General features: G+C 59.2%; 57 protein-coding genes and 3 tRNA genes (1 of these 60 running past the window's edge). 39 read left to right on the plus strand and 21 right to left on the minus strand.

What is annotated here, in order from left to right; all coding sequences use genetic code 11:
• Window positions 1-217: 217 nt before the first annotated feature.
• The 10 genes from dnaA (at window position 218) to AC1ENN_RS00050 (ending at window position 11097) form a co-directional block, all read left to right on the plus strand.
• Window positions 218-1633: a chromosomal replication initiator protein DnaA gene (dnaA, locus tag AC1ENN_RS00005; RefSeq protein WP_449647867.1), complete on the plus strand. Its 1416-nt coding sequence runs from the start codon at window positions 218-220 to the stop codon at window positions 1631-1633.
• 326 nt (window positions 1634-1959) lie between these two features.
• Window positions 1960-3105 (plus strand): DNA polymerase III subunit beta, encoded by a 1146-nt coding sequence (gene dnaN / locus AC1ENN_RS00010; protein WP_449647868.1) that lies wholly within the window; start codon window positions 1960-1962, stop codon window positions 3103-3105.
• 3 nt (window positions 3106-3108) lie between these two features.
• Window positions 3109-4005: a phosphogluconate dehydrogenase (NAD(+)-dependent, decarboxylating) gene (gene gnd, locus AC1ENN_RS00015; RefSeq protein WP_449647869.1), complete on the plus strand. Its 897-nt coding sequence runs from the start codon at window positions 3109-3111 to the stop codon at window positions 4003-4005.
• A gap of 12 nt (window positions 4006-4017) precedes the next feature.
• Window positions 4018-5181, plus strand: a complete 1164-nt coding sequence (gene recF, locus AC1ENN_RS00020) for a DNA replication/repair protein RecF (protein WP_480406320.1) — start codon at window positions 4018-4020, stop codon at window positions 5179-5181.
• Complete coding sequence (locus AC1ENN_RS00025) at window positions 5174-5674, plus strand: DciA family protein (RefSeq protein ID WP_449647871.1); 501 nt, start codon at window positions 5174-5176, stop codon at window positions 5672-5674. Before recF ends, AC1ENN_RS00025 begins: the two co-directional genes overlap by 8 nt.
• Before the next feature lie 165 nt (window positions 5675-5839).
• On the plus strand, window positions 5840-7837 hold the full coding sequence (gene gyrB, locus AC1ENN_RS00030) for a DNA topoisomerase (ATP-hydrolyzing) subunit B (protein ID WP_449647872.1): 1998 nt from the start codon (window positions 5840-5842) through the stop codon (window positions 7835-7837).
• Between the two features lie 59 nt (window positions 7838-7896).
• Window positions 7897-10473, plus strand: coding sequence for a DNA gyrase subunit A (gene gyrA / locus AC1ENN_RS00035; RefSeq protein WP_449647873.1), 2577 nt, complete (start codon window positions 7897-7899; stop codon window positions 10471-10473).
• Window positions 10466-10873 carry a DUF3566 domain-containing protein gene (locus AC1ENN_RS00040; RefSeq protein ID WP_480406321.1) on the plus strand — a complete coding sequence of 136 codons (408 nt, stop codon included), beginning with the start codon at window positions 10466-10468 and terminating at the stop codon, window positions 10871-10873. The genes gyrA and AC1ENN_RS00040 overlap by 8 nt, the downstream gene beginning before the upstream one ends.
• A gap of 48 nt (window positions 10874-10921) precedes the next feature.
• Window positions 10922-10995 (plus strand) — tRNA-Ile (locus AC1ENN_RS00045).
• Between the two features lie 29 nt (window positions 10996-11024).
• Window positions 11025-11097: transfer RNA gene (locus AC1ENN_RS00050), tRNA-Ala, on the plus strand.
• A gap of 246 nt (window positions 11098-11343) precedes the next feature.
• Here the strand turns inward: AC1ENN_RS00050 and AC1ENN_RS00055 are convergent.
• Window positions 11344-11889 carry a hypothetical protein gene (locus tag AC1ENN_RS00055; protein WP_480406322.1) on the minus strand — a complete coding sequence of 182 codons (546 nt, stop codon included), beginning with the start codon at window positions 11887-11889 and terminating at the stop codon, window positions 11344-11346.
• 133 nt (window positions 11890-12022) lie between these two features.
• Here AC1ENN_RS00055 and AC1ENN_RS00060 point away from each other — a divergent pair, with 133 nt between their 5' ends.
• Window positions 12023-12562: a peptidylprolyl isomerase gene (locus AC1ENN_RS00060; protein WP_449647876.1), complete on the plus strand. Its 540-nt coding sequence runs from the start codon at window positions 12023-12025 to the stop codon at window positions 12560-12562.
• Window positions 12563-12687: 125 nt separating this feature from the next.
• A complete protein-coding gene (locus tag AC1ENN_RS00065; RefSeq protein ID WP_449647877.1) occupies window positions 12688-13401 on the plus strand; it encodes a rhomboid family intramembrane serine protease in 714 nt (237 codons plus the stop codon).
• 59 nt (window positions 13402-13460) lie between these two features.
• Here AC1ENN_RS00065 and AC1ENN_RS00070 read toward each other — a convergent pair whose 3' ends face one another.
• Window positions 13461-13691: a cell division protein CrgA gene (locus AC1ENN_RS00070; protein WP_449625563.1), complete on the minus strand. Its 231-nt coding sequence runs from the start codon at window positions 13689-13691 to the stop codon at window positions 13461-13463.
• Between the two features lie 81 nt (window positions 13692-13772).
• On the opposite strand from AC1ENN_RS00070, the gene AC1ENN_RS00075 reads away from it, so the two are divergent.
• The 3 genes from AC1ENN_RS00075 to AC1ENN_RS00085 are packed head-to-tail and all read left to right on the plus strand — an operon-like array spanning window position 13773 to window position 15336.
• Window positions 13773-14546 carry a class E sortase gene (locus AC1ENN_RS00075; protein ID WP_480406323.1) on the plus strand — a complete coding sequence of 258 codons (774 nt, stop codon included), beginning with the start codon at window positions 13773-13775 and terminating at the stop codon, window positions 14544-14546.
• Entirely contained in the window at window positions 14546-14704 is a 159-nt protein-coding gene (locus AC1ENN_RS00080) for a hypothetical protein (protein WP_449647879.1), read from the plus strand. Before AC1ENN_RS00075 ends, AC1ENN_RS00080 begins: the two co-directional genes overlap by 1 nt.
• On the plus strand, window positions 14701-15336 hold the full coding sequence (locus tag AC1ENN_RS00085) for an anthranilate synthase component II (protein ID WP_480406324.1): 636 nt from the start codon (window positions 14701-14703) through the stop codon (window positions 15334-15336). The genes AC1ENN_RS00080 and AC1ENN_RS00085 overlap by 4 nt, the downstream gene beginning before the upstream one ends.
• A gap of 40 nt (window positions 15337-15376) precedes the next feature.
• Here the strand turns inward: AC1ENN_RS00085 and pknB are convergent, their stop codons facing one another.
• From pknB to AC1ENN_RS00125, 8 genes are all read right to left on the minus strand, one after another.
• The gene (gene pknB / locus AC1ENN_RS00090) at window positions 15377-17101 is read right to left on the minus strand and encodes a Stk1 family PASTA domain-containing Ser/Thr kinase (protein ID WP_449647881.1); all 1725 of its coding nucleotides are present in this window, start codon (window positions 17099-17101) and stop codon (window positions 15377-15379) included.
• 69 nt (window positions 17102-17170) lie between these two features.
• The gene (locus tag AC1ENN_RS00095; RefSeq protein WP_480406325.1) at window positions 17171-18838 is read right to left on the minus strand and encodes a protein kinase domain-containing protein; all 1668 of its coding nucleotides are present in this window, start codon (window positions 18836-18838) and stop codon (window positions 17171-17173) included.
• A complete protein-coding gene (locus AC1ENN_RS00100) occupies window positions 18835-20289 on the minus strand; it encodes a peptidoglycan D,D-transpeptidase FtsI family protein (RefSeq protein WP_480406326.1) in 1455 nt (484 codons plus the stop codon). The genes AC1ENN_RS00095 and AC1ENN_RS00100 overlap by 4 nt, the downstream gene beginning before the upstream one ends.
• Window positions 20286-21731 carry an FtsW/RodA/SpoVE family cell cycle protein gene (locus AC1ENN_RS00105; RefSeq protein ID WP_449647884.1) on the minus strand — a complete coding sequence of 482 codons (1446 nt, stop codon included), beginning with the start codon at window positions 21729-21731 and terminating at the stop codon, window positions 20286-20288. The genes AC1ENN_RS00100 and AC1ENN_RS00105 overlap by 4 nt, the downstream gene beginning before the upstream one ends.
• Entirely contained in the window at window positions 21715-22959 is a 1245-nt protein-coding gene (locus AC1ENN_RS00110; protein WP_480406327.1) for a Stp1/IreP family PP2C-type Ser/Thr phosphatase, read from the minus strand. Before AC1ENN_RS00110 ends, AC1ENN_RS00105 begins: the two co-directional genes overlap by 17 nt.
• A gap of 4 nt (window positions 22960-22963) precedes the next feature.
• A complete protein-coding gene (locus AC1ENN_RS00115; RefSeq protein ID WP_449647886.1) occupies window positions 22964-23494 on the minus strand; it encodes an FHA domain-containing protein FhaB/FipA in 531 nt (176 codons plus the stop codon).
• Window positions 23491-24207: an FhaA domain-containing protein gene (locus AC1ENN_RS00120; RefSeq protein WP_449647887.1), complete on the minus strand. Its 717-nt coding sequence runs from the start codon at window positions 24205-24207 to the stop codon at window positions 23491-23493. Before AC1ENN_RS00120 ends, AC1ENN_RS00115 begins: the two co-directional genes overlap by 4 nt.
• A gap of 79 nt (window positions 24208-24286) precedes the next feature.
• Complete coding sequence (locus AC1ENN_RS00125; RefSeq protein WP_480406328.1) at window positions 24287-25003, minus strand: M23 family metallopeptidase; 717 nt, start codon at window positions 25001-25003, stop codon at window positions 24287-24289.
• Window positions 25004-25212: 209 nt separating this feature from the next.
• Between AC1ENN_RS00125 and AC1ENN_RS00130 the strand changes: the two genes are divergently transcribed.
• Window positions 25213-25296, plus strand: a tRNA-Leu gene (locus AC1ENN_RS00130).
• A 77-nt stretch (window positions 25297-25373) separates the two neighbouring features.
• Here AC1ENN_RS00130 and pdxY read toward each other — a convergent pair.
• Both pdxY and AC1ENN_RS00140 read right to left on the minus strand, forming a co-directional pair.
• Window positions 25374-26225 (minus strand): pyridoxal kinase PdxY, encoded by an 852-nt coding sequence (pdxY, locus tag AC1ENN_RS00135; protein WP_480406329.1) that lies wholly within the window; start codon window positions 26223-26225, stop codon window positions 25374-25376.
• 59 nt (window positions 26226-26284) lie between these two features.
• The gene (locus AC1ENN_RS00140; protein WP_480391513.1) at window positions 26285-26719 is read right to left on the minus strand and encodes a DUF2834 domain-containing protein; all 435 of its coding nucleotides are present in this window, start codon (window positions 26717-26719) and stop codon (window positions 26285-26287) included.
• A 96-nt stretch (window positions 26720-26815) separates the two neighbouring features.
• On the opposite strand from AC1ENN_RS00140, the gene AC1ENN_RS00145 reads away from it, so the two are divergent.
• From AC1ENN_RS00145 to AC1ENN_RS00170, 6 genes are all read left to right on the plus strand, one after another.
• Window positions 26816-27313, plus strand: coding sequence for a DoxX family protein (locus tag AC1ENN_RS00145; protein WP_480406330.1), 498 nt, complete (start codon window positions 26816-26818; stop codon window positions 27311-27313).
• A 77-nt stretch (window positions 27314-27390) separates the two neighbouring features.
• Window positions 27391-27714, plus strand: a complete 324-nt coding sequence (locus AC1ENN_RS00150) for a helix-turn-helix domain-containing protein (RefSeq protein WP_449647893.1) — start codon at window positions 27391-27393, stop codon at window positions 27712-27714.
• Window positions 27714-29084: a type II toxin-antitoxin system HipA family toxin gene (locus tag AC1ENN_RS00155; protein WP_480406331.1), complete on the plus strand. Its 1371-nt coding sequence runs from the start codon at window positions 27714-27716 to the stop codon at window positions 29082-29084. The genes AC1ENN_RS00150 and AC1ENN_RS00155 overlap by 1 nt, the downstream gene beginning before the upstream one ends.
• A gap of 29 nt (window positions 29085-29113) precedes the next feature.
• Entirely contained in the window at window positions 29114-30172 is a 1059-nt protein-coding gene (locus AC1ENN_RS00160) for a type III polyketide synthase (protein ID WP_480406332.1), read from the plus strand.
• Between the two features lie 73 nt (window positions 30173-30245).
• Window positions 30246-30776 carry an isoprenylcysteine carboxyl methyltransferase family protein gene (locus AC1ENN_RS00165; RefSeq protein WP_480406333.1) on the plus strand — a complete coding sequence of 177 codons (531 nt, stop codon included), beginning with the start codon at window positions 30246-30248 and terminating at the stop codon, window positions 30774-30776.
• Window positions 30773-31882, plus strand: a complete 1110-nt coding sequence (locus tag AC1ENN_RS00170; RefSeq protein WP_480406334.1) for an NAD(P)/FAD-dependent oxidoreductase — start codon at window positions 30773-30775, stop codon at window positions 31880-31882. Before AC1ENN_RS00165 ends, AC1ENN_RS00170 begins: the two co-directional genes overlap by 4 nt.
• Here the strand turns inward: AC1ENN_RS00170 and AC1ENN_RS00175 are convergent.
• The 3 genes from AC1ENN_RS00175 to AC1ENN_RS00185 are packed head-to-tail and all read right to left on the minus strand — an operon-like array spanning window position 31879 to window position 34696.
• Window positions 31879-32541, minus strand: coding sequence for an HAD hydrolase-like protein (locus AC1ENN_RS00175; RefSeq protein WP_480406335.1), 663 nt, complete (start codon window positions 32539-32541; stop codon window positions 31879-31881). The two genes, AC1ENN_RS00170 and AC1ENN_RS00175, sit on opposite strands and share 4 nt — an antisense overlap.
• A gap of 31 nt (window positions 32542-32572) precedes the next feature.
• Entirely contained in the window at window positions 32573-33268 is a 696-nt protein-coding gene (nucS, locus tag AC1ENN_RS00180; protein WP_480406336.1) for an endonuclease NucS, read from the minus strand.
• 9 nt (window positions 33269-33277) lie between these two features.
• On the minus strand, window positions 33278-34696 hold the full coding sequence (locus AC1ENN_RS00185; RefSeq protein WP_480406337.1) for an MFS transporter: 1419 nt from the start codon (window positions 34694-34696) through the stop codon (window positions 33278-33280).
• Window positions 34697-34771: 75 nt separating this feature from the next.
• On the opposite strand from AC1ENN_RS00185, the gene AC1ENN_RS00190 reads away from it, so the two are divergent.
• Both AC1ENN_RS00190 and AC1ENN_RS00195 read left to right on the plus strand, forming a co-directional pair.
• On the plus strand, window positions 34772-36739 hold the full coding sequence (locus AC1ENN_RS00190; protein ID WP_480406338.1) for a M13 family metallopeptidase: 1968 nt from the start codon (window positions 34772-34774) through the stop codon (window positions 36737-36739).
• A complete protein-coding gene (locus AC1ENN_RS00195) occupies window positions 36733-37647 on the plus strand; it encodes a serine hydrolase (RefSeq protein ID WP_449648213.1) in 915 nt (304 codons plus the stop codon). Before AC1ENN_RS00190 ends, AC1ENN_RS00195 begins: the two co-directional genes overlap by 7 nt.
• Here AC1ENN_RS00195 and AC1ENN_RS00200 read toward each other — a convergent pair.
• Window positions 37644-38288: a GNAT family N-acetyltransferase gene (locus tag AC1ENN_RS00200; RefSeq protein WP_480406339.1), complete on the minus strand. Its 645-nt coding sequence runs from the start codon at window positions 38286-38288 to the stop codon at window positions 37644-37646. The two genes, AC1ENN_RS00195 and AC1ENN_RS00200, sit on opposite strands and share 4 nt — an antisense overlap.
• A 36-nt stretch (window positions 38289-38324) precedes the next feature.
• On the minus strand, window positions 38325-39557 hold the full coding sequence (locus tag AC1ENN_RS00205; RefSeq protein WP_449647903.1) for a glutamyl-tRNA reductase: 1233 nt from the start codon (window positions 39555-39557) through the stop codon (window positions 38325-38327).
• 23 nt (window positions 39558-39580) lie between these two features.
• Here AC1ENN_RS00205 and hemE point away from each other — a divergent pair, with 23 nt between their 5' ends.
• The 11 genes from hemE (at window position 39581) to AC1ENN_RS00260 (ending at window position 49162) form a co-directional block, all read left to right on the plus strand.
• Window positions 39581-40633, plus strand: a complete 1053-nt coding sequence (gene hemE / locus AC1ENN_RS00210) for a uroporphyrinogen decarboxylase (protein ID WP_449647904.1) — start codon at window positions 39581-39583, stop codon at window positions 40631-40633.
• 4 nt (window positions 40634-40637) lie between these two features.
• Window positions 40638-41915 (plus strand): protoporphyrinogen/coproporphyrinogen oxidase, encoded by a 1278-nt coding sequence (locus tag AC1ENN_RS00215; RefSeq protein ID WP_480406340.1) that lies wholly within the window; start codon window positions 40638-40640, stop codon window positions 41913-41915.
• Between the two features lie 57 nt (window positions 41916-41972).
• Window positions 41973-42653: a hydrogen peroxide-dependent heme synthase gene (gene hemQ, locus AC1ENN_RS00220; RefSeq protein ID WP_449647906.1), complete on the plus strand. Its 681-nt coding sequence runs from the start codon at window positions 41973-41975 to the stop codon at window positions 42651-42653.
• Entirely contained in the window at window positions 42650-43819 is a 1170-nt protein-coding gene (locus AC1ENN_RS00225) for a ferrochelatase (protein WP_480406341.1), read from the plus strand. Before hemQ ends, AC1ENN_RS00225 begins: the two co-directional genes overlap by 4 nt.
• Window positions 43816-44730: a hydroxymethylbilane synthase gene (hemC, locus tag AC1ENN_RS00230; protein WP_449647908.1), complete on the plus strand. Its 915-nt coding sequence runs from the start codon at window positions 43816-43818 to the stop codon at window positions 44728-44730. Before AC1ENN_RS00225 ends, hemC begins: the two co-directional genes overlap by 4 nt.
• A 35-nt stretch (window positions 44731-44765) precedes the next feature.
• On the plus strand, window positions 44766-45722 hold the full coding sequence (hemB, locus tag AC1ENN_RS00235; RefSeq protein WP_480406959.1) for a porphobilinogen synthase: 957 nt from the start codon (window positions 44766-44768) through the stop codon (window positions 45720-45722).
• 2 nt (window positions 45723-45724) lie between these two features.
• Window positions 45725-47128: a glutamate-1-semialdehyde 2,1-aminomutase gene (hemL, locus tag AC1ENN_RS00240; RefSeq protein WP_480406960.1), complete on the plus strand. Its 1404-nt coding sequence runs from the start codon at window positions 45725-45727 to the stop codon at window positions 47126-47128.
• Between the two features lie 194 nt (window positions 47129-47322).
• Complete coding sequence (locus AC1ENN_RS00245; RefSeq protein ID WP_480406342.1) at window positions 47323-47703, plus strand: YtxH domain-containing protein; 381 nt, start codon at window positions 47323-47325, stop codon at window positions 47701-47703.
• Between the two features lie 7 nt (window positions 47704-47710).
• Entirely contained in the window at window positions 47711-48139 is a 429-nt protein-coding gene (locus AC1ENN_RS00250; protein WP_480391525.1) for a phage holin family protein, read from the plus strand.
• A complete protein-coding gene (locus tag AC1ENN_RS00255) occupies window positions 48139-48366 on the plus strand; it encodes a DUF3618 domain-containing protein (protein WP_449647913.1) in 228 nt (75 codons plus the stop codon). The genes AC1ENN_RS00250 and AC1ENN_RS00255 overlap by 1 nt, the downstream gene beginning before the upstream one ends.
• A 43-nt stretch (window positions 48367-48409) precedes the next feature.
• A complete protein-coding gene (locus tag AC1ENN_RS00260) occupies window positions 48410-49162 on the plus strand; it encodes a uroporphyrinogen-III synthase (RefSeq protein WP_480391526.1) in 753 nt (250 codons plus the stop codon).
• A 40-nt stretch (window positions 49163-49202) separates the two neighbouring features.
• On the opposite strand, the gene AC1ENN_RS00265 is transcribed toward AC1ENN_RS00260, so the two are convergent.
• Genes AC1ENN_RS00265 through trhO form a run of 4 tightly spaced genes read right to left on the minus strand, consistent with a single transcriptional unit; the run spans window position 49203 to window position 52650 of the window.
• The gene (locus tag AC1ENN_RS00265; protein ID WP_480391527.1) at window positions 49203-49610 is read right to left on the minus strand and encodes a DUF1304 domain-containing protein; all 408 of its coding nucleotides are present in this window, start codon (window positions 49608-49610) and stop codon (window positions 49203-49205) included.
• 39 nt (window positions 49611-49649) lie between these two features.
• Window positions 49650-50639, minus strand: a complete 990-nt coding sequence (locus AC1ENN_RS00270) for an MDR family oxidoreductase (RefSeq protein WP_480391528.1) — start codon at window positions 50637-50639, stop codon at window positions 49650-49652.
• A 44-nt stretch (window positions 50640-50683) separates the two neighbouring features.
• The gene (locus AC1ENN_RS00275) at window positions 50684-51709 is read right to left on the minus strand and encodes a 6-phosphofructokinase (protein ID WP_449647917.1); all 1026 of its coding nucleotides are present in this window, start codon (window positions 51707-51709) and stop codon (window positions 50684-50686) included.
• A gap of 53 nt (window positions 51710-51762) precedes the next feature.
• On the minus strand, window positions 51763-52650 hold the full coding sequence (trhO, locus tag AC1ENN_RS00280; protein WP_480391529.1) for an oxygen-dependent tRNA uridine(34) hydroxylase TrhO: 888 nt from the start codon (window positions 52648-52650) through the stop codon (window positions 51763-51765).
• Window positions 52651-52900: 250 nt separating this feature from the next.
• On the opposite strand from trhO, the gene AC1ENN_RS00285 reads away from it, so the two are divergent.
• From AC1ENN_RS00285 to AC1ENN_RS00300, 4 genes are all read left to right on the plus strand, one after another.
• A complete protein-coding gene (locus AC1ENN_RS00285; protein WP_449648214.1) occupies window positions 52901-54154 on the plus strand; it encodes an ABC transporter substrate-binding protein in 1254 nt (417 codons plus the stop codon).
• Window positions 54155-54306: 152 nt separating this feature from the next.
• Window positions 54307-55281 carry a carbohydrate ABC transporter permease gene (locus tag AC1ENN_RS00290; RefSeq protein WP_449647920.1) on the plus strand — a complete coding sequence of 325 codons (975 nt, stop codon included), beginning with the start codon at window positions 54307-54309 and terminating at the stop codon, window positions 55279-55281.
• A complete protein-coding gene (locus AC1ENN_RS00295; protein WP_341953371.1) occupies window positions 55278-56123 on the plus strand; it encodes a carbohydrate ABC transporter permease in 846 nt (281 codons plus the stop codon). The genes AC1ENN_RS00290 and AC1ENN_RS00295 overlap by 4 nt, the downstream gene beginning before the upstream one ends.
• A 38-nt stretch (window positions 56124-56161) precedes the next feature.
• On the plus strand, window positions 56162-56387 hold the 5' portion of the coding sequence (locus tag AC1ENN_RS00300; RefSeq protein ID WP_480406343.1) for a GH1 family beta-glucosidase. It continues 1190 nt past the right edge of the window; only the first 226 of its 1416 coding nucleotides appear in the window; its start codon is at window positions 56162-56164; the stop codon falls past the right edge of the window.

Raw genomic sequence — 56387 nt, forward strand, 5'->3', positions numbered from 1 at the left:
ATTAAAACTACGGCGTTAAACCCATGCGGTCAAACCACACTTTGTACAACGGCGCATTATCCACACAGAATACATCGTTATTGGTAACGACATGCTGTGGACAACTAAGGTGAGAGTCAGTGCACAACGGCGTATAAAGTCCAGTAAATCAGCGAGAATAGCTGTACTCAGCAGTGGATAAGCCTGTGAGTAAATAGCACCAAGGGATGGGGAAGAAATGTCGGAAACACCCGACCCGACTAACGAGCTGTGGCACGAGGTTCTCGGACATCTCGATGGAGATGAGCGAATTACGCCACAACTTCAGGGATTCGTCAGCCTGGTTGAGCCCAAGGGTGTCATGGCAGGAACTCTGTATCTCGAAGTTCCCAATGAACTCACCCGCGGGATGCTTGAACAACGACTGCGCCAGCCTCTTCTCGACGCTATCGGTTTGCTCAGTGACGAACACGCCATCAACAACTTCGCCACCGTGGTTAATCCAGATATCCAACAGGATGCTCTTTCTCAACAAATACCTCACACCGAGCAGCCCTATATCGAGCCAACACCACAAAAGCCGATCGAGCAGTCGGCCCCGAGACGAAGTGACTCTCGCCTAAACCCGAAATACAGTTTCGACAACTTCGTAATTGGTGGATCAAACCGATTCGCTCATGCTGCAGCGGTCGCTGTGGCCGAAGCGCCGGCTAAGGCGTATAACCCCCTCTTCATTTACGGAGGATCGGGGTTAGGTAAGACCCACCTTCTCCACGCAATCGGCCATTATGCCCAGAGCCTGTACCCGGGCATCCGCGTACGTTATGTGAGCTCAGAGGAATTCACCAACGACTTCATCAACTCGATTGCCAATAACCGGGCGTCGGTATTTCAGTCTCGCTACCGAGAGATTGACATTTTGTTGATCGACGACATCCAGTTTTTGCAAGGGAAAGACTCCACTCAAGAAGCGTTCTTTCACACTTTTAACACGTTGCACGATCACAACAAGCAAGTGGTCATCACGAGCGACCTGCCTCCTAAACACCTCACCGGATTCGAAGACCGGATGCGGTCACGCTTTGAATGGGGTCTGATCACTGATGTTCAAGCGCCAGACCTTGAGACTCGGATCGCCATTCTTCGCAAGAAAGCTCAGAGCGAGAAGATGCAGGTCGGAAACGACATCCTCGAATTCATGGCATCGAAGGTCTCGTCAAACATTCGCGAGCTCGAAGGAACTCTGATTAGAGTCACCGCATTCGCTAGCCTCAACCGCACCGAGGTTGATATGGCCCTCGTTCAGACCGTGTTGAAAGATCTCATCACCCTCGACGACGACAATGTGATTGCACCCGTCGACATAATCAATCACACCGCTGACTACTTCAAGCTCACAGTAGATGACCTGTATGGCTCCTCCCGCTCACAAGCAGTAGCAACAGCTCGCCAGATCGCGATGTACCTGTGTCGGGAGATGACTAACCTCTCGTTGCCGAAAATTGGGCAACTCTTCGGTAATCGCGACCACACAACCGTGATGTACGCGAATAAGAAGATTACTGAGCTCATGAAAGAACGCCGCTCGATCTACAACCAGGTCACTGAACTCACCAGTCGCATCAAACAGAACCATCGATTTGGAAAAAGTTAGCTAATTCCACTTGGGGATAACTTGGGGATAACTCTTTCAACTCGCCGGAAAGATTGTTGAACTACAGACTCGTTCTGTGGAATTGCGAATTCTTGTCATTCGAGTTTCCCCTGCCAACTGAACATTTATCCCCGTCTCCTCAACAAGTCACACGGATGTAGTTTCCAGTAGTTACAAGAAATCTGATGAGTTATTCACACAATCCACAGTGGTTAAGAGTGTGACCTTTAAAGAATGAAATTTGAATCCCAAATAACCTGTGGTTCGCAAGTGGATCGGCTGTGCCAGTATTAACGGCCAGAGCTTGATCCGGTTAGGGGTGGTTCATGAAGTTTCAGGTCAATCGTGATGTCTTCAGCGAGGCGGTTTCGTTTGCAGTCAAACTGCTGCCGCAGCGCACGACGCTGCCCATTTTGAGCGGTGTACTGATTGAAGCGACCGATGAGGGTCTGACTTTGTCATCCTTCGACTACGAAGTTTCTGCTCGAACCCAGATCACCGCTGATGTTGATGAACCAGGTCGAGTGCTGGTTTCTGGCAAGCTTCTCGCAGAAATTGCCAGCCGACTACCCAATGCACCAGTGCGTTTTAGCACCGAAGACAACAAAATTACCGTTGCCTGCGGCACAGGACATTTCACGCTCTCGAGCATGCCGGTCGAGGAGTACCCGACTCTTCCTCAAATATCTGACCGTGTGGGAACTCTCAAGGCAGATCTCTTTTCGGCAGCGATCGCTCAAGTTGCAGTTGCAGCGTCACGAGATGATGTCACCCCGGTGATTACCGGAGTGCAACTTGAAGTATCTGAAAACAACATCTCGCTCGTAGCCACCGACCGCTATCGCGTTGCGGTGCGGGACATCGAGTGGAACGCCGGGGAATCCGGAGTCGAATCTGCTACGGCTCTTGTTCCTGCGAAGACGCTGGTCGAGATCGGAAAGACTTTCGCGAACAGCGGTGAAATTTCCGTAGCCATCACGAGCACAGATGAGCGAGAGCTCATCGCTTTCCAGGCGGATAAGAAAACTGTGACGTCGTTGCTCATCAAAGGGAACTTCCCACCGGTGCGTCGCTTGTTCCCTGAAACTGTGGACAACTTTGCGGTCATGAATACCGCGGAACTCATCGAAGCAGTGCGCCGAGTATCACTGGTACTTGAGCGTGAAGCAGCTCTCCGATTCACTTTCACGACTGAAGGTGTCACTCTTGAGGCCATCGGATCTGAGCAGGCTCAAGCCTCCGAAACGATTGATGCATTCTTGACCGGCGATGACACCGTTGTTTCACTCAAGCCTCAATTCCTGATCGATGGTCTCAGTTCTGTTCACTCCGAATTTGTGCGCATTTCCTTCACGAAGACGGAAAACCCCAATAAGCCGGGCCCCGTTCTCATCACTAGCCAGTCGTCGAAAGACCAACCGGGGAGTGACAACTACAAGTATTTGCTGCAGCCAAACCTGTTGTTGAGGTAACACATGAGCAACACCACGCACATTGGAATTATTGGCCTGGGAAAAATGGGCGGCAATATGCGTGAGCGTATGCGAGCCAAAGGGCTCACCGTCACTGGATATGATCCCAACCCTGAAGTCAGCGACGTCGCGACACTTTCCGATCTGGTGGACGCGCTGCCAGCGCCGCGGATCATCTGGGTAATGGTTCCCTCTGGCCCGGTCACAGATTCTGTAATTACAGATGTGGAAAGTCTTCTCGATTCCGGAGACCTAGTGATCGATGGTGGAAACACTCGATTTACTGATGATGAAATTCATCGCGAGCAGCTTGCAACCCGCAACATCGCATTTGTGGATGTTGGGGTGTCAGGCGGAATTTGGGGCCTCGAAAACGGATACGGGCTCATGGCCGGTGGTGAAGCATCCGATATCGAACGAGCAATGCCAATATTTGATGCCCTTCGCCCTGAAGGCCCCCGTGATGAAGGATTTGTTCACGCCGGTCCTGTCGGAGCTGGACACTACGTCAAGATGGTTCACAACGGTATCGAATATGCCCTAATGCAGGCCTGGGCTGAAGGTTTCGAACTTCTCGATAGCCGCAAAGATCTCGTGAAAGACGTGCCAGGTTCGTTCAAGGCGTGGCAGCGCGGAACCGTCGTTCGCTCGTGGTTGCTTGAACTTCTCGTGAAAGCACTCGAAGAAGATCCTGATTTCGCCGACATAGCCGGATATGTCGAAGACTCTGGGGAGGGTCGCTGGACCGTGCACGAAGCGCTCAATCAGGCTGTTGCTGTGCCGACTATTAGCGCCGCAATTTTTGCTCGATTCGTTTCACGTCAAGAGGATTCACCGTCGATGAAGGCTGTTGCCGCTCTCCGTAATCAGTTCGGTGGGCATAGCGTCCGCAAGAGTTAAGCTTCGACGGCGATGCTTGTTACCCACGTTGAACTCAAAGACTTTCGTAATTACGAGTCTCTTGGCCTAGAACTCACCTCTGGCCCAACCCTCATTGTCGGCTCGAATGGTCAAGGAAAGACCAATTTGGTTGAGGCACTGGGATTTCTCAGCACTCTCGGTTCCCATCGGGTCTCAACCGACCACGCCATGGTTCGTCAAAATACGGATGCCGCGATCATTCGAGTTCGCCTTGAACACAATAAACGAAAATTCTTGGCTGAAGTGCAGATCAATCGCAGTGGTGCCAATCGCGCACAGATTAATCGCTCCGCCATTCGAACGCGAGAGCTTCCTCGATATTTTTCCAGCGTTCTCTTCGCGCCTGAAGATCTCGCTCTCGTGCGTGGGGAACCTTCCGGCCGTCGCAGGTTTATTGATGACCTACTTGTTTTGCGTTCGCCACGGTTCAGTGGAGTGATGTCGGACTATGAGCGAGTGGTGAAGCAGCGAAACATGCTGTTGAAATCTGCTCGCGCGTCAGGAATCCGTGACGCACAGCTGAGCACGCTTGATGTGTGGGATGAACGCCTTATCGAATTTGGATCAGAAATTATCAGCGCCAGAAGTGCGCTTGTTGCTGATCTCAGTCCTGAGGTTTCGCAGTCCTACGAACGAATTGTTGGTGCGGATCATGGTGCCTCGTTGGCGAATTCTCTCAGCATCATTTCGCGTCAAGATGATCAAGACAGTGCCGTGGCAACTAATGAGGTTGGAGAAATAATTTCGGTCGCTGACGCGACGACGGCATTCACCGCAGCCCTGGAGTCGGTGAGAAAAGCAGAGAGAGACCGTGCGATTACTCTCGTCGGCCCACATCGTGATGACCTGATCTTTGGGCTAAACGGGCTGCCGGCACGCGGTTACGCAAGTCACGGTGAGTCATGGTCTTTTGCCCTTGCTCTGAAACTTGCTTCAGCCGAACTATTGCGCCGCGAATCATCTGCCGGCGATCCGGTCCTGATTTTGGATGATGTCTTTGCTGAGCTTGATCAATCGCGTCGGGAACGACTTGCGGCCTCAATCTCAAATTTTGAGCAGGTACTCATCACGGCAGCAGTTTTTGGTGATGTTCCCGAGCAACTTGCCGCGAACGTTGTGCGGATCCGCGCTGGTGAGGTTGTCACAGATGAATGATCGCGATCCCGCCGTTGACGAACACGTTGCGGTCTATTTGAGATTTCGCGAGGTTTTCGGTGACCCATCGAAACGCTCGTACATGGCACGCAAGCGTGACAAGAAAGAGCCGGGAACAAGTGTTCCGTTTGCACCAGGACGTGATCCCCACGGACTTGGGGATGTTATGGATAGCCTGACGAACAGTATGGGGTGGAGTTCTCCGCTTGCCCGTTCGGAATTGTTGTTAGGTTGGCCACAAATCGTCGGTGAAGAAACAGCGGAGCATTCTGAACCGGTTGGTATTGAAGAGGGTGTACTGACTGTGCGCTGTGATTCGACTGCGTGGGCAACACAGCTGAGGTTGATGCGTTCACGGATCTCTACGACGATCGCGCAGCAGTATCCAGAAGCAGGTGTAGACACCGTGCGCTTTGAGGGCCCCAACGCCCCTTCTTGGAAAAGAGGCCCCAGATCAATTCCAGGCCGGGGCCCGCGCGATACTTACGGCTAACAAGGCAAAATAGGTCACGTCACTAAAGAAACTCCCGTAGAACGCAATTTGACCGTCGTAGGCTCTCGGAATTTGTTAGAATATCTGAAGCCGTCAGACGCACCTCCTTCTGGAGTACCAGCTCTGAATGGCGAGTGTGAACTAGCGGCAGGAGCCTAACTTCAGATGACATCGACGCCCGAAAACGACGTGCCCGAGAGCCAGATCATTGCCAACGGTCATGTTGCCGCTGATAGCTATGGTGCCGATCAAATCCAGATCCTTGAGGGTCTTGAAGCGGTTCGCAAACGCCCCGGAATGTATATCGGTTCCACTGGCCCGCGTGGATTACACCACCTCGTCTATGAAGTTGTCGACAACTCTGTCGATGAGGCTCTGGCCGGTTACTGCGACACGATCAACGTGTGGATCCGAAAAGACGGCTCCATTCGAGTGCGAGACAACGGTCGAGGAATTCCTGTTGATCTGAACCAGCAGGAACAGAAGTCCACGGTCGAAGTTGTCATGACAATGCTGCACGCCGGCGGAAAATTCGGTGGAGGCGGCTATGCAGTTTCCGGTGGACTCCACGGCGTGGGTATTTCTGTTGTGAACGCATTGTCGGCTGAGATTGACACTGAAGTTCGCCGTCAAGGACATGTCTGGCGAATGAGTTTCGCCAATGGTGTTCCCGTTGGACCGCTAACCCAGGGCGAGAGCACTGAAGAAACCGGAACGCAGCAAACGTTCTGGCCGAGCAAAGAGACTTTCGAGACCGTCGAGTTTGATTTCGAAACTCTACGTGCACGTTTTCAGCAGATGGCCTTCCTCAACAAGGGTCTGCGCATCACGATCACCGACGAGCGTCCCGACGATGAAGAAGTCGTCGAGAGCTACATGTACGAGCGCGGTCTGGTCGACTACGTCGAATACCTGAATAAAGCCAAGAAGAACGAGCTCATTCATCCGGATGTCATCGCCTTTGAATCGGAAGATACCGAGAAGCGCATCTCGCTAGAGGTGGCCATGCAGTGGACTGCCGGCTACACCGAAAGCGTTCACACCTACGCAAACACGATCAACACCCACGAAGGCGGAACCCACGAAGAAGGCTTCCGCGCCGCACTAACCACACTGGTTAACCGTTACGCCCGCGAAAAGAACATCATCAAGGAAAAGGATGAAAATCTCTCCGGTGACGATGTTCGTGAAGGTCTGACCGCAGTTATCTCCATCAAACTCGGCGAACCGCAGTTCGAAGGCCAGACCAAAACTAAGCTCGGCAACACCGAAGCGAAGGCGTTCGTTCAGCGCATCGCCGGCCAGCAGCTCGGGGACTGGTTTGATCGCAACCCCACGCAGGCCCGCGATGTTATTCGCAAGGCCATTCAGGCATCCCAAGCACGACTTGCCGCCCGCAAGGCGCGCGAACAGACTCGTCGTAAGGGACTGCTTGAATCGAGCGGAATGCCCGGAAAGCTGCGCGACTGCTCGAGCAAAGACCCGTCACTCTCTGAAATCTTCATGGTCGAGGGTGACTCGGCAGGTGGTTCAGCCGTTCAGGGTCGCAACCCAGAATTCCAGGCGATCCTCCCGCTGCGAGGCAAAATCCTCAACGTAGAAAAGGCTCGTCTCGATCGCGCGCTCGGCAATGCCGAGGTCCAAGCCATGATCACGGCATTCGGTGCCGGTGTTGGTGAAGACTTCGATCCCGAGAAGGCTCGCTACCACAAAATTGTTTTGATGGCCGATGCTGATGTTGATGGACAACACATCACCACGTTGCTGCTGACTCTCCTCTTCCGCTACATGCGCCCGCTCATCGATTTGGGTTACGTCTATCTCGCACAGCCGCCGTTGTACCGACTCAAGTGGAGCAACGCCCAGCACGAATACGTCTACAGCGATGCTGAGCGCGATGCTCTCACCGAGATGGGCCTTTCGGCAGGAAAGCGCATGCCCAAAGACAACGGCATCCAGCGGTACAAGGGTCTTGGTGAGATGGACTACAAGGAACTGTGGGAAACCACGATGGATCCCGCTACTCGCACATTGCTTCAGGTCACCTTGGATGACGCAGCAGCAGCTGACGAAATCTTCTCGACTCTCATGGGCGAAGACGTTGAGTCTCGCCGAAACTTCATCCAGCGCAACGCCAAAGACGTCCGCTTCCTCGACATCTAGCTCGAGCAGAGCACACGGCGCCCGCATTCGCGACTGACACAGACTGGAACTGAAACTTAATGGCTGACGAAGAAACTCCGAAGAAGACCTTCGAAGACGCACCCGTAGACACGCGTCACGACAAGATCAATCAGGTTGATCTCCAGTTGGAGATGCAACGCTCCTACCTCGACTACGCAATGAGCGTCATCGTGGGCCGTGCGCTTCCTGAAGTGCGCGATGGATTGAAGCCTGTGCACCGTCGCGTTATTTACGCGATGTATGACGGTGGCTACCGCCCAGATAAGGGCTTCTCCAAGTGCACCCGTGTTATCGGTGATGTCATGGGCCAGTTCCACCCGCACGGTGACTCGTCGGTCTACGACGCCCTCGTTCGTTTGGTGCAGCCGTGGAGTCTTCGCTACCCACTGGCCCTTGGCCAGGGAAACTTTGGATCACCCGGAAACGACGGCGCTGCTGCCCACCGTTATACCGAAACCAAGATGGCCCCGCTTGCTATGGAAATGGTGCGGGACATTGAAGAAGACACCGTCGACTTCCAAGACAACTATGACGGCCGCACTCAGGAGCCGACGGTTCTTCCGAGCCGTTTCCCGAACCTGCTCGTCAACGGTTCAGTGGGAATCGCGGTCGGTATGGCCACAAACATTCCGCCACACAACCTTCGTGAGGTCGGCGAAGGTGCTCTCTGGCACTTGGCTCACCCCGAGGCTTCACAAGAGGAACTCATTGAAGCGCTCATTCAGCGCATCAAGGGGCCAGACTTTCCGACCGGTGCGCAGATCTTGGGCATCAAAGGTATTCAGGATGCGTACCGCACTGGCCGTGGTTCGGTCACGATGCGTGCCGTTGTCAATGTTGAAGAGCTCCAGGGTCGCACTTGCCTCGTCGTCACCGAGCTTCCGTACCAGGTAAACCCTGACAATCTGGCACTGAAAATTGCCGACCTCGTCAAGGACGGCAAGCTCGCCGGCATTGCCGACATCCGGGATGAGACCTCAGGTCGCACCGGCCAGCGACTCGTCATCGTGCTGAAGCGCGATGCTGTAGCAAAGGTTGTTCTCAATAACCTCTACAAGCACACGCAGCTGCAGGAAAACTTTGGCGCGAACATGCTCGCGATCGTGGATGGCATTCCGCGCACGCTCTCGATCGATGGCTTTATTACCGCGTGGGCTACTCACCAAATCGAAGTCATTGTTCGCCGCACAGCCTTCCGCCTGCGAAAGGCCGAAGAGCGAGCTCACATTCTGCGTGGCTACCTCAAGGCTCTCGATGCCCTCGACGAGGTCATCGCGTTGATTCGTCGCTCGGCGACAGTAGAGGATGCCCGCGAGGGACTCATCAAGCTTCTTGAGATTGATGAAATTCAGGCCCGCGCGATTCTCGACATGCAACTGCGTCGACTCGCCGCGCTTGAGCGTCAAAAGATCACCGACGAGCATGATGCTCTTGAGCTCGAAATTGTCGAGTTCAAAGCGATCATTGCGAGCGAACAACGCCAGCGCGACATCGTTAGTGAAGAACTTACTGACCTGCTCGCGAAGTATGGTGACGATCGCCGCACCGAGATCATGATGGGCTTCGACGGCGACATGAGCATGGAAGATCTCATCCCCGAAGAGGAGATGGTGGTCACCGTTACTCGCGGTGGGTACGTCAAGCGCACCCGCAGCGACAACTACCGCAGCCAGCACCGCGGCGGCAAGGGAGTCAAGGGTGCCCAGCTTCGGGCGGATGACATCGTCGACCACCTGTTCGTCACCACGACGCACCACTGGTTGCTGTTCTTCACCAACACCGGTCGCGTCTATCGGGCAAAGGCATACGAACTGCAAGAGGGCGGTCGGGATGCCAAGGGCCAGCATGTTGCCAACTTCTTGGCACTGCAGCCTGGTGAAGAAATTGCACAGATCCTCGACATCCGCGACTACCAGACAGCCACCTATCTCGTATTGGCTACTCACAACGGTCTCGTCAAAAAGACCGCTCTTGCCGAGTACGACACCAACCGCAGTGGTGGAATCATCGCCGTGAACTTGCGTGAGGGAGATGAACTCGTCTCGGCCATGCTCGTTGAGAGCAGCGACGATGTTCTGCTGGTTTCTCGCAAGGGAATGTCGATTCGCTTCACAGCATCCGATGAGGCACTTCGACCAATGGGTCGATCGACGTCCGGTGTTATGGGTATGAGCTTCCGTGAGGATGACCGCTTGCTGAGTGCGAGTGTTGTTCCCGAGAGTGGCTACGTCTTTGTCGTTACTGAGGGCGGCTTTGCGAAGCGCACTTCAGCGGATCAATACCGCGTTCAGGGTCGTGGTGGCTTGGGTATCAAGGTCGCCAAACTCGACGGCGCACGAGGCGATTTGGCTGGCGCTTTGATGGTCGGAGACCACGACGAAGTTCTTGTGGTTCTTGCCAGTGGCAAGGTGGTACGCTCTTCTGTCGCTGAGGTTCCGGCCAAGGGCCGTGACACTATGGGCGTTGTCTTCGCTCGATTCGCAGCCGAAGACAAGATCATCGCGATCGCACGAAACAGCGAACGAAATCTAGAAAATAAAGAACTTGAAGCTCAAGACGGTAGCGTTCTGAGCGAAGATGCCCCTGCTGGGAAGGACGAGTCGGTAGATGAGTAGTGTCGCAGAGAAGTTGCAGCGCAAGTCGCAACGTCAAACATCGGTAAAACAAGTACGACTCAAGCTGGTTTACATCGACTTCTGGTCGGCTGTAAAGTTCTCGTTCTTGGTGGCAGTATCACTCGGAATTGTTCTTGTTGTCGCATCGATGTTGGTGTGGATCGTTCTGAACTCCACAGGAATTTTCGGAAAAGTAGACGAGATCTTCCGCGACATCCTCAGTGATGAGAGCTTTAGCGTCGCGACCAGTTTCTCGCTCGCCCAGGTTGCTGGATTCTCCTTCGTCGTCGCAATTCTGAACGTTTTGGTTGGTACAGCGTTGGGTGCGATTGCGAGTATGCTTTATAACTTCAGCGTGCGACTGACCGGTGGAATCCTCGTGGGTTTCACTAACAACTAGTCGATTACGTCAAACGGCCAGAATGCGATACTCTCGTATCTGCCCAACGGGGGTATAGCTCAGGCGGTTAGAGCGCTTCGCTGATAACGAAGAGGTCCGTGGTTCAAGTCCACGTACCCCCACTGGAATCTTCACAAGAGATTCCTTAATTGGGGCCTTAGCTCAATTGGTAGAGCGCCTGCTTTGCAAGCAGGAGGTCAGGGGTTCGATTCCCCTAGGCTCCACAGCACGACAACGAAGACCCCGGCCAGTCATCTGGCCGGGGTTTTTGCGTTTCTGCCAAGGCTCGCGCGGTGGGTGAACGGACAAGTCATGAACGCGGAGTTTCCTTCGCTCACGACGGCCTCGCCTAGGTTTTCGCCCGAAACGAGTTCAGGCCCGGTTCGAAATGAACCGGGCCTGAACTCGTTAAGAGGTTTGGGCTCAACCGTGGGTGAGCCAGCGGCAACCTTCAACGCGTGAAGTGGGGACTAGGCAGCCTCTGCTTCGTCGTCGATCCATAGGTCGTCATCGGCGCGCAAAGTTTGCCAAGCGGCGTAGGCGACGCCAACCGCTGCGACAACTCCGACGCCGATCAGGATGTAGCGACCGAAGCCTGCTGACTTGGGTTGAGGCTTGACGATGCCAGTCTTTTCACCAGCGGTTACTGCCAAGCCCGATACGCGAGCAAAAGCATCCCGAACCTGCTGGTTCTTGGCTACTTCAAGTGCGGCAAGCGCTGTGCCGAGCGCTGACGTCACAGCAGGCAGAACATCGCCCTTGATCTTGCTCTTGGTGCTTTCGGCCGCTGAGCGGGCACCAGCGATCGACGACGACACCACAGGCTTCACCCGTGAGTCGAGAGTGTCGTGAATTTTGGGGCTGACCTCTTCGCGAGCGTAGTTGGCGGCCTGATGGCTCGCCTCACGTACGACAGCGGAAGCATGCTCCAGCAATTCTCGCTGGTCACTCCACAGGTCTTCAGCTTGACCCTTTAAGCGCTTGAGTTCTTTCCGGCGTTTGCGAGTTAGTGCCACGGGAAACCTCCAAAGATGGTCGAACAGTTATTCCATACTGCCACGCCGGGTTCTGTGTGCGCACTGCTTTGGCTGTGAGCACCCTGAGTAACCCGGATCATAGGCACAGGTTGGCTATGTAAGAATTGACCTTATGTCTCAACACACCGCAGTTGCCACTATCAAGACAAATCTCGGAGAAATCCGTCTCAACCTTTTCGGCAACCACGCGCCGAAGACCGTTGCAAACTTCGTTGGTCTCGCCAAGGGCGACATCGAATGGACGCATCCTGCCACCGGTCAGAAGACCACAGCGCCTCTCTACGATGGCGTGATCTTCCACCGCATCATCAAGCAGTTCATGCTCCAGGGCGGCGACCCACTGGGAAAGGGCATCGGCGGCCCCGGCTACAACTTCGACGACGAGATCCACCCCGAGCTCAACTTCTCAGCCCCCTACATTCTTGCTATGGCAAACGCCGGCACGCGTGGGGGAAAGGGAACCAACGGTTCGCAGTTCTTCATCACTACCGTTGCTACCCCGTGGTTGCAGGGCAAGCACACCATCTTCGGCGCCGTAGCCGATGACGATTCACGCAAGGTCGTCGACGCGATTGAAGCAGTCGACACCGACGGTGGCGATAAGCCACTCACCGACGTTGTCATCGAGAGCGTCACGATCGACGAGGTCTAAACTTCGTGACCTCATCGCCGGATGCTAGCGGCAACTATTGCTATCGGCATCCAGATCGGCAGAGCTATACGCTGTGCCAGCGATGCGGGCGCACCGTATGCCCCAGCTGCCAAACACAGGCGGCTGTGGGCGTACATTGCCCCGAATGCATCGCAGAGGCCCGTGCCAACGGACCAAAACGCAAGCCCGTTCTCGTCAGAGCAGCTCGCGCATCTACGGGCAAGCCGGTAGTTACCTACACGCTGATAGCACTCACCGTAGCGATCTTCCTGCTTCAGCTCATCCCTGGCAGCGGCGTGACTCAAGCTCTGGTCTACTACCCACCGCTAACCGCCTCAGAACCGTGGCGAATGATCACGTCGGCATTCCTTCACTCGCCGAGCTCGATCTTCCATGTTGGATTCAACATGTTCACGCTATTCATCTTCGGTAGGGCGTTAGAGATCCCGCTTGGGCGCGCGCGATTCCTCGCTCTCTACCTGATCAGCGCCCTGGGAGGATCAGTGGCAGTGCTACTGATCGCACCGGCGTCAGTCGTGCTCGGAGCATCCGGAGCAATTTTCGGAATCGTTGCTGCGTTCTTCGTCATTCAGCGTCGAATGGGTGTGAACAACCGCGTATTGCTGATCGTGCTCGCGATCAACCTCGTCGCCGGCTTCATCCCCGGACTTAATATTTCGTGGGAAGCCCACGTCGGTGGTCTCGTGACTGGAGCGATTCTCGCCCTTGTCTTCTTGCGCCAGCGCAACAAGACATCATCGATTCCCGAGATCGCTCTCGTAGCACTCGTCGGCGCCGGATTAGTGGCCCTGACCCTCGTGCGGATCTTCGTTCTATAAGTGACTAAAAGTTATCCACAGGTTTATTAACACTGGGTATAACTACACGCGTGTAATTTCTAGCGCCACCGAGTGGTCATCAGGAATCCAACGAAAAGGATGCCGAAGCCAACCAGGATGTTCCAACTGCCGAGCGACGCAATCGGCAATTGCTGGTTGCTGACGTAGAACACAATGATCCACGCGAGGCCGATCAGCATAAAGCCAAACATGACGGGCTTGAACCAGACCGCGTTGGGGGCGTCCTCAGCGGGACGTGATGGAGAGTTTTCTGCAGAGTTACGGGCCATGAGGGAAATTCTAGCGCGAACGCCCTGGGTGCCGAACAACCGCGAGGAAAGCAGGCGGTCACAACACGTAGAATTGTGGGTATGGTTCTCGAAGACGGACGGCGAGTGCGCCGCGGCGCGAAGCCATCTCGGTCTGTCTCCGTGATCGGAATCCTTGGCGAACTCTTCATTACCGCCGGCGTGATCGTGCTACTTTTTCTCGTCTGGCAAACCTGGGTAAACAACATCGTTGTGAGTAACGCCCAACGTGACGATGCCCTCGAGCTCAGTCAAGAGTGGAACAAGGGTGAAGCGGTCAAGCTCGCTCCCGACGAAAGAGCCGACCCCGGTGTACCCGTCGTTGCGGAGGCACCAGCACAGGCTGTGGCCTTCGGAACTCTCATCGTTCCCCGATTCGGTGCCGACTACGCGCGACCCATCGCCGAGAGCGTCAACCTGAGGCAAGTGCTCAACACTCAAGGTGTCGGGCACTATGTAGGAACCCAGATGCCTGGCGAGATCGGCAATTTCGCGGTCGCCGCCCATCGCACTGGTTTCGGCGACCCCTTCTTTGACATCAACAAGCTTCAGCTCGGTGACAGCGTCTACGTTGAGACCGAAGCCGGCTGGTATCGCTATGTTTTCCGCTCGCTTGAGTACGTTCCGGCATCCGGCGTTGGCGTTCTCAACCCTGTTCCGCAGTTCGATGGCGCTATTGCCAGCGATCGCCTTATGACAATGACCAGCTGCAATCCCATTCACACCGCTGATGAACGCATCATCGCCTACGCCGTTTATGACACGTGGTATCCACGCTCGGAAGGCGCACCAAGCGAGATCGCAGCAATCGCCCAAAACCGTGAAGGAGCTGGCTAATGTATGCTTCCCTCTGGCGTGTTCTCCCGGGACCCGCCCTCGTCCGCGTTCTCATTCTGCTTGTGCTGATCGCCGTGATTGTAGCCGTGCTCTTTGCCTGGGTATTCCCGTGGGCACTACCGTTCGTGACTTCACTGGATGCGACGGTGCAACAGTGACCCGCATTCTTGTCATCGACAACTACGACAGTTTTGTTTACACGCTCAACGGTTATCTCCTTGAGCTGGGCGCCACTACCGAAGTGTTGCGCAACGATGCTTTTAGCGCGGATGACGCGGCGGCAGCGATAGCTGACTACGACGCCGTGCTGCTTTCGCCGGGTCCCGGCACTCCGGCTGATGCCGGGGTGAGCATCCCGATCGTTCACGCTGCTCTGGCTTCAGGTCAGCCGCTCTTTGGAGTGTGCTTGGGCCACCAGGCAATCGCTGAAGCACTGGGGGCGACCGTTACTCATGCTGATGAGTTGATGCACGGCAAGACTTCGCTGATCGAGCATGACGACAGCCTGATCTTCCGGGATATGCCGCAACCATTCACGGCCACCCGCTATCACTCGTTGGCGATTGTTGATGGCACGCTGCCTGATGAACTCCAGATCACCGCGCGCACTCCCGGCGGAGTGATCATGGGCGTGCAGCACGAATCGCAGCCGGTCTATGGTGTGCAGTTCCACCCTGAGTCAGTTCTCACCGAGGGTGGTTACCTGATGCTCGGAAACTGGCTATCGAGGGTTGGCATGGCCGATGCTCCCGCACTGGCGAAGACGTTGACGCCTCTCGTTCACAACTAGCAAACCTCTGGCAACGAGCGTGCCAGCGTGAATCGCTGAGCTAGCCAGCGCAGTACTGGAGCGTGATCTCTGATTTCTGCGGCTGGTCGCCGATGATCGACTGGTAGCTGACCGTGTTACCTGAACAGCTGAAGTCTGCGGTGAGCTTAACGCTCAACTGGAGGGCCGTGAGCGTCGTGTTCGCTTCGCCGATATCTTTCCCTGTGACCGAAGGAATCTGCACCAAACCGTTTGAGACAACAAGGTTCACAGTCTCACCCTCGCGGATGATCGATCCATCGGAAGTGCGTTCGGCATCCCCGCGCGGATCGGAACTAATGACGGTGCCCTTCTTGAGGTTGGGCGAGTAAGTCTGAGAGCTCGTGCCGTAGACGAGACCTGCAGCCTCAAGCAGCTTGATTGCTGCAGCCTCCTGCATGTTGCTGACGTCAGGAACAGTCACGGTAGTGCGACCCTGTGAAACAACAACTTCAACTTGCAGCCCGATGGGTACCGTTTGCCCAGGACCCGGATCGGTACGGATGATGACACCCTCGTCGATGGTTTCACTGGTCTGATTGACGCGCTTAGGCTCAAGCTCAAGCTCGGTGAGCAGGGCTTCGCCCTCCTCGTAGGTCATGCCGGCAACGTCAGGCATATCCACTGCGGTCGTGCCGCCGAGTTGCGCCGGGTCTAAGCTAAACGCCCACACAACAACCGCGATGATGACAACAGTCATGAGCGCGATACCGCCCCAGATCCACGCCACGGGGGGGCGGTTCTGAGTGCGCGGTGCGCGATCGTTCTGATCAACAGCGAGCTGGCGGAAAGTAGCATCGCTGCCAGCAGTGGCGTTCGGGTTTACCCCAAACAGCGTGGCATTGAAGTCTGTGGAAGCCAGCTGCTTGCGCTCAGGAACAGCACCGGCAGCCGCGGTCTCAACATCGGTGCGGAACTCGGCAGCGCTCTGATAGCGATCGAAACGATCCTTCGAGAGCGAACGAAGCACAACTGCGTCGAGGGCCGGAGAAACTGCGGCGGTTGAGGTGCTGGGCGGCGTCGCCTCGGAGTTGACGTGCTGGTACGCGACCGCGACCGGATTCTCTCCGGTAAATGGTGGCTGCCCGGTGAGAAGTTCGAACAGAACGACGCCGGTGGAGTAAAGGTCGGAGCGGGCATCCACACTCTCGCCACGTGCTTGCTCGGGAGAGAAATACTGAGCTGTGCCAACGATGGCACTGGACTCGGCAATCGTGGCGGCCGAGTCAGAGACGGCACGCGCGATGCCGAAGTCCATGACCTTCACCTGGCCGCCCGTGGTGACCATAATGTTGCCTGGCTTGATGTCGCGATGGACGACCCCAGCGCGGTGGGAGTATTCCAGAGCGGTAAGCACTTGCGCCACAATTCGCGTTGCTTCAGCGGGAGCAAGCGGACCCTCGGCAACGATGTCTTTCAACAATCGACCGTCGACGTATTCCATGATGATGAACGGAATGAGCGTCTCGTGTCCGGTCGAGTCGATGACCGACTCTTCGCCGGCATCAAAAATGCGCACGATCGTGGGGTGAGCCATTTTTGCTGCATCGTGAGCTTCGCGACGAAAGCGAGTGCGGAAGGCAGGATCGTTAGCTAGTGAAGGCTTGAGTAGCTTGATCGCTACTCGGCGCCCGAGGCGTGAATCCATACCGAGGTGAACATCGGCCATTCCACCATGGCCGAGAAGCTCGCCAATTTGGTATCGCCCAGCGAGCTGGCGTACGCCCTGTGCAACGCCTTCGCTCACTAGTTCACTCCTTTTTCACTCTGCAGAAAGTACCGCTCTAGTCTATGTGCTGCCTGTCGTGACGGCGGCTCACGGAATGGTTACGGTGACCGGCTCGGATGACGGCGACTCAAGATCTGTGCACAAAGCGGTGTACGAGATAGTGGCCGTGTCTCCCGAATTGGGGGGAAGGGTGATCGTGAATTGGGTCTCGTTCGGGCCGCGGCTCGCGTTGCCATCGTTGATGGTGGCGCCCTGCACGAGGAAACTGAACCCTGAACGCGGATGCCCGGCTGGGCATCCTTGATAGTCAGCCCATTTGACGGTCACTTCTGCTGACCCTGCGTAGGGACCGAGAGGGTCGAGGGTGTTCGCCGACGGTTGGGTCGGCGTCGGCGTGACCGCGACCTTGTCGTAGAAGTACACCGTGATGGTTTCGCCCTTGTTGACGTTTCCGGTTGGTGCGGCACGGTAGGAGAAGCCGACCTTCTCAGCAGACGGCGCCGCGCTTCCTGTCTCGGCAGCGAGCACGAGGCCCTTATCGGCGAGAATCGACTCGACGGCATCCTGTTTGCGGTCAAGAAGTTCGGCTTCGGTGAGCTCGACCTTCTCTGCCGTCGGTGTCGCCGACGGTGTCGGCGAACTCGAGGTTGGTGTTCCGGAAGTCTCGATCGGGGCTTGTTCCTCAGGGTTTGCCAGCAGGGCAATGATTGCGCCGATCAGCACAACGGCTAGTAAAGAGATGAGCGCGACGATGGGCCAGGTCCACGGGTTGCGTTTCTTGGGCTCGTCAACGACCGCGGTGGTGGTGACTCCGGTAGCTCCCGCCGTATTGAGTACGCGGGTTGCTTGCGTGGCGTTGCCGTAGTTCAGTCCAACGGTGGCCGCGTGAGAGTTGTCTCCCAGGATTCCGGGCACTGCTGCTGCCGCTGCTGCAATATCTCCGCGGCGCAATGACTGTGCTGCACGGGAAAGATGCGATGCAGATGCCGGACGATCGCCGGGCGATTTAGCCAAGCAGGCGTACACAAGGTTGCGCACGGGTTCGGAAACCGACATCGGCAACTCAGGCGGAGTCTCATTGATCTGAGCCATCGCGATGGCGACTTGGGATTCACCCGTAAAGGGGCGACGTCCTGCGAGGGCTTCGTAGGCGACGATGCCGAGGGAGTAAATGTCGGTGGTTGGCGAAGCGGGGTGGCCACTTGCCTGCTCGGGAGACAGATATTGCACTGTTCCCATGACTTGACCCGTTGCCGTAAGTGGCACTTGGTCAGCAATTCTGGCGATACCGAAGTCGGTGATCTTCACACGGCCTTCTGGCGTGATGAGAAGGTTTCCCGGCTTAATGTCGCGGTGAACGAGGCCAGCAGCGTGGGCGGCCTGAAGTGCGGCTGCCGTCTGGGCGACCATATCGAGCACGCGGTCAGGGTCGAGTACGCGCTCACGTTCGATGATGGCACTGAGCGCTTCACCGGGAACGAGTTCCATCACGAGGTAGGCGCTGCCTTCTTCCTCGCCATAGTCGAAGACGTTGGCGATGCCCTCATGGTTGACGAGGGCAGCGTGGCGCGCCTCAGCGCGGAAGCGTTCCAAGAACCCGGGGTCACCCAGGTATTCGTCTTTAAGAATCTTGATGGCTACGGTTCGGCCAATCACGAGGTCTGTTGCTTGCCACACCTCGCCCATGCCACCGATCGCTACGCGACTGGAAAGCTGGTATCTGCCCCCGAAAGTGAGCCCACTGGTCGGTCTCATCTGTTTAGCACCGCCTCTAGTACTTGACGCCCAATTGGTGCGGAAATACCGCTTGAGGTGCCGGACTGTCCCAGTCCACCACCATCCTGAACTACTACCGCCACTACAACCTCTGGATCATTTGCCGGCGCGAACCCTGTGAACCATAGCGTGTATGGCTCACCGACTCCGTTTTCTGCTGTACCGGTCTTACCTGCGACGTCGACCCCGTCTATTCTGGCACTGCTCGCGGCACCGCTGTTGACTCCATCAACCATCATTTGGGTGAGGGCCGCAGCGGTTTGCGGGCTGATTGCTTGACCAAAAAGGGTCGGCTCGAAGGACTGAATAGTTGTGAGATCAGATGCCATGATGCTCTCAACAAGATTGGGTTGCATCAGCGTTCCACTGTTGGCTATGGCCATCGAAACCATTGCCATCTGCAGCGGGGATGCACGAACACTTGACTGTCCGAATGCCGAAAGCATTGTCTGCGGACGGTCGAGGGCTCGCGGGTAAACACTTTCGGTCGAATCCAGAGGAACAGAAACGCTTTCGTTGAACCCGAACTTGTTTGCTTGGTCGCGAATGGCAGTGGCGCCGAGGGCATCACCCAGCTGAGCGAAGGGAATATTGCAGGAGAGTCGGATCGCGGTAGCGATCGTTGCTGTCGCGCCAGCGCCGCAAGTTCCGCTGTTTGCGTTGCTGATCTTGAATGTGCTCTCGGGCAGTTGCAGTTCTGCCGGATTCGGGAAGTCGCTATCGCCCGTATAGTCGCCACTCTCTAGGGCGGCCGCTGCGACAACAAGTTTGAAGGTGGAGCCGGGTGGATCCAACGGACCGGCGAGGGTGCGATTGAAGAAGGGGGCGTCCGGGTCGTTGAGGAGTCTCTCATAGGCGTCAATCACCGCTGAGGTGTTGTGGACGGCAAGCTCGTTAGGGTCGAAGGTCGGCTTCGACACCATCGCCAAGATCTCCCCCGTTTTGGGTTTGATCGCGATAACAGCGCCCTTGTAGTCGCCGAGAGCATCCCAAGCGGCCTGCTGAACAACAGGGTCGATGGTGAGTTCGACGGCAGCACCCGTCGGATTCTGACCCGTCAGAATTGCATTCACCTGATCAAAGAACTGATCGTTGGATGACCCACTCAAGTAGTCATTGAGCGAACTCTCAAGTCCGGTGTTTCCCTGATTGAGCGTGAGGTAGCCGGTGATGGGAGCGTAGAGCTCGCCCTTCGGATAGACCCGCAGGAACTTGAACTCGTCGTCGACAGGTTGGGACAGTGCGATCGGCTCACCATCAACGAGAATCGGACCACGTTCGGCCGAGTAGCTCGCATACAGAGTGCGCACATTGCGACCATCCGCCTGCAGGCTGTCGGCAGTGACAACCTGAATCACGGAACTTGAAATAAACAAGCTCACGAACATGAGCAACACAACAGTGCTCACACGCTTGAGTTCGCGGTTCACTGCCCCACCACCAATCGGTTTTCGATGGATGGCTCAATAACCAGTTGTGGTTGGTGGCGCACCGTGTCAGAAAGTCGCAGCAAGAGAGCGGCAATGATCCAGTTGGCAACCAGAGATGAACCACCAGCAGCGAGGAAGGGTGTCGTAAGTCCTGTCAAAGGAATCACGCGCGTGACCCCGCCAATGACAACAAAGACTTGCAGCGCGATCACGAAAGCGAGACCGACCCCGAGGAGGCGGCCGAAATCGTCTTGACCGGCAAAGCCGATCCGGAATCCACGAGACACAAACAGAAGGTACAGCGCCAAGATTGCGAAGATGCCGATAAGGCCCAACTCTTCGCCGAGCGCCGAGATGATGTAGTCACTCTCGGCGAGGGGAGTGATCTGGGGGCTGCCGCGTCCAAGTCCGGTGCCAATGAGCCCGCCGTCTGCGAGGCCAAACAAGCCCTGCACTAGCTGGTAACTGCCACCGGTCGCATCGTAGACATCCGGGTTGAAAGGATCGAGCCACGCATCGATGCGACCCGAGATGTAGGTGAGGAAGCGGCTGGCAACGAATGCGCCGCCCAAGAACATGGCCATTCCGAGCAGAATCCAGCTAGAACGGCCGGTCGCGACATAGATCATTACCAAGAAGAGGCCGAAATACAGCAGGGCAGTACCCATGTCGCGCTGGAAGATCAAGACGAGCATCGACGCCACAAAGACGACGATGATGGGCCCAAGGTCGCGGGCACGCGGGAACGTCATACCCAACACTTTGCGACCGACCATCGAAAGTGAGTCACGCGCGGAAACCAGATAACCGGCGAAGAAGATCGCCAAAGCAATTTTGGCGAGCTCACCCGGTTGGAAGGAGAACGCACCAATCTGAACCCAGAGGCGGGCACCGAAACGAGTGTCGCCAATGACAGGAGCGAGCGGCAAGAGCAGCAGAGCGATACCGCTGAACATGGCAATGTATCGGTAACGCTGCAGCACCCGGTGGTTCTTGATGATGAGCAGAACCGCCATCGCAATGATGATCGCGATGCCCGTCCAGACAATCTGGCGAACGCCGCCGCTGCTCCAGCCCGTGAGCTCATCCGCCAAATCGAGGCGGTAGATCATGGCGATACCGAGCCCATTGAGCACAGTGATGATCGGCAGAATCAGAGGATCGGCATCCCGTGCAGTGACCCGCAAAGTGATGTGCATCGCGAACACCAGCACGCCGAGCAGACCCGAGAGCCCAAGCACGGTGAAACCGAGATGGCCGATTGCCCCCAACTGAACAAGAGCGATCGACCCAAGATTGATTGCCACCGCAATAATTACGAGCAGCAGTTCAAGATTGCGCAGCCGAGCGGGCACCCGCAGCCTGAGGCGGATGTTTTCGGTGATCGCTCGCGGGCCGGCCGATGCCGAGGCGCGAACGTCTTGGCTAGGGGATGCGGGCATCAGACAACAATCTCACTATGCGGCGGGCATCTTCAAGGTCGTGGGCGTTGATCGTGTTTTCAACGCTGGCGCGGCGGTACAGGGGAAGGTCGACCACTCGAATGTCAGTGATTTGGTAGACGTGCGACATCGAAATGGGGCCGATGTCTTGCTGCACGCCCTGATAGATCGCAACCTGGCCATCGTCAGCACCCACGTAAAACTGCAATTGGGTGTACTGGTAACCACCAACGAGCCCCCCGGTGATCACCGCAATAGTGATCGTGATGAACGCGATCCAGGAGATACGACGACGGCGAACTCGACGACGGTCTTCACGGATGATCGCCTGGTAGTACTCGTCAGATTCAGGCTCGAAGTGGCTATCGTCAGGCTGCGTTGCTTTGAGGGGGTGCAGAAGCAAATTGGGGAGGCGAACTGGCTTCTTAGAGCTTGAGGGCTCGAACGACAGCGGAGACGCAGCCGAGCCGACCGTAATCGGCGGGGTGTGGGCAGATGAATCGTCATCACCAATATCGACGAGCACCACGGTGACGTTGTCTGGAGCACCCTGGTCGAGGCTTGCCTGTACGAGGCGTTCGGTTGCGGCATCCGCATCGGTGACTCGGCGCAGCGTTGCGGCGATCTTGTCTTCTGTGACAAAACTGCTCAGGCCATCGGAGCACAGCAACCACCGGTCGCCAGGCTTCGTCTCAAGAACATCAGTATCGATTTCGGGAGACGCATCAACATCACCCAATACCCGCATCAACACTGAGCGACGCGGATGCACGGCCGCCTCTTCTTGAGTGATGCGCCCGCTCTCGACCAAACGTTGAACGAAGGTGTGATCGTGGGTGATTTGAGTCATCGTGCCGTCACGCAGCAAGTAAATGCGGGAGTCACCAATGTGGGCCATGGCCATTTTGTTGCCAACGCGAACCATGCCGCTGACGGTGGTGCCCATTCCGGTGAGCTCGTTGTGCTCAATTACGGTCTCGGACAGGATGTTGTTGGCAGCAAGCAGAGTCTCGTGCAGAATTTCTGCTGCTTCTTCTGCGGTCTCGAAAACGCGGTCGGCTTCAACGAGGTGTTTGATGGTGATTGCTGATGCTACATCGCCACCAGCGTGGCCGCCCATGCCGTCCGCGACAATAAAGAGGTGGCTGCCGGCGTAGGCCGAGTCCTGGTTATTTGCGCGGACCCTACCCACATGGGATGCGGCAGCACTGTTGCCCGAATTGGCCATCCAGTTACCGTCGCAGTTCGAAGCTTGTTGTACCGATCTTGATCGGCGTATTCAACGGGATCGGCGTCGGAACGCTCACGCGCTGGCCGGCCAAGAAGGTGCCGTTTGTGGAATCGAGGTCTTGAACAACCCAGCTGTCAGCCCAGCGCAACAATCGAGCGTGGTGAGTTGACGTGTAATCGTCACGGATGACCAAACCAGATTCGCTCGAACGACCGATCGTGAGCTGTTCATCTGGCAAAGAAATCTCGAGTCCCTCTTTTGAGCCAGACACGATGACGAGTCGTGTGGCATCAAGGGAGTTTCCGGAAGCGGGAGCAGGCGCTACTGGGCGCGTGGGTTGTGCTGCAACGGGCGAAGCGGCTGGAGTGGTTGGTGCTGCGGGTGCGGACGGCGTGGCGGTGTTCTGCACGGGCATCCGTCGGACTTTTTCTCCAAAGAGATCGGAGCGCAGCGCGTAGACGATCGCAAAGATGAAGCCCCACATGATGGCGAGGAAGGCGACGCGCAGCAGCAGGAGGGTGAGTTCACTCATAGGGTGAACCCCCGGTCGTTGCGGCGGTCAGCGGGCTGGTCGACATCTGCGGATTGGGCAAGCACACGGAACACGATACGGGTTCGACCGATATCAATCACGGATTCTGGCGCGAGTGGTGCGCGAGAGACGGGAGATCCGTTCAATTTGGAGCCGTTTGTGGAGTTGAGGTCGTTGACTTCGGCCTTGGAACCGTCCCACAAGATTTCGACATGTTTGCGAGAGATGCCGTTGTCGTCGACGGTGATGTCAGCTTCACTGCCTCGACCAATGATGGTGCGGGAGTGAACGAGGGGATGCCGGGTGCCGTTGATTTCGAGTACGGGAGTCCACGCGACGGTGCCTTTGACGCTGACCGAATCGACTTCGATCATTCCTTGGCTGAGGGCCTCGTCGGGAACGAGGGTGATGCCGATTCCGCCAGAGAAGGAGTAGTGCTGGGCTGTGGCGTGGCGTTGCACTAGTTCGGTGAGCTCTGAGATGAGTGTTGACCCGAGGCCGGACATCCGTTGGTAGTCCGTTTGGCTGAGGCGCACCGTGAAGTTGTTGGGCACGAGGATACGGTCGCGCGAGACTACAGCAGCCTGCGTGTCGAGTTCACGGCGCAATGCGCTTGTTATTTCGACGGGTTGCAGACCACTTTTGAAGGTCTTAGCGAATGCGCCGTTAACGGCACGCTCGAGACCTCGCTCAAAGTTGTCCAGAAGACCCAAAGCTCTCCTCGTGATAGCTCGTTGTAGTACGTCGATGTTAGCTGTTAAGGGAGGCTAACCCGTTACCGACGCCGAGCAATTAGGGCAGGAGGCCCATCGGATCAACGCGAGTGCCGTTGACGTAGGTCTCAAAGTGGAGGTGGGCGACGGTGACATAACCGGTGCTTCCGCTCAAACCAATGGGGGTTCCTGCGGCAACTGTTTGGCCGGGGGAAACCATTTGCGAGCCAGCGATCATGTGAGCGTAGAGGGTGGAAACGCCGCTGCCGTGATCGATTTTGATGTACTGGCCCCAGCCTCCGCCGTAGGTGACTTGGGTGACTACGCCGGGTGATGCGGCAACAAGTGTCATGCCGCTGCCGGTCATGATGTCGATTCCGCCGTGGAATTCTCCGGCACCGCGGTAGCCGAAGCCGTCATTGACGGGGGCGTTTGCAGGCCAGACGGCGAGGAAGCCGGCGAAAGCGCCGCCGTAGGAGCCTGCGAAGGAACCAGAGGGGCCCGAGGGGGTGTAAACGGGAGCGACGGGCTCAACAACGAGTTTCTTTACCTTGATGGCGTCGCGGGTTGCTGGGCTGATCTCGGCATCTGCCGATGATGCGAAGGACTGGCTAGGGATTGAGGTGGTGGCCTCACCTGATGCAACGGCTGAAGCCTGTTGAAGAACTGCGGATGCCGAAGCTGCGGAAGCAGTGGAAACAATGTCGCGAGAAGCCGGTTCCATGTGTGCTGCGGCTGGAACAGTCACGCTCACGACGACAGCCATGATTGCGCTGAGTGTCAGCAATCGTTTCACGCGGTAACCCCCAGGGGTGTGGTCTGTGCACTGCCAATTTCGGCAGTTTTGGATCATGTCTGGTTGAACCCGGCGTTTCGGACACACGGGCAGCTATCGACCCTATATGACGAAACTGTGAATCGTTAGTGAATTGGTGTGTTCGTCCGAGTCGTTGAGGGGGCAGGCCCTGTGATAATCTCACTCAGTTGAGTGTTAACTCAATCCACGCGTGAGTGGCGGAATTGGTAGACGCGCACGGTTCAGGTCCGTGTGTTCGAAAGGACGTGGGGGTTCAAGTCCCCCCTCGCGCACAGTGCAATCGCACACAAGAAGTACAAGAAAAGGCCCACCGGTTGGTGGGCCTTTTCTTGTTGGTCGGTGCCGATCACTAGCGAACTTGGCGCGCAGTGAACTGCATCTGCGGGTTCGCGTAGAACTCTTGCGATTCCACGAGTTGCAGTTCGCGTTCGCCAGACTCGAGCGTCTTGGTGAGAAGGTCGAAGACGCTGGATGCCGTGCGAGCCAGTGCATCCGCCGCATCGCCGGTGCGCACAAAGTGGGCGGTGAAGAGGGCGGCGGTGACATCTCCGGAACCGTTGGCCTTCATCGGCAGTCGTGGGGTTTGCACGATCCAGGCTCCGGCATCCGTCACGACCATCATCTCGATGGTGTCGGTCTCTGCGTCGGGCCGTTCCACGCTGGTGACCAAAATCGTGCTCGGGCCTAGGGCGCGGGCGAGATCTGCAGACGCGAGAGTCGACTCGATGGTGTCTGGCTCAGTGTCGGTGAGGAAGCCAAGCTCGAACTGGTTGGGCGTGATGATGTCGGCCACAGGAACCACGCGCTCACGCAACAGGATCGGGATTGCCGGGGCAACGAAGCATCCGGATTTCGCGTTGCCCATCACGGGGTCGCACGCGTAAATCGCGTTCGGGTTGGCTGCCTTGACTCGCGCAACGGTGTCGATGATGACATCGCCGATGCCCTCGCCGCCCTGGTAGCCGGAAAGGATGACGTCGATCTGGGGGAAGACGCCGCGATCCTCGATGCCCGCGATGACCTCAGACACATCGCTCGGGGCGATCATCGGTCCGCGCCAGGCGCCGTAGCCGGTGTGGTTAGAGAAGTTGACTGTGTAGACGGGCAACACCTCAACGCCGATACGCTGCAGCGGAAATACTGCGGCAGAATTGCCCACGTGGCCGTATGCAACTGCTGACTGGATGGAGAGAATCTTCATCCCCCGATCCTGCCACCTTCTTGTAGGTCGCTTTGGTAAGTGTGCTGCCGCTTAGGTCGTCAGCGGCGCCCGAGCTCCACTAGCTTGCGCTCGCGCATTGCGAGGAACAGGGGGAAGGTGAACGCAAAGGCAGTGATGCCTGAGAGCACGATGTAGAGCCAAGCCCGCTTCATCCCGAGTCTGCGGGCTTCGATGATGATGAGGATGCTGCCCGCGACGGCCACAACAAGAAGGTCGACGCCGAGCGAGTTCACGGCGGGGCCGCTACCGAACCAATCGCCGAGGTAATCGCGCATTTGCACGATCGCTAAGGCATTGAAGATCCAGGTGCCGACTAAGCCGACGATGGAGAGCACGGCGAAGGTGATCGCCTTCGCGTTCCAGTGGCGGAGAAGCGTCGGGCGCTCGCGGGCTGTTGACGGCGACGTCACGCCAAGATCAGGCGAAGGCGCGGCGTGTTCGGAGGCAGAGGATGACGCAGAGTCTTCAGTCATGCGACCAGTGTGGCCCCGAGCATCCGCGCTGCACTCGCGGCGTGCCGATCAGGCCGCACTCGGCAGATGCGCAGCACACACCACCAGAATGAGGAGATGGAGCAGACACCAGAGCGCACTGACCCCGCGACATCCACGAATGCGATCGAAGAGCCGTCCCGCGCGAGCCGCATCGGCCGCAGGGTCGGCCGCATCGCGCTCGGTGCATCTCTCGTCTTCGCCGGCATCAGTCACCTCACCTTTGCGCGTCAAGACTTTCAGGCGCAAGTGCCGGACTGGCAGCCGTTCGACCAAGACTTCGTGGTCGTCGCATCCGGTGTCGTCGAGATCGCCCTCGGTAGCGCGCTCATCTTCGCCAAGAAGTACCGGCCGCACGTGGGCTGGGTTGCGGCTGCATTCTTCATCGCGATTTATCCCGGCAACATCTCCCAGCTGGTGAACCAGGTCGACTCGCTCGGCCTTGACACTGATCTCAAACGGTGGATCCGGATGCCGTTCCAGCCCGTGCTTGTTCTCTGGGCCCTCTGGTCGACAGGAGCGTGGCGCGCGTGGCGTGCCCGCCGCCGCCGCGGGGATGCGTTCGGGCGCCCGTGAATAAAACCATAGTGCCGGAAAATATGGTCATAAAAAGCTATAGTGACTGAATATTACGGCACTAATTGGGAGATGATATGGCGTCACAGAGCGCGACTCTTGTGCGGGAGATGGAACGTCTCGGCCGCAATATTAGGTCGTGGCGCAAAATTTCGGGTCTCACGGCGCACATCACAGCGGAACGTGCTGGTGTATCCCGCGACACGCTCCGCGCGATCGAAACGGGCCGCTCTACATCATCCGAGAATTTGCTCGCAGTCATGCGGGCTGTCGGCATCCTTGCTGCAGTTGTTGATGCCTCTGACCCGATTGCCAGCGACTTCGGCTCCCGCAACCTTGCGCGCGCAAGCGTAGAACGCGTGCGGATTCCCCGCTCATCCAAGCGAACCGAGGAGGAGTAATGACTGACCAGCTCACCGCAGCTGAGGTTCACGTTGTTCTCCCCGACGGCGACGAAGTTCTCGCGGGCACTGTCGCCAGCGAATCAGCAATGGGCTCTGCTGCTACCTCGCTCGTTTTTCGGTACGTCGACGGCTACCTTACCGATCCGCGTGGGTACGAGCTCTCCCCAGACATGCCGCGCACGGGGGGACCTATTCGAACGTGGTCTGGCCGTGAAACTCTCTGTGCACTTGGTGACTCCATGCCAGACGATTGGGGCAAACGAATCATCCGTGCGGGAACGTCGGCCCGCACGACCTTCGACTTTCTCACGCACGTCAACGACGCTACCCGGCAGGGGGCACTCCGATTGCGTGATGGGCACGGCACATATTGGGGAGTTCGCAATCATCCTGTTGCCGAAGTCCACGACCTCGACAGGATTGTTGCTGCCGCCCGTGCCTTTGAAGAAGGCAAAGAAACGGACGCCGAACTTCAGATCCTTGTCGAAGCCGGCACCAGCGCCGGGGGCGCGCGCCCCAAAGCAACTGTCAGGAATGGCGGCGAATTGTGGATGGCGAAGTTCGCTCGCGAAACCGAGTTTTACGATCCGATGGCGTGGGAAGCTACGGCACTTGCTCTTGCCAAAGCTGCCGGTATCGACACCCCAGAGTTCGATCTTGTGCGGCTCTCGGAGTCGCAGTCGATACTGCTCAGTCGCCGGTTTGATCGCGACAACGGTCAACGAATTGGCTACATCAGTGCACATTCGTTGACAACTAAAGGTGACAATCAGACGCTGTCCTACAGTGACATTTCTGACACGCTTGCCCAATACAGTCCCGCGCCACGGGACGACCAAGCGGAGCTATTCCGTCGGATTGCGCTCAGTCTGCTCATCGGCAACGTTGACGATCATTTTCGCAACCACGGGTTTCTCCGCGACTACGCGGGCTGGAAGTTGTCGCCAGTATTCGACCTCGAACCGAACCGCCGCCCCGAGCAGGTCGAAGCAACGCCCCTCGTTGAGGGCGGCGAACGGTATGGCCGAGATATCCGCGAATTGCGTGACGCCCACGACGCATTTCGGCTCAGTCGCGACGAGGCATCAGCGATTGTGCGAGATGTTGCGGAACGCACGAGCGACTGGATTCAGATAGCCCGGGGCTACGGAATCTCACTCGACGCTGCAGAGGCCTCACGACGTGCGATAGACGGGCCCAACCGTGACCGGGCTTTAGAAATGACCGCGAACCCGCCTGCCCCAACAAAGTCTTCGAAAGCTAAGGTTTCTACACCGAAACGACGGGGAGAGCTTGGCATCCCCGGCAATTCAGGGCAGTGGACTCGAACGAAAATTGACACCGACGCCAATGATCTCGACGCGTGATAGCTTCACTTCATGATCGGAGTCGCTGAATGAGCAGAGTTGCGGCAGTCGCTCCTGTGGTGCCGGAATACAGCTACTCCCAAGCCGAAATCACGGCCGAGCTGGGGCCGCTATTATCGGCCACTCCCTCGCATCAGGCCGTCATTGAGCGGATGCACGGGGCCAGCGGAATCCAGCGTCGACACACAGCCCTCCCGCTCGAGCGCTATCGCGACCTCGGCAGCTTTCGTGAAAGCAACAACGAGTTCATTCGCGTCGCCACTGACCTCCTCGACCGCGCGCTGACAACGGCCCTCACGGATGCTGGGCTCACCCCGCGCGATGTGGACTTCGTTTTCTTCACCTCCGTCACGGGAGTTTCGGCACCCTCGGTCGACGCGCTGCTGGTTCCACGTCTGGGGCTACGGCCCGACGTGAAACGTGTTCCCTCTTTTGGGTTGGGCTGTGTGGCGGGAGCCGCGGGCTTGGCCCGCGTGCATGACTATTTGGTAGGGCATCCGGATGAGGTCGGCGTTTTGTTGAGCGTCGAACTGTGCTCGCTCACCCTGCAGCGCGACGACCAAACCATGGGCAACTTTGTGGCCACCGGTCTCTTCGGTGACGGGGCTGCGGCCGTCGTGATGGTGGGGGAGAATCGCAGCGAGTCTGGGCCGCGCATTGTCGACACCCGCAGTACGTTCATCGCCGACAGCCACGATGTGATCGGCTGGAACGTTGGCGGAACCGGCTTCGAGATCGTGCTCACCGCCGGAGTCGCCGACGTCATTCAGAACAGCTTCCCCGCCGAGGTCAGCGATTTTCTAGGCCGCAACGGTCTGACGATTGCAGATATCGGTACCTGGCTTGCGCATCCGGGCGGCCCTCGCGTTCTTGAAGCGTTCGAGAGTTCGCTCGGGCTTAAGCGCAGCGACCTGCAAAGCAGTTGGGATTGTCTTTCACGCGTCGGCAACCTGTCATCGGCTGCCGTGCTGCATGTGCTGGCGGATGCTCTGCACGCCGACCCAGCGCCAGCCCCCGGTAGTCACGCTCTCGCTTTCGCTCTCGGCCCAGGCGTGAGCGCCGAATTCGTTCTCCTGGAGTGGTCGTGATGCGCGCCGCCGCCGAGCGCTGGGGCTGGGGCTGGCGCAAGGTTAGAGCGGTCGATATGAAGGAGCCGCGCGCATGACCGTCATCGCCTACATCGCCCTAGTTCTCGGCACGGGCATGGAACGCCTCTATGAGCTGCGCATCTCGAAGCGCAATGCCGCCGCGGCATTCGAGCGTGGTGGTCGCGAGTACGGCCAGAAGCACTTTCCGTGGATGGTCGCCCTGCACACCGGGCTGCTGATCGCGTGCGTTGTTGAGGTGATCGTGGCCGATCGCCCGTTTCTGTTGTGGCTCGGAATCCCGATGCTCGTCATCACCCTGCTCTGCCAAGCGGCGCGCTACTGGATCATCAATTCGCTTGGCGCTCAGTGGAACACCCGCGTGATCGTCGTGCCCGGAGCTGGCCGGGTGCAGAACCGTGGCCCGTACCGCCTGACGTGGCTGCCGCATCCGAACTACCTGGTCGTGGCGATCGAGGGCATTGCCCTACCGCTCGTGCACACCGCCTGGGTTACCGCGATTGTCTTCACCGTGCTGAATGCGGTGCTGCTGCTGGCGTTCCGCATCCCGACCGAAAATCGGGCGCTGCGCGAACTGACGCCATGACCGGGCTCAGCAAGAGTGGCATCGTCGACGTGATCGTCGACGTGATCGTCGTTGGTGGCGGGCCTGTTGGTCTTGCCGCAGCCATCAACGCGCGGATGCACGGCCTCACCACCCTCGTCATCGAACCCCGCACTGGCACAATCGACAAAGCCTGCGGTGAAGGAGTCATGCCCGGCGCGGTCATCGAACTCGCCGCCCTCGGGGTTCGCCCGCACGGCCGCCTGATCGCGGGCATCAGCTACCAAGATGGCACGCGCACTGCCGAACACCGCTTCACCTCGGATGCTGCGCTCGGCGTTCGGCGTACCGAACTGCACCGGGCACTCGCTGAACGCGCGGTCGAGCTCGGTGTCGAGTTTGTGCACGGCAAGGTTGAGGCTATCGAGCAGTCTGGCGACGGTCAGCAGGCTGGTGCCAAAGTGAACGCGGTATCCGCGTACCTCGCTGACGGCCTCACCATCGAGGGGCGGTGGATTCTCGGCTGCGATGGCCTGCACTCCACGGTGCGCGAGCTGGTTGGCCTGGCCGCGCGCCATCGCCGCGTGAGGCGACGTGATTCTCGGCGGTTCGGCATCCGGCAGCACTTTGAGGTTGCTCCGTGGACTGATCTCGTGGAGGTGCATTGGGCGCCGACCGCCGAGCTGTATGTCACGCCGGTGAGCGATACCGAAGTGGGTGTTGCCGTGCTGGGCCCGCGTGGAACGTCGTTCGAGGACGCGTTGGCGAGTGTGCCGGCGCTCGCCGAACGACTGCGCGATGCGACTCCCGCGTCGACAGTGCGGGGCGCTGGCCCGCTATTACAGAACACGACAGGGCAGCGTGCGGGCCGAGTGTTGCTTGTTGGTGACGCCGCTGGCTATGTCGATGCGATCACGGGGGAGGGCATCCGGTTGGGCTTGGCCGAGGCGCGCGCAGCTATTGAGTGCATCGTTGCCGGTGAACCCGAACGGTACGAACTCGAGTGGCGCCGAATCACCCGGGACTTCCGGATGCTCACGACCGGGCTTGTTGCCGCCGCCAAGTCACCATTGCGCCGAGCCATCGTGCCGGTCGCCGCGCGATTGCCGCGGCTTTACGGTCGTGTTGTGGAGCGCCTCGCTCGCTAGCTAGGCAGCAACAGCGGAAGCAGCTCTTCTGCCTTCGAGACGACAGCGAGCGACCCTTCGGATTCGTCGGCGTTGCCGTAACCCCACTCGACATAGATGGTGGGGATGCCATGCTCGTGGGCACCCTCGATGTCGTAGTCGCGATCACCGATCATGACCGGGTTGCTCACGTCGGCACCGATCATTTTCAGGCGCGTGAGGGCTTCGGCGATGACATCCTTCTTCGCGCTTCGAATCTCATCGATCGATGCGCCCGACATCACCCGGAAGTACTGCGTGAGGTTTGCGTGGTCCAAAATGACGGATGCGGGAAACTCGGGCTTCGAGGTGGCCAGGGACAGTGGGATCCCGCTCTTGTGCAGCTTTCTCAGAACCTTGGCCATGCCGGGAAAGATGTCACTGCCGTGGGCGTTGTTGCCCTCCATGTAATGGCGGCGGTACACGGCCAGCGCCTGAGCCGATTCGGTGGGGGTGAAGTCGGCGCGGTCGCGGAACGAATCGAGAATCGGCGGGCCAACATACGCCCGAAGCTCTTCTTGCGAAGGAACGGGGTAGCCCATCTCCTCAAACATGAACGCGAGGGATGTTGTGATTCCGGGCGCCGAGTCGGCGATCGTGCCATCGAGGTCGACGAGGATGCAGGTCCAGTTATTAGCCATTTGTATCAAGCCTAAGCGGCAAGCCTGAATACTAGAACAATCGCGTGTTGGGGTCGTCGAGCCCGCGCATCTCGTCATAATCCAACAGCACACAGCGGATGCCGCGGTCCTTAGCCAGAGTGCGCGCCTGCGGCTTGATTTCCTGGGCTGCAAACACGCCGACAACCGGAGCTAGCAGCGGGTCGCGGTTCATCAGCTCGAGGTAGCGCGTCAACTGCTCAACACCATCAATGTCACCGCGACGCTTGATCTCCACCGCGACGCTTGCGCCCTTTTCGTCGGTCGCGAGAATGTCGACGGGCCCTATGGCGGTCATGTATTCGCGGCGCACGAGGCGGTAACCGTCACCCAAGATGTCAATGTGCTCGGCAAGCAACTTCTGCAGGTGGGCCTCAACGCCATCCTTTTGCAGTCCGGGGTCGACGCCTAGTTCGTGGCGTGAATCGTGCAGGATTTCGTGAATCGAAACGATGAGCATGTCGGCCGACTTAGTGTGGGCGACTTTCCAGATTTCGGTGACTCCGGCATCCGACTGCTCAGTTTCGGGTTCGATTGTGGAGAGCACGCAGGGTGGGCTCATCCAGTTGAGAGGCTTGTAGGAGAGCGCATCGGAGTGCACGAGCACCGAGCCATCCGACTTCAACAACAACAGCCGGGTGGCGAGGGGAAGATGGGCACTGAGACGTCCCGCGTAATCAACGGAGCATTTGGCTATGACAAGTCGCACCTGTCGAGCCTAACGGTGTGCGGCAGGCGGCGGTGCGTCGTTATCGCGGTCGCCACGGCGTTCATCGTTTTGTGCTTCAGCGATGTCAGTGGCCGAAACGATCTGCAACTCTGTCGTGGCAAGACTGACTGCTGCGGATGTCGTACCCGGCGACGCAAAGTCGACGACAGAACGAGCGTGGCGGCCTGCTAATTCGCGGGCGGCGGGGGAGAGGATGCCCGAAAGTGCGCTGAGTACGACGATCACGAGCAGGGCGTTGAGGATGCCGACCTGGTCGCTGATGAAGCCGATCATTGGTGGCCCTATGAGCGCGGCCGAATAGGCGATCGTGGCAACGGCGGTGACGCGGGCGGTTGCGCGTTTGGGGTCGTCGGCGGCGGCGGAAATTCCGACGGGGAAGCCGAGGGCCGCGCCAGCACCCCAGAACACGGTTCCGATGACGGCCAGCCAGACAACGGGCGAGAAAATGACGAGCAACAGGCCGAGAGCAGCGAACCCGGCGGATGCTCGCAGCACGGGCACGCGCCCGAAGCGGTCGAGGGCACGAACCCCCAAGAAGCGTGTTGCTGTCATTGCGGTCACAAAGACACCGAAGATGAGGGTACCAAACGCATTGTCGAGTTCGTAGCCGTCGACCATGGCGAGGGCGAGCCAGTCGATTGCTGTTCCCTCAGCAAAAGCCATGCCCAACACAATGATGCCGATGATGACGGTGCGGGGTTCGAGCCACACGCTGCGCAATTTGGGGGCGGCCAGCTCGCCTGACGCGATCTTGATCTCGTGAGTATTGGGTGGGGCATCCGCCAGCGATTCGGGCAGGATGAAGCGCAGGGCGGTGAGCGCGGCAGTGATAGCAATTATGGCGACAACAGAGAGGTGCAGCGCGAGCGGGATGTGGAGGGCTTCAGCCCCGGCCCCGATCCCGGCGCCCGCCATCGTGCCCAGACTGTAGAAGCCGTGCAGGGTCGGCATGATTGAGCGGCCAAGCAGTCGTTCGTTTGCGGCACCAGAGAGGTTGATGGCGACGTCGTAGGCGCTGAAGGAGGTGCCCATGATGGCGAGAGTGATTACTGCACCCAAGAAGCTTCCGAGAACGCCGATCATTATGGCGGTGGCCGCGAGGGCAGTGACGAAGACGAGTATGCACACCCGCACTACGGCGACAGCCCCAAAGCGTTCGACAAGTCGCCCGGCAACCAGCAACCCCACAATGGATCCGATGGCGAGCCCGAAAAGCAGAACACCAATCTCCGAATGGCTGGCATTGAAAAGGTCGCGAACGGTGGGAATGCGCCCAACCCAGCTAGCAAACGTGAACCCGGCAAGCGTGAACAGAGTGGCGATCGCGTTGCGCCACGAGAGCACTTGGCGGTGCGTCAGGCCGTGGGGGTGCTGGGGTGTTGCCGCGGCTTCGTCAGGGGCGGTCATCACTTAATAGTAAGGCTCTCCACTGGTCTCAGATTCGCAGCGAATCCATGAGAAGAAAGCCTTAGGCTGGGGTGCATGAGTGCCGAATCGTCGTTACCTTCCGGAATTGCCGTCAACGATCTCGATGACAAGGTGCGTCCTCAAGACGACCTCTATCGGCACGTGAACGGTGCGTGGATTGACCGCACCGAAATTCCCTCAGACAAGGCGCGCTATGGCTCCTTTATGGTGCTTGCTGAAGAAGCAGAAGAGGCCGTTCGCGACATCATCATCGAGTCGCAGTCGGCTGAACCCGGCACTGAAGCGCGCAAGGTTGGCGACCTCTATGCGAGTTTTCTCGATGAGGCCCGCGCCGACGAATTGGGAGCAACCCCCATTGCCCCGCAGCTTGCTGAAGCGGCAGCCGTTGACTCCATCCCCACTCTCCTCAGCACGCTAGGTCGCCTCGAACGTGGCGGCACGAGCGGATTCTTCCAGCTCTTCGTCGACAACGATCCCGGCAACCCCGAGCGCTACCTCGTCTTCATCGAACAGGGCGGTCTTGGCCTGCCAGACGAGTCGTACTATCGCGAAGAGAAGTTTGCCGAAATTCTCACCAAGTACGAGACCTTCATTGAGCGGATGCTCACGCTCGCCGGCCTCGACGCTCCTGCCGAGCGTGCTGCCGGTATCGTCGCCCTCGAAACCGAGATCGCGTCGAAGCACTGGGATAACGTCGCCAACCGCGACAGCGAGAAAACCTACAACCCGATGACGTGGCAAGCAGCCAACGACCTCACCGGTGCCGTTGACCTCAACGTCTGGCTCGACGCCATCGATGTTCCCGAACACGCCCTCGACGAGGTTGTTGTGCGTCAGCCCAGCTTCGTCGAAGGACTCGATTCGGTACTGAACGACGACCACCTGCAGGCCTGGCGTGACTGGTTGGCTTGGCAAGTCATCCGCACCAATTCCGCTTACCTGTCTGGCGACTTTGTGGAAGCGAACTTCGACTTCTATGGCCGCACCCTTTCGGGTACGCCCCAGCTTCGTGCGCGCTGGAAGCGGGGAGTTTCCCTCGTCGAGGGCGTGCTCGGCGAGGCTGTCGGCAAGATTTATGTTGAGCGTCACTTTCCTCCCACCGCAAAGTCGGCAATGGATGTGCTCGTCGCCAACCTCGTTGAGGCCTACCGTCAGTCGATCACCGAACTTGAATGGATGAGCGTCGCCACCCGTGAGCGTGCCCTCAACAAGCTCGACAAGTTCACCCCCAAGATCGGTTTCCCCGAGAAGTGGCGCGATTACTCGACTCTCGAAATCAGTGTCGACGACCTTGCGGGAAACATGCGTGCAGCTAATGAGTTCGAGTTCCAGCGTGAACTCGGCAAGATCGGCAAGCCGCTCGACCGCGACGAATGGTTCATGACGCCGCAAACCATCAACGCCTATTACAACCCCGGCTTCAACGAGATCGTGTTCCCCGCCGCTATCCTGCAGTATCCCTTCTTTGACGAGGGCCGGGATGACGCCGCTAACTATGCTGCGATCGGTGCCGTCATCGGGCACGAAATTGGTCACGGCTTCGACGACCAGGGTGCGAAGTACGACGGCGACGGTCGCCTCATCGACTGGTGGACCCCAGAAGATAAGGCCGCCTTCGAAGAGCGCACCAAGTCGCTCATTGACCAGTACAACGCGCTTGCCCCCGCGCAAGTTCCCGAACATCACGTCAACGGTTCGCTCACTATCGGCGAAAACATTGGTGACCTTGGAGGGCTCGCGATTGCGTGGAAGGCCTACCAGATCTCTCTCGACGGAGCCGAAGCTCCCGTCATTGACGGCCTCACTGGTGCGCAACGGTTCTTCATGTCGTGGGCGCAAGCGTGGCAGCAAAAGGGCCGCGATGAGGAAGTGATTCGCCTGCTCGCGATTGATCCCCACTCGCCCAACGAATTCCGCTGCAATCAAATTGTTCGCAACATCGATGCGTTCTATGAGACATTTGGTGTTACTGAATCCGATTCGCTGTGGCTATCCCCGAAAGATCGCGTCACTATTTGGTAGAGATTGAGCAAACCCGAGAACGCCGTCAACGCATTCGCGCACCCCGCGTGCCGAAGCATGCCGGAACTCGTGAAGAACCCAACTTCACGAGTACCTTTGCCGCGCTCGGAAAACTCAAGCTCGGAGATTCTGGTGTGCGAGTGTCGGCCAGCGCCGTCGACATTAACACCGGCAAGACCGTTCTCAGCATTGACGACAGAGTTGAACTGCCCACCGCGAGTATCGGCAAAATCCTGCTGCTTATCGAAGTCTCGGCACGATTCGACCAGCGCGAATTCGCGCCATACGGCATCCTCGACAAAGTTCCCGGATCGTCGGTAGGAGCCGCCGGCCTCTGGCAACACCTCCAAGCACCCTCGCTTCCCGTCGCTGACCTTGCCGCTCTTGTTGGCGCAACCAGCGACAACCTCGCCACCAACATCCTGTTGCGCCTCATTGGCCTGGATGCCGTGCGTGCCCGCACAGAATCCCTCGGCCTCACTAAAACGGCCCTCCTCGACCTCGTACGGGACAATCGCGGACCCGACGACGCACCCCAAGTTTCCGTCGGCTCCACCCTCGAACTCAGCTGGCTCTTTGGTGCACTCGCCCGCGGCGAAATCATCAACTCCATCGCCAGCCAACGCGTGCTCGGCTGGCTCTCACTCAACACCGACCTGTCACTCGTCGCCAGCGCCTTCGGGCTCGACCCCCTCGCTCACCGCGGAGCCGACCACAGCACCCTGCTGGTCAACAAAACCGGCATCGATCGAGGAGTGCGAGCGGAAGCCGGCGCCCTCAGAGGCAACAAGCGGGCCGTCGCCTATGCGGCATCCATCCAATTCAACGACAGCAGCCTGCAAGCCCGCCTGCGTGCAATTGAAGCCATGCGCATCTTTGGTTACGACCTGCTGGAGTACGTGCACTAACGCTGGCGGCCAGCCCACTCGCGATCGAGAATTGCGTAGATTCCGGTATCGGCCCACGCTCCCTTGAACCACATGTCCTCAACATGATGAGCTTCGTGCCGCATCCCGAGCGTGAGGCACAACCGCACCGAATCATCATTGCGGGGGTCGAGGTTGGCAAACACCCGATGAAGCCTGAGTTCATCGAACGCGAGATCAAGCAGAACGGATGCCGCTTCACGGGCATAACCGTTCCCCTGAAAGTTCGGGTGCAGTGCCCACCCAATCTCGGCATTCGAATCCTCAGCGCTCTCGATTTTGAAATAGAGGGTGCCGATGATGACCGACCGTCGAGTGTCGGACGCGCTCGCAGCGGCGCCAGGCTCGGAAGTTGTCGCAGTCGCAGTAGGAGGTACGGCATCCGCCAGCTCGATCGCTAACTGCAGGTAGTCGCCGCTCTCGGCAAGATTCTCACTCGCGGTCCACTCGGTGATCTTCTCGATGACGGCCGCACGGTCGCGAGGCTCGTAAAGCATGTATGTCGTCAGCTCGGCGTTCGATTGCTGGGCGTGGATGTCATCCACATCGTTATCGCTGAGCGTGAGCGAGCGAAGGACGAGTCGCTCAGTGCGAATCGGGGTGCTGAACTCAAACGGTTTCATTGGCGACCCTCTGCTTGTGTGGGAGGAGCTAGCTGCTTAGGCGGTATTCGGTCGGGCGATGTCAGCCGCACTAGGAGAGCGCTCGACTGGCACGTTGTAGAGAGCAGTGAGCGCCGCGTCGAATTCGGCGATGCGTCCGTCGGCCGCAAACTCACGGGCGCGAACGGAAGGGCCATGCAGCAGCACGCCACCGAGGTGACGCAGTGCCGAAATGGTCTCTTCGCCGGCGCCACGCGCTTTAGCGCGAGCAATTTCGGCCTCAAGGAGAGCGAAGTGATGCTTACGGAGAGCAACGATCGCTGGCTCCGCCTGGCTTTCGGCAGCGAATTCGTGGGCGGCCGTGCGAACCAGATCACGGGCATCCGCGTGAGCATTAAGTTCTTCGAGCGGTGCATGGAGGCTAATGGTTTCGAGATCGAGCAGATCAACACCGTCGAGCTGGCCAACGGCGGGGTCAACGTTGCGGGGGAGCCCGAGGTCAAGCACGAGACACTTGCTGGCCGCCGAGAACCGATTGGTGCCGAGCACAGCGCTCACGGTGCACGTGACAATGACATCAACGTCGAAGTCTTCGCTCTGAGTGAGACCGTGCTTGAGGGCGAACGCGGCATCGCGGCCAGACGGCGAGAAAACGCGGAGGTCGAGGGCACCCTTGTCTCGCAGAGCATTCACGGTCGTGACGGCGTAACGGCCAGTGCCAACCACGAGCACCCGCGTAGTCGACCAGTCGGCCACGCGGCTCGAGGCCAACTCAAGGGCGAGACGCACGAGAGACTTCCCCGAACCACCAATGGCAGTGTTGTTCTTAATGCCGCGGCTCGTGTGGGTGGCGCGCTGAAAGAGGCGCTCGAGGTCGCGAGTTGTTGTGCCGTCCGCTCGAGCCTGATCGAGAGCGCGGCTAACCTGCCCCGAAATCTCGGCTTCACCGATCACGACAGACTCAAGACCTGAGGTCACAGCAAAGAGGTGAGCTGCGGCATCCGCACCCTCATGAACGGCGATGGATGCTCGCAAGGTATCGACGCTCAGGCCGGTGCGTTCGCTCAGCGAGTCGAGCAGGGAGCAGACCGTGATTGCCGAACCAGCGGTGAGAGGTTCTTCGACATCGAGGTACGCCTCGAAGCGGTTGCAGGTGGCAACGACGACGGCTCCGGCAACGAAATCGTTGTGCGAAACGAGGTCGGTGGTGGCCGCCGGGGCAACCTCAGACAGACTTTCGAGTACGTCTAAGCTCGCGTTGCGATGATTCGAGCTAAGACACAGGAGCACAACCTAATGTTAACCCTGTGACCATGAATTCTGACCACCCACTTCTCGACGGCCGTACAGCTAACTCGCCTATCATCCGGGCCTATCGGGGTGATCGCCCCGAAACGACCCCCGTGTGGTTTATGCGCCAGGCCGGTCGTTCACTGCCGGAGTACCGCAAACTGCGCGAAGGCAATGAAATGCTCGAGGCGTGCCTGACACCTGATCTCGCCAGCGAGATCACCATGCAGCCGGTGCGTCGCCACAATGTCGACGCCGCCATTTTCTTCAGCGACATTGTTATCCCGGCCAAGCTTGCCGGTGTTGAGGTCGAGATCGTTCCCGGCCGTGGCCCCGTTTTCGCTAACCCGATTCGCACGGCGGCGGATGTCGCCAAGCTGAACCCCATCGACCCGGCAGCGTTTGCGCCGATCCGCGAAGCTGTCGCACAAACCGTTGCCCAGCTGGGAAACACTCCGCTCATTGGTTTCGCTGGAGCACCATTCACTCTCGCCTCGTACATGGTTGAGGGTGGCCCGAGCAAAGACCAGCAGCGTGCCCGCACTCTCATGTATTCCGACCCGCAAACGTGGGCAAATCTGCTCAACTGGTGTGCGGATGTCGCTGGCGAGTTCTTGATCGCCCAGGTTGAAGCCGGGGCATCTGCCGTTCAGCTCTTCGACTCCTGGGTTGGTTCGCTCTCAGAGCAGCAGTATGTGCGCCGGGTCGCTCCCCACTCCAAGCGTGTTTTCTCGCACTTGCGCGGCTACGAGGTTCCCAAGGTTCACTTCGGTGTCGGCAGCGGCGAAGTGCTGCAGGCCATGCACGGCATTGGTGCCGACGTCATGGGTGTCGACTGGCGCATCCCACTCGACGAGGCTGATCGTCGCCTCGGTGGTGGCGTTCCTCTTCAGGGCAACATCGACCCAGCACTGCTCGGTGCACCATGGCATGTGCTCGAAGCGCACGTGCGCGACGTCATGAACCGTGGCCGCGTTGCTCCAGCCCACGTCGTGAACCTCGGCCACGGCGTCGGCCCCGACACCGACCCGGATGTGCTCACCAGAATTGTGGAGCTCGTTCACCAGGAAGGCTAGTGCCGTGAGCACGACAGAATTTACCGTCGTCGGCGGCGGCATCGCTGGGCTTGTCACGGCGCGACGGCTCGCGATGGCTGGCCGAACCGTGCGCCTCATTGAGGCAAGCGATCATCTGGGCGGCACCGTGGCATCCCACCGCGTTGGTGGCATCAACCTGGATGCTGGCGCCGAGAGCTTCGCGACCCGCGGCAACACTGTTGCCGATCTCGCCCGCGAACTCGGGCTCGGCGACGAGATAGTTTCACCCAGCGACGAGGGCGCGTGGCTGCAGCCGGTGGCTGGCAACGCCCTGCCATTGCCGAGCACAGGCATCTTGGGAATCCCGGCGACTCCGCTCGACGCACAAACCATTGCTGTGCTCGGGCTCGGTGGCGCGCTGCGAGCTCAACTTGATTCGCTGATTCCGTGGTTTGGCAAACGCACAGCCATATCTCTTGGGGCGCTTGTGCGTCGCCGTATGGGCAACGCCGTCGTCGAAAAACTGGTCGCCCCCGTCGTGCACGGTGTCTACTCTCTACACCCCGACGACCTTCCGCTCGAGCGAGTTGCAACCCTCAAGGAACGCCTCGCCCTGCACGGTTCGCTCGCGGCAGCGGTGCGTTCGATGCGTGACGCAATGCCAGCCGGAACAGCGGTTCAGGGCATCCGTGGTGGCATCAATCGTCTCGTCACCGAACTTGCCGCCGACCTCACCACCTATGGCGTGATCGTCGAGTTCGAGCGTCGGATCGAGAATATTGATGAACTCGCCGGCCTCGATGGCATCGTCATTGTTGCTGCTCCGGGCATCCTCGCTCCCGTTCGTGGTCGCACCGTGACTCTCGCCACTCTCGTGCTCGACGCGCCAGAGTTGGATGCCGAACCGCGAGGCTCTGGAGTGCTCGTCGCCCCCGGCTGCACCAGCGTTTCGGCCCGCGCCCTCACGCACTCAACCTCAAAGTGGGAGTGGCTGAAGGAATACGCCGAGGCTCGTCACATTGTGCGGCTTTCGTACAACGAGGAACCAAACGATCTGGCCGAAACTGCGCGCCGGGATGCCGAAGTTCTTCTGGGCGTCTCGTTGCCGCCAGAGTCGGTACTTGATTTCGCTCGCCAACAGTGGCTTCGGCCGACCGCGCTCGCGGCAGCTGAGCGAACGGATGGCGTGGTCGTCGTCGGCGAGACCGTCGGCGGAACCGGGTTGGCTGGCATTGTGTCGCACGCCAACGCCACGGTTGACCGACTACTGGCCGCGGATGCGGATGCCGCGATTGACGATGCAACCGAAGAGATAAGCTAGTTAGGTTCGCCTAATACACAGGTATTTTCCCAGTTTGCCCAGAAGGCACGGGAGAGAATGGAAGACATGACTGACGTCGACAATGCCACCGAAGTTTTGGGCTACACCCTGTGGGCGGTGTTCCGTCGCGACCCACACCGTGCTGCTCCTACCGGGGGCCTTGCTGCTGCCGTTGCCGCTGTTGAAGCGCGCGGTGTCACCGTTCGCGGTTTCTATGATGTGTCTGGCATGCGGGCTGACGCCGACATCATGATTTGGCTGCACGGTAACAACCCGGAGAACATTCAGTGGGCTCTGCGTGAGTTGCGCCGCAGCGAGCAGCTCTCGACCCTGCTTCCCACGTGGAACGCGATGGGCGTGCACCGCGACGCTGAGTTCTCGAAGAGTCACATGCCGGCGTTTATGCGGGGCAAGGAGCCAGAGGCGTGGCTCACCGTGTACCCGTTCGTGCGCAGTTACGAGTGGTACCTGTTGCCCGAAGCCGAACGCAGCAAGATGTTGCGCGACCACGGCATCAAGGGTTCCGAGATGCCTCAGGTTCTCGCCAACACCGTCGCGAGCTTTGCACTCGGCGACTACGAGTGGATGCTCGCGCTCGAAGCTCCAGAACTCGTTGACCTGGTCGACCTCATGCGTCACTTGCGTCAAACGGATGCCCGCATGCACGTGCGTGAAGAGGTGCCGTTCTACACGGGCCGCCGCATCGCGCTTGAGCAAATTGCGGAGGTGTTGGCATGACCCGCATCCTTGCTGCAACGGATGCCGCAGCATCCGGCCCTGAACACGTCGAAGAAGCGGTTGCCTACGACGCTATTCTCCTCGCGAGCTTTGGCGGGCCTGAGGGTCAAGACGATGTCATCCCGTTCCTGCGGAATGTGACGCGCGGACGAGGTATTCCCGAGGAACGGCTCGAAGAGGTTGCTCACCACTACCGCGCGTTTGGCGGAGTGAGCCCTATCAACGACCAGAACCGTGAGCTGAAGGCGGCCCTTGAGGCTGAGCTCGCTCGCCGCGGAATTGACCTGCCGGTGCTGTGGGGAAACCGCAACTGGAATCCCTATCTCAGTGATGCCCTCACTGAAGCCAATGAGCGCGGGTATAAGAAGCTCATCGCCGTCGGCACGAGCGCCTACAGCTCGTATTCGAGCTGCCGTCAGTACCGCGAAGACTACGCAATCGCCCTCGAACAGACCGGCCTGCTCGGCACGATCCAAATTGACAAGGTTCGCCAGTTCTTCGACCACCCCGGCTTTGTGCAGCCATTCATTGATGGTGTTCGTGATGGTCTCGCGAAGGTCGCCGCTCAGGGCATTGCGCCCTACAAAACGCACGTACTCTTTGCCACGCACTCGATTCCGTCGACGGATGCCGCCAAGAGCGGTCCAGAGTCACGTGGCTTCGGCGAGGGTGGCGCGTATGCCGCGCAGCACCTCGCTGTCTCCGAAGTTGTCATGGCGGCGCAGGCGGCCGATTCGCCAGACACACCGCAGCCAGCGCACAGTCTCGTGTACCAGTCGCGCAGTGGCCCGCCCTCGATGCCGTGGCTGGAGCCAGACATCAACGATGCGATTGATGCGCTCGCCGCCGGTGGTAGTGAAGCGGTCGTTATTGTGCCGGTCGGCTTCATTTCCGACCACATGGAAGTGAAGTGGGATCTCGATACGGAGGCGCTAGAAACTGCGGGAGGCCACAATATGTTTGCCGTCCGCGTTCCGACGCCTGGCGTGCATCCGGCGTTCGTCACGGGTCTTGTTGACCTCGTGTTGGAACGTCGCGATGGAGTGCCGGCGGCAGATCGCCCCGCACTGACCACACTCGGCCCTTGGTATGACGTCTGTCGTCCCGGGTGCTGTGAGAATGTGCGGCTCGGCTTCAAACCGGCAGCCGCGGGGGTAGCACCGTGACCGTTATTCGCATTGGAACGCGGGGGAGCACCCTCGCGATGGCTCAAACCACCACGGTGGCACGCGCGCTCGAAAGCAAGACCGGCGTCGAGACGGAAATCATCCCGATCTCGACTCAGGGTGACCGCTCGACGGAGTCACTCTCGACGATTGGCGGTCAAGGGGTATTCGCGAACGCTCTTCGTGACGCACTCCTCGCTGGCGAGTGTGACGTCGTTGTCCACTCGTTGAAAGACTTGCCGACGACTGACGTTCCCGGCCTCACGATCGCCGCGGTGCCGAAACGCGCCGACGAACGTGACGTGCTGTGTGCCCGCGACGAGCTGACCCTGGAGACGCTTCCTGCTGGCGCTCGGGTCGGAACCGGTTCGCCGCGCCGCCAAGCACAGCTGCGTTCGCGGTTCCCTGACCTTGACGTTGTCGACCTGCGAGGCAACATCGATTCCCGCCTAGCCAAAGTCACCGACGGGCACCTCGATGCCGTGATCCTTGCCGCCGCTGGACTTGATCGTGCTGGCCGCGCCGCCGCCATCACCGAATACCTAGGCATCGCAGGCTGGCCAACCGCACCCGGGCAGGGCGCCCTAGCCATCGAAACCCGCACCGGCGAAGAGAAACTTGCCGCCGTGCTCGACCACAAACCGAGCCGCACCAAGACCAACGCCGAACGCTACGTTCTCGCTTTCCTCGACGCCGGATGCTCGGCTCCCCTCGGAGCCCACGCCGTCATCGACGATGGCCTCCTGTTTCTGGATGCGCGGGTCTACGCCCTCGATGGCTCCCGCTACCTCACCAGCTCGCACGCGCTGTACGTCAACGATGTCGAAGACCCAGCGCGCGAGGTTGCACAGCGAGTCGCCGACGAACTGCTGGCACAGGGCGCTGGGGATCTCACGGGAGCACGAGCGTGATCATCCGCCCCCGCCGTTTGCGGTCAAGCCCGGCGATGCGTCGACTGGTCGCCGAAAATCGCACCCACCCCAGCCAACTCATTCTGCCGATGTTTGTGCGCGAAGGGTTGAGCGAGCCGGTGCCGATTAGCTCGATGCCCGGCGTGCAGCAGCACTCGCTCGACTCGATGCGTCGCGCCATTGCCGAAGCCGCCGAACTGGGGATCGGTGGCGTCATGCTGTTCGGCGTTCCCGAGAAGAAGGATGCCGAGGGTTCAGGAGCAATCGACCCGCACGGAATCCTCAACGTCGCCACGCGCGCGGCTGTCGCTGAAGCCGGTGACGCCCTCGTGGTGCAAACCGATCTCTGCTTGGACGAATTCACCGACCACGGTCACTGCGGAGTACTGCGCAAGCGCACCAACCTCGCGACGGGCGTGACCGAGCTCATCGTCGATAATGATGCCTCACTTGAGCGCTACCGCGAGATGGGGGTTGCTCAGGCCGAAGCCGGTTCGCAACTACTGGGGCTCAGCGGAATGATGGATGGTCAGGTTGCTGCCGTGCGCGACGCGCTCGACGACGCCGGCCACACCGACACCCCCTTGCTCGGTTACGCCGCCAAGTACGCCTCAGCGTTCTACGGGCCATTCCGTGAAGCCGTGCAGTCCTCGCTCGAGGGTGACCGTCGTGCCTACCAACAGAATCCAGCCAACCGCCGTGAAGGCATCCGCGAAGTGGAACTCGACATCGACGAGGGTGCCGACATCGTCATGGTGAAGCCAGCGATGAGCTTCCTTGACGTGCTCGCCGACGCTAGCGCTGTCAGCAGCGTGCCCGTGTGGGCGTACCAAGTCTCCGGCGAATACTCGATGATCGAGGCGGCCGCAGCCCACGGCTGGATCGACCGCCGCCGCGCGATCGAAGAATCAGTACTCAGCATCCAGAGGGCCGGCGCCGAAGCGGTGCTCACCTACTACGCAACAGAACTTGCAGAATGGCTACGCCGATGAGCATGAGCACGTCCACGACTGGCAATCCGACCACATCCCCCGCGCCTGGCGCTCCGACCACCAACCAGGAGTCGTTCGACCGCGCTCGCGGCGTGCTGCCCGGCGGAGTCAACTCTCCCGTGCGCGCTTTCGGCTCGGTCGGCGGAACACCTCGCTTCTATGTGAAGGCGTCTGGCTCGTACGTGACGGATGTTGAGGGCCACTCCTACATCGACCTCGTCAACTCCTGGGGCCCTGCCATCCTCGGCCACGCTCATCCCGAAGTGATCGACGCCGTTCAGCAGGCTGCGTCGCGCGGGCTCGGCTTTGGAGCATCCACTCCCGCCGAGACCGAGCTCGCCGAGCTCGTGCGCGCCCGCATCAGCGTCGGGGGAGTGAGCCCGATCGAACGCTTGCGCCTCGTTTCCACCGGCACCGAAGCGACCATGACGGCCATCCGTTTGGCTCGTGGTGCCACCGGGCGCCGCTTGCTCGTGAAGTTCGCCGGCCACTACCACGGTCACTCCGACGGACTCCTTGCTGAAGCCGGTTCTGGTCTCGCCACGCTCTCGATGCCCGGCTCAGCCGGAGTCACCGCCGAGACCGCGGCCCAAACGCTCGTCATCGAATACAACAACGTTGCCGCCCTCGAGCAGGTCTTTGCCGAACACGGTCACGACATCGCTGGCATCATCTTTGAGGCCGCCGCCGCGAATATGGGCGTTCTTGCCCCGCAGCCCGGCTTCAACGAAACCATCGTGCGCATCGCCCACGAACACGGCGCTCTCGCCATCAGCGACGAAGTTCTCACGGGCTTCCGCGTTGACCCCGCCGGCTACTGGGGCTTGGATGCTCGCGCCGCCGCCGCAGCAAACCCCGACGCCCCTGATGCCCGGTGGGTTCCCGACCTCTTCACCTTTGGCAAAGTCATCGGTGGAGGGATGCCGTTGGCCGCTCTGGGCGGGTCGGCTCGCATCATGGAGTTGCTGGCTCCTCTCGGCCCCGTCTACCAAGCAGGCACCCTGAGCGGAAACCCCGTCGCCGTCGCCGCTGGCCTCGCTACGCTTCGGCTCGCAGACGACGCCGTGTATTCGCGGCTCAACCAGGTTGCCGACACCCTCTCGACTGAAACGTCTGCCGCGCTCTCCGCCGAGGGCGTTGAGCATGTTGTGCAGCACGCGGGCAACCTGTTCTCGTTCGCGTTTACTGCGGATGCTCCGCTCAACTTCGCGGCTGTGAAAGCTCAGCAGGGCTACCGCTACGCACCCTTCTTCCACTCGATGCTCGACTCCGGGGTTTCGCTGCCTCCGAGTGTGTTTGAGGCGTGGTTCGTTTCGGCAGCCCACGACGATGGCGTGGTCTCGAAGATCGTCGATGCACTACCCGCCGCCGCGAAGGCTGCTGCCGCGGCATCCGCCCCGCAGTAGTCCGACTCCGCACCGACAGACGCCGACTGCTCGCGAAACTTGCCGCAGCTCAACTGGAAAGTCTGTGTGAGTTCTGGGTGCATCCCTATGCCAATCTGAGAATATGCCGCAGAATGGCTACTTGCGTTAGCAGCAAATCCTGATTACGGCCTGCAGCTATCGCGAGTATGTTGGAAGAACTAACGGGCAACGAAATGGAGTTCACCATGAAGGGCAAGATCCTCCTAGTAGTAGGACTCGGCATCGGCTACGTGCTGGGCACCCGCGCTGGCCGCGAAAAGTACGAAAAGATCAAGGCCACGGCGAACAAGCTGTGGAACGATCCCCGCATTGCGGAGCAGCGCCACAACGCTGAGGACTTTGTGAAAGACAAGGCTCCGGATGTTGCGGAGTTCCTCGCGGACGGTGCCAAGAAGGTCGTCAAGCAGGTCGCGAGCAGCAAGAGCAACAGCAAGACTTCGTCAGCCAAGTCGACAACCACCAGCAGCGCTGCAAAGAAGCCTGCTGCAAAGAAGCCTGCCGCCAAGAAATCTTCGTCAACGGCATCTTCGACGAAGTCCACAAACTCGAAGTAGGGCTGCCATGTACGGTGAATCACCGAAAACAGACCAGCAGCGCGAACCGAAACGTTCGCTAGCGGCCCTCATCGCCGATGTACCTCGCCTCCTTGGCGAGCTCGTTCGCGGAGAGATCGAGTCGCTCAAGAACGAAATAGTTGGCAAGCTCAAGAACGCCGGAATTGGCATTGGCCTGTTCGCGGGAGCCGCATTCTTTGCACTCTTCGCGCTCATGGTGCTCATCGCGGCAGCCGTCCTCGGCTTTGCTGAGGTCATGCCTGCGTGGGCGGCCGCCTTGGTTGTCGCCGGCATCCTGCTGGTCATCGTGGCAATTCTCGTGCTGATTGGTGTTTCTCTCGTCAAAAAGGGCACCCCACCGGCACCCACCGAAACGATCGAAAGTATTAAGAGCGATGTTCGTGCCATCAAAGGCACCCGAAAGCGGAGGTCATAATGTCTGACAAAGCAAGCGACAACATTGAGCAGGCCCGCGCTGAACTTGAGCGCACCCTCGACGCCATTGAAGATAAGTTCAACGTCGGCAAGCGTGTCGACGAAGTAGCAACCCGTGTGCGCAGCTCCTACGAGAGCAACCCCATCCCCTGGATTGTTGGTGCAGCGGCCGCAGCAGTGTCGGTTGTTGCCGTCGTTGCGTGGGCTATTTTGAGCGACGACGACTGACTCGATTAGCGTCTGACTCCCCAACAGGTGGAGTATAGAGAGCATGGCAAGCAAAGCACTCGATGGTTTGCGCGTGCTCGTTCCACGCGGAGGCAATTGGGGCGACAGCGTCGCAGCATTACTGAGGGATCACTCAGCAATTCCGGTGATCGCTCCGCTCATCAATTTCGCACCCTCTGAGAACGTGCCGGCGCTCGCAAACGCGTTCCACGAACTCAACGATGGACAGTTTGATTGGATCGCGGTCACCAGCGCAACGACCGTCGATGTACTGAGTGTCAGCGGTGTGAAGATCCCCGAGCGCACCAAAATTGCTGCCGTGGGGGAGACCACTGCCGGGGCCTTGAGCCTTGCGGGCCATCGCGTAGATTTCGTTCCGGAACTCGATAACTCGGGTCGCGGTCTCGTCAAAGAGTGGCCGGATCGCACTCCGGGTCTTCGCGTTTTGACTCCGCAATCCAATCTTGCCGACACCACGCTGCCCGACGGCCTGGGTGCGCTCGGCATCGAAGTTGTCAGCGTCTCCGCTTACAGCACGGTCGGTGTTCCCGTCGCCGACCATGTGCGCGAGGATGTTGCATCCGGTCGCATCTCTGCCGTGCTGGTCAGTTCTGGCTCAGTAGCCCGCCAGGTGGCCGAGCAATTGGCCCCGTTGCCCGAAACCACTATCGTGGCGTGCATCGGGCCCCGCACAGCTTTTGACGCTCGTGCCGCGGGCCTCACCGTTCACGTGATCGCCGAAACCCGATCGAGTGAATCGCTCGTTGACGCTCTTGCGGAGTATCTGAACCGCTAGTTTGCTACGCGACTCGCTTGGTGTTTCACTTGGTGTTTCGCTAAGCCACTGTGAGGGCGAGAACGAGGAAGATGATGCCCAGCAGAGGCGGAACTCCCTGAATCGCTGCCGCGCGTGCCAGCTTCGGTTGAGACGTGATGAGCACTACTGCGGCGAGCAGCATGCTGAGCGTCGCGAACATTGCGAGAGCAATACCCGCCGGCCACAGGTTGAGTGACCCGATCATGACGAGTCCAGTTCCGGCTCCGAGAGCAAGAAACGCGTTGTAGAAGCCTTGGTTGTAGGCCCACGGCTTGATGATCGCGGCCTCCTCGACGGTGCGCACACCGAAGGTTTTCTGCACGCGCGTTTTGTGCCACAGCACGCTCTCCATGAAGAAGATCATGATGTGGATGAGGGCGGCGAGAAAAACAAACGTGGAGCCGAGGATGGCGAAGGCACTGTTCATACCCGGAAGTCTGGCACAGGGCGGGTGGGCGTGCAGGTTCTAAGCGTGCACGTCAACCACGGTGCGGCCACGAGTGCGCCCGGCGATGATGTCTTCTCCAGCGGCGATGGTTTCACTCAGTCCGATCACGGATGTTGTTCCCTCAAGAATGCCGAGGTCGAGATCACGTTCGAGTCGACTCCACGCTTCGAGTCGCAGCTCGCGCGGGGTGAAAACAGAGTTGATGCCGACGAGGCTCACGCCGCGAAGGATGAAGGGCATCACGCTCGTGTGCAGGTCGCTCGATTGGGCATTGCCGCATGCGGTCACCGTTCCGCCGTACTGGGTGGCGGCGATTGCGGAGGCGAGGGTGGTGCCGCCGACGGCATCAATGGCGCCGTTCCAGCGCTGCTTCATGAGCGCTCGAGGTTCGGCGCTGAGCTCGGCTCGATCGATGATCGTTGTCGCCCCTAGGCGGCGCAGGTATTTGTGTTCGCTCTCCCGACCGGTGGATGCCGTTACGGTGAATCCGAGTCGGCTGAGCAGCGCGATCGCGATCGAACCAACACCACCAGCGGCCCCGGTGACGAGAACGTCTCCCGTGACGCCGCCGCGTTCGATGGCGAGCACGGAGAGCATTGCAGTGAACCCAGCAGTGCCGATTGCCGCTGCTTGTTTGTTGCTGATTCCTTCAGGGACGGGGATGACCCAGTCGCCGGGAACACGAGCGCGTTCGGCGAAACCACCATGGTGGGTTTCACTCAAGCCGCAGCCGTTGACAAGGACCCGCTGACCAGCATAAAAACGTGAATCATCTGATGCCGAAACGACGCCGACGAGGTCGATCCCGGCGATCAGGTGTGGCTCGCGAACGATGCCTGGCCTGCCCGTGAGTGCGATGCCGTCTTTGTAGTTCAAGCTTGAGAACTCGACATCGATCGTGACGTCGCCGGGCATCAGGATGCTGTCATCCAGTTGCTCAGAAAGCTCAACGTGTGCTGGAGCTTTGGGGTCGGACTCGTTTTTGGTTACTTCAATTCCACGCCACATAACGCCAGCCTAGAACGGCCGGCTGTATTGTGCCTCGGTGCTTTCTAGCCGAAGAGGATCGATGCTTCGTCGTAGCGTGACTGCGGAACGGTGTTGAGTTTACCGAGGGCATCCTCGAAGGCAACGTTGGTGATCTCGGTTCCCCGCAGTGACACCATGCGACCCCAACGGCCGTGAATGACGGCGTCGACTGCCGCCATGCCGTAGCGAGTGGCGAGCACGCGGTCGTAGGCGCTTGGTGTTCCCCCACGCTGGATGTGACCGAGAGTCGTCGAGCGGGTTTCGAGTCCGGTGAGAGCTTCAATCTCTGGCGCAAGCATGTCGCCGATTCCGCCAAGGCGGGGGCGCCCAAACGCATCGAGGCCACGTTCGGAGTGTGCATCATCCATGGTGTCGAGGGTGAAACCTTCGGCAACGACGACGAGCGGTGCACGCCCACGGTCGCGGGCGGAGGAAACCCACTCCACGATCTGTTCCATGCTGGTTTTCTGTTCGGGGATGAGGATGGCGTGAGCGCCGGCAGCCATTCCCGAGTGCAGGGCGATCCAGCCAACGTGGCGGCCCATGACTTCGGCGACCATGCAGCGACCGTGTGAGTCACCGGTGGTGCGGAGGCGGTCCATGGCGTCGGTGGCGATCTGCGTGGCAGTGTCAAAGCCGAACGTGTAGTCGGTGGCGGAGAGGTCGTTGTCTACCGTCTTGGGGACTCCGACGATCTTGATGCCGGCATCCGTCAACCTCTTGGCGGCAGCGAGGGTGCCTTCTCCGCCGATGGCGATGAGCGAGTCAACTCCGAGGCGTTCCATGTTTTCGCGCACAGTTTCTGCGCCGTCGGTGCCTTCGAAGGGGTTGGTGCGGGAGGTGCCAAGAATGGTTCCGCCCTGTTTGGAGATGCCTTGGATGTCTTTGCGGGCCAGGGGCATCGCGTCGCCTTCGACGACTCCCCGCCAACCATCGCGAAAGCCGACGAACTCCTTGTTGTAGACCTGAGTGCCTTTGAGCACTACACCGCGAATGACCGCGTTCAGTCCGGGGCAGTCGCCACCGCTGGTCAGGATCCCAATCTTCATGGAACTATCATGGCGCATCTTGACCGCAATGCGAGCCACGGGGTGCTCGGTGGTTAGGCGACAGTCTCTGAGACGGTGAACGGATGCGCGGCACACGCCACGCTGTCGGCGTGCTCATCGCACACGACGAACTGTTCGCGGCAGGCCGGGTTGTGGCAGTTCTCGATGCGCTTGGTGGCGGCACCGCACTGGTAGCAGGCGCCGATTGCTTTCGTGTCTGCCGTGAAGTCGATGGCCATGCGCTTGTCGAAAACGTAGAGCGAACCGTTCCACAGGCCGGAGTCGCCGAATTTTTCGCCGTAGCGAACGATGCCGCCATCGAGTTGGTAGACCTCGCCGAATCCGCGACTGCGCATGAGGGAGGAGAGAACCTCACAGCGGATGCCGCCAGTGCAGTAGGTGACGATTGGTGTGTCTTTGAGGTGGTCGTATTTGCCGCTGTCGAGTTCGGCTACGAAGTCACGGGTGGTGTCGACATCCGGAACTATCGCATTGGTGAATTTGCCAATCGCGGCCTCGATGGGGTTGCGACCGTCAAAGAAGGTGACCTCTTTGCGGGCAACAAGTTCGTGGAGTTCTTCTGGACTGAGCTTCGTGCCGCCGCCGACAACGCCGTTTTCGTCGACCTGCAGCTCACCGGGAGCACCAAAGCTGACGATCTCGTCGCGCACCTTCACGCTGAGCTTCGGAAAGTCGCCACCGATGCCTTCGCTCCATTTGAAGTCAATGTTCTTGAACGCGGGGTAGTCACGCGTTTTGCGAATGTAGCGCTTCACATCTTTCAGCTCGCCGCCGACGGTGCCATTCATGCCGTCTTTGGAGAGGATGATGCGACCGCCGAGCCCGAGGGACTCACAGAGGTCGCGCTGCCACAGCCGCACAGCCTCCGGATCGGCCAGCGGCGTGAACACGTAGAAGAGAAGGATCTTAGGAACAGCCACGGGGCAAGTTTACGGCTGTTCGCTGGGTGTGGCTCGCGTAGCGCACTGCGCTTGAACCGGCGCGGATTGAAAGTGCGTGAGAGCGCTCTCTTGACAACAACACTGACAGTCGCCTAGGGTAACTCTCACACTCGTGAGAGCGCTCTCACAGAATTTCAGCAGAGCGATACGAGGATCACCACATCCCATCTAGGCACCACCCGCACGTACACACAAAGGAGTGACCGTGAAGCGTTTCCCGCGCACCAAAATGGCTGCAGTCGTAGCCGGCGCAGCATCCATCGCCCTCATCACCACAGGCTGTTCGGCAGGCACCGACTCAGGTTCGTCGGCCGGCGGTGACGTCACACTGACCGTCGCCACGTTCAACGAATTCGGGTACGACGACCTCTTCGCAAAGTACGAAGAAGCCAACCCGAACGTGACCATCAAGCACAAGAAAGCCGCAACCTCGAACGAGGCGCGCGACAACCTCACTACCCGCCTCGCAGCAGGTAGTGGGCTCAGTGACGTCGAAGCCATCGAAGTCGACTGGCTGCCCGAACTCTTGCAGTACTCGGACCAGTTCATCGACTTGGCTTCGGCAGACGTCGACGGTCGCTGGCTGGACTGGAAAGAAAAGGCTGCAACGGATGCCGACGGCCGCCTCATCGGCTATGGCACCGACATCGGACCTGAGGCCGTCTGCTACCGTTCCGACCTCTTCGAAGCAGCTGGACTGCCGACCGATCGCGCTGAAGTTGCCGACTTGCTCGGCACAAGCTGGGACAGCTACTACGCTGCCGGCGAGAAGTTCGCATCAGCTGGTACGAACGTCCCGTGGTTCGACTCGGCCGGAGCAACCTGGCAGGGTGTCGTCAACCAGCTCGAAAACGCCTACGAAGAAAATGACGGTACCGTCATTGCCACCGAGAACCCCGAAGTGCGCCAAGCCTACGACGATGTTCTCAACGCAAGCGGCACCCTATCCGCGCACCTCTCACAGTGGAGCGACGACTGGACCGCAAGCTTCCAGAATGACGGCTTCGCGACCATGCTCTGCCCGGGTTGGATGCTTGGCGTAATCTCCGGAAACGCCGACGGCGTCGCTGGATGGGACATCGCAGACACCTTCCCCGGTGGCGGCGGCAACTGGGGCGGCTCGTACTTGACCGTTCCGACTCAGTCGAAGAACCAAGAAGAAGCGCAGAAGCTTGCAGCGTGGCTCACTGCCCCTGAGCAGCAGCTCAGTGCGTTTGCTTCGAAGGGAACCTTCCCGAGCCAGATCGACGCTCTTGCGAGCGACGAACTCCTCGGAGCGACCAACGAGTTCTTCAACGACGCGCCGACTGGTGAGATCCTCGCCAACCGGGCCGCAGCCGTCTCTGTAACACCGTTCAAGGGCGCGAAGTACTTCGCCATCAACGACGCCATGCAACAGGCGATCACTCGGGTTGAAGATGGCCTGATGTCGGCTGATGAGTCGTGGGCTCAGTTCGAGACCGACGTAAAGTCGCTCGGCTAACGAGAAACAACTCGGTGGTCGGGCTTCGGGCAAGTCTCGATGGCTCGACCACCGCTTCTCGAACAGCGTGCCAAACCACCACTGCTCAACCTCCGTGCCGTCGGCACCTGGCCACTACTGCGCCCCACCACCGCGAAACGTAAGGACAACCGATGACCGCCGCGATCGACGTGGATGCCCGGAGCCTCCGCCGCATTGCCCGCAATCACCGTCTCAGCCGGTGGGATGTGCGCTTCTCCCCGTACCTCTACATTTCGCCATTCTTCATTCTGTTTGCGCTGGTCGGTCTTTTCCCCCTGCTGTACACGGCTTGGGTCTCGGTGCACGACTGGAACCTGATCGGCGGTCAAGGCGACTTTGTCGGCATTGACAATTACGTCACCGTACTCAGCCAGCCGTACTTCTGGACCTCGCTGCGCAACACCTTCAGCATCTTCCTCTTCTCCAGCGTTCCGCAGGTACTTATCGCGATGGGCATCGCCGCCTTCCTCGACTACAACTTGCGTGCGAAGACTCTGTGGCGCATGGGCGTGCTCCTGCCCTACGTCGTCGCCCCTGTCGCGGTCGCCCTCATCTTCAGTAACCTTTTTGGGGATCGATTCGGACTGATCAACGAACTCCTCGGTGGCATTGGCATCGACGCAATCCGGTGGCATGTCGATGTCATCCCGAGCCACCTTGCGATCGCCACCATGGTCAACTTTCGTTGGACCGGCTACACCACTCTCATCTTCCTTGCCGCTATGCAGGCGATTCCCCGCGACTACTATGAGGCCGCGATCATCGATGGTGCCAATCGACTGCGCACTTTCTGGTCGATCACTGTTCCGCTACTGCGCCCCGTGATCATCTTCGTCATCATCACCTCCACCATCGGCGGACTGCAGATCTTTGACGAGCCTCGGATGTTTGACCAAGCGGGCCAAGGCGGAGCCAACCGACAGTGGCAGACGCTCACTCTCTACATTTATGAGCTCGGGTGGGGCCAGCGCAACTTCGGCCGTGCTTCGGCCGTAGCCTGGCTGCTCTTTCTCGTGATTATTGTGATCGCCATTCTGAACTTCGTGATCACCCGCAGAATTGCCGGCTCCACTGAACGACGTATCCGGACGAAGGGCAAGCGATGAAAAAGAAGCAACAGGCAGGCGGCCACGATCGGCGCCCCGGGTTCTGGGTCTACGGAATCCTGATTGCTGTGCTCTTCGGCTCCGCTTTTCCGATCTGGTGGTCGTTCTTGATCGGCAGTCAAGATGCTGCCGCTATCAACAAGAACGGCATCAACTGGATTCCGGGCGGCAACTTCCTCGCCAACGCCGCCAAGGTGATCGACACTGTCCCGTTCTGGACAGCGCTCATGAACAGCATCATTGTCTCTTCCAGCGTCGCGCTCAGTGTCGTGGTGTTCTCGACCCTCGCAGGCTATGCCTTCGCGAAGCTGAAGTTTCGCGGGAGGGAGGGTCTGCTGATCTTCGTCATCGCGACGATGGCCGTGCCGACGCAACTGGGCATCGTTCCCCTGTTCATCGTCATGTCCCGCCTGGGTTGGACGGGAAGCCTCTGGGCTGTCATCGCTCCTGCGATGGTTACGGCATTCGGCGTGTTCTGGATGACCCAGTACTTGCGCGATGCGCTGCCCGACGAGCTCATTGAGGCGGTGCGCATGGATGGGGCATCCATGATCGGTAGCTTCTGGTACGTCGGCCTCCCTGCCGCACGCCCGGCCGCTGCAATGCTGGCGCTGTTCACCTTCATTGCAACGTGGACGAACTTCTTTTGGCCGTTCATCGTTCTCGACCCTGGCAACCCGACGTTGCCGGTCGCGCTGCAGCAGTTGCAGGCTGCCTACTACGTCGACTACTCGCTTGTACTTTCCGGCGTCGTGCTCTCGATCATCCCGCTGGTCCTCGTCTTCATCTTCCTTGGCAAGCAACTGGTTGCCGGAATCATGCAGGGCGCGGTCAAGGGATGACCGTGCAGGAGTTTTCAACAGTGACAAAGAATGAGGACATGACTATTTCAGACCCCCGCGCCTTCCCCGCAGGATTCCTCTTTGGTGCGGCGACTGCTGCCTACCAAATTGAGGGCGCGACCCATGAGGATGGTCGAACAGATTCGATCTGGGATACTTTCAGTCGCGTTCCCGGGGCCGTGATCAATGGGGAAAGTGGCGAGATCGCGTGCGATCACTACCACCGCTATCGCGACGATGTGGCTCTGATGAAGGACTTGGGGC

It is taken from the genome of Rhodoglobus sp. G.S.23, from assembly GCF_056675935.1.

What these genes read in the sequence shown, in the direction of transcription:
- AC1ENN_RS00140 (WP_480391513.1), bottom strand. Translation starts at nt 26,719, where the DNA reads ATGACTGAAGACTCTGCGTCATCCTCTGCCTCCGAACACGCCGCGCCT.
- pdxY (WP_480406329.1), bottom strand. Translation starts at nt 26,225, where the DNA reads ATGAAGATTCTCTCCATCCAGTCAGCAGTTGCATACGGCCACGTGGGC.
- AC1ENN_RS00145 (WP_480406330.1), top strand. Translation starts at nt 26,816, where the DNA reads ATGGAGCAGACACCAGAGCGCACTGACCCCGCGACATCCACGAATGCG.
- AC1ENN_RS00060 (WP_449647876.1), top strand. Translation starts at nt 12,023, where the DNA reads ATGTCTCAACACACCGCAGTTGCCACTATCAAGACAAATCTCGGAGAA.
- AC1ENN_RS00070 (WP_449625563.1), bottom strand. Translation starts at nt 13,691, where the DNA reads ATGGCCCGTAACTCTGCAGAAAACTCTCCATCACGTCCCGCTGAGGAC.
- recF (WP_480406320.1), top strand. Translation starts at nt 4,018, where the DNA reads ATGCTTGTTACCCACGTTGAACTCAAAGACTTTCGTAATTACGAGTCT.
- AC1ENN_RS00170 (WP_480406334.1), top strand. Translation starts at nt 30,773, where the DNA reads ATGACCGGGCTCAGCAAGAGTGGCATCGTCGACGTGATCGTCGACGTG.
- AC1ENN_RS00185 (WP_480406337.1), bottom strand. Translation starts at nt 34,696, where the DNA reads ATGACCGCCCCTGACGAAGCCGCGGCAACACCCCAGCACCCCCACGGC.
- AC1ENN_RS00175 (WP_480406335.1), bottom strand. Translation starts at nt 32,541, where the DNA reads ATGGCTAATAACTGGACCTGCATCCTCGTCGACCTCGATGGCACGATC.
- hemQ (WP_449647906.1), top strand. Translation starts at nt 41,973, where the DNA reads ATGGAAGACATGACTGACGTCGACAATGCCACCGAAGTTTTGGGCTAC.
- AC1ENN_RS00260 (WP_480391526.1), top strand. Translation starts at nt 48,410, where the DNA reads ATGGCAAGCAAAGCACTCGATGGTTTGCGCGTGCTCGTTCCACGCGGA.
- dnaA (WP_449647867.1), top strand. Translation starts at nt 218, where the DNA reads ATGTCGGAAACACCCGACCCGACTAACGAGCTGTGGCACGAGGTTCTC.
- AC1ENN_RS00080 (WP_449647879.1), top strand. Translation starts at nt 14,546, where the DNA reads ATGTATGCTTCCCTCTGGCGTGTTCTCCCGGGACCCGCCCTCGTCCGC.
- AC1ENN_RS00190 (WP_480406338.1), top strand. Translation starts at nt 34,772, where the DNA reads ATGAGTGCCGAATCGTCGTTACCTTCCGGAATTGCCGTCAACGATCTC.
- hemE (WP_449647904.1), top strand. Translation starts at nt 39,581, where the DNA reads ATGAATTCTGACCACCCACTTCTCGACGGCCGTACAGCTAACTCGCCT.
- AC1ENN_RS00255 (WP_449647913.1), top strand. Translation starts at nt 48,139, where the DNA reads ATGTCTGACAAAGCAAGCGACAACATTGAGCAGGCCCGCGCTGAACTT.
- AC1ENN_RS00165 (WP_480406333.1), top strand. Translation starts at nt 30,246, where the DNA reads ATGACCGTCATCGCCTACATCGCCCTAGTTCTCGGCACGGGCATGGAA.
- AC1ENN_RS00105 (WP_449647884.1), bottom strand. Translation starts at nt 21,731, where the DNA reads ATGCCCGCATCCCCTAGCCAAGACGTTCGCGCCTCGGCATCGGCCGGC.
- gyrB (WP_449647872.1), top strand. Translation starts at nt 5,840, where the DNA reads ATGACATCGACGCCCGAAAACGACGTGCCCGAGAGCCAGATCATTGCC.
- AC1ENN_RS00110 (WP_480406327.1), bottom strand. Translation starts at nt 22,959, where the DNA reads ATGGCCAATTCGGGCAACAGTGCTGCCGCATCCCATGTGGGTAGGGTC.
- hemL (WP_480406960.1), top strand. Translation starts at nt 45,725, where the DNA reads ATGAGCACGTCCACGACTGGCAATCCGACCACATCCCCCGCGCCTGGC.
- AC1ENN_RS00265 (WP_480391527.1), bottom strand. Translation starts at nt 49,610, where the DNA reads ATGAACAGTGCCTTCGCCATCCTCGGCTCCACGTTTGTTTTTCTCGCC.
- AC1ENN_RS00270 (WP_480391528.1), bottom strand. Translation starts at nt 50,639, where the DNA reads ATGTGGCGTGGAATTGAAGTAACCAAAAACGAGTCCGACCCCAAAGCT.
- AC1ENN_RS00150 (WP_449647893.1), top strand. Translation starts at nt 27,391, where the DNA reads ATGGCGTCACAGAGCGCGACTCTTGTGCGGGAGATGGAACGTCTCGGC.
- AC1ENN_RS00200 (WP_480406339.1), bottom strand. Translation starts at nt 38,288, where the DNA reads ATGAAACCGTTTGAGTTCAGCACCCCGATTCGCACTGAGCGACTCGTC.
- AC1ENN_RS00160 (WP_480406332.1), top strand. Translation starts at nt 29,114, where the DNA reads ATGAGCAGAGTTGCGGCAGTCGCTCCTGTGGTGCCGGAATACAGCTAC.
- AC1ENN_RS00295 (WP_341953371.1), top strand. Translation starts at nt 55,278, where the DNA reads ATGAAAAAGAAGCAACAGGCAGGCGGCCACGATCGGCGCCCCGGGTTC.
- AC1ENN_RS00115 (WP_449647886.1), bottom strand. Translation starts at nt 23,494, where the DNA reads ATGAGTGAACTCACCCTCCTGCTGCTGCGCGTCGCCTTCCTCGCCATC.
- AC1ENN_RS00095 (WP_480406325.1), bottom strand. Translation starts at nt 18,838, where the DNA reads ATGAGACCGACCAGTGGGCTCACTTTCGGGGGCAGATACCAGCTTTCC.
- hemB (WP_480406959.1), top strand. Translation starts at nt 44,766, where the DNA reads ATGCGTCGACTGGTCGCCGAAAATCGCACCCACCCCAGCCAACTCATT.
- AC1ENN_RS00285 (WP_449648214.1), top strand. Translation starts at nt 52,901, where the DNA reads ATGGCTGCAGTCGTAGCCGGCGCAGCATCCATCGCCCTCATCACCACA.
- AC1ENN_RS00250 (WP_480391525.1), top strand. Translation starts at nt 47,711, where the DNA reads ATGTACGGTGAATCACCGAAAACAGACCAGCAGCGCGAACCGAAACGT.
- AC1ENN_RS00275 (WP_449647917.1), bottom strand. Translation starts at nt 51,709, where the DNA reads ATGAAGATTGGGATCCTGACCAGCGGTGGCGACTGCCCCGGACTGAAC.
- AC1ENN_RS00225 (WP_480406341.1), top strand. Translation starts at nt 42,650, where the DNA reads ATGACCCGCATCCTTGCTGCAACGGATGCCGCAGCATCCGGCCCTGAA.
- AC1ENN_RS00040 (WP_480406321.1), top strand. Translation starts at nt 10,466, where the DNA reads ATGAGTAGTGTCGCAGAGAAGTTGCAGCGCAAGTCGCAACGTCAAACA.
- AC1ENN_RS00075 (WP_480406323.1), top strand. Translation starts at nt 13,773, where the DNA reads ATGGTTCTCGAAGACGGACGGCGAGTGCGCCGCGGCGCGAAGCCATCT.
- AC1ENN_RS00245 (WP_480406342.1), top strand. Translation starts at nt 47,323, where the DNA reads ATGGAGTTCACCATGAAGGGCAAGATCCTCCTAGTAGTAGGACTCGGC.
- gnd (WP_449647869.1), top strand. Translation starts at nt 3,109, where the DNA reads ATGAGCAACACCACGCACATTGGAATTATTGGCCTGGGAAAAATGGGC.
- AC1ENN_RS00290 (WP_449647920.1), top strand. Translation starts at nt 54,307, where the DNA reads ATGACCGCCGCGATCGACGTGGATGCCCGGAGCCTCCGCCGCATTGCC.
- AC1ENN_RS00155 (WP_480406331.1), top strand. Translation starts at nt 27,714, where the DNA reads ATGACTGACCAGCTCACCGCAGCTGAGGTTCACGTTGTTCTCCCCGAC.
- gyrA (WP_449647873.1), top strand. Translation starts at nt 7,897, where the DNA reads ATGGCTGACGAAGAAACTCCGAAGAAGACCTTCGAAGACGCACCCGTA.
- AC1ENN_RS00025 (WP_449647871.1), top strand. Translation starts at nt 5,174, where the DNA reads ATGAATGATCGCGATCCCGCCGTTGACGAACACGTTGCGGTCTATTTG.
- dnaN (WP_449647868.1), top strand. Translation starts at nt 1,960, where the DNA reads ATGAAGTTTCAGGTCAATCGTGATGTCTTCAGCGAGGCGGTTTCGTTT.